Raw genomic sequence first — 55999 nt, 5'->3', positions numbered from 1 at the left:
GCGAGTCCGTCGAGGACTCCAACGGCCACGGAACGCACTGCATCGGCACCGTCGCCGGCCCGCGGAACCCGCAGCAGCAGCCCCGCTACGGCGTGGCCTGCGACGCCCGGATCCTCGCCGGCAAGGTCCTCAGCAACCGGGGTTCCGGTACCGACGGCCAGATCCTGGCGGGCATGGCCTGGGCGATCGCCCGCGGCGCACGCGTGATCTCCATGTCGCTCGGCGCGCGGGTCCGCAAGGGTGAGCTCTTCCCGCAGACGTACGAGATCCTGGCCAAACGCGCCTTCGAGCGCGGGACGGTGATCGTCGCCGCCGCGGGCAACGACAGCAACCGGCCCCAGGACGTCTTCCCCGTCAGCCGGCCCGCCAACTGCCCCTCGATCCTGGCGGTGGGCGCGCTGGACAAGGCGATCGCCCCGGCGTTCTTCTCCAACGGCGGGATCAACGGCCAGGGCGGTGAGGTCAACATCGCCGCGCCCGGCTGGGACGTGCGCTCGGCCGCCCCTGGCGGTGGGTACACGGAGATGAAGGGCACGAGCATGGCCACCCCGCATGTCGCGGGTGTCCTCGCCCTGCTCGCCGAGGCCAACCCCAACGCCTCCGCGACCGAACTCAAGGCGGCCCTGCTCGCCGGCGCGTACCCGCTGACGCAGCCCGCCAAGGACGTCGGCGCCGGCCTGCTCCAGGCCCCGTGACCGAGTCGCCCGGCTCCGCTCCGGTCGGGGTCATCCTCGCGGTGGACCCCGACCGGTTCGCGGAGGTGGTGGATGCCCTGCGGCGGGCGGGCCTGACGGTCACGGGCGAGCAGCCGGCCCTCGGCACACTCTCCGGAACCGTCACGGAGGACCGGCTGCCGGCCCTGGAAGCGGTCGACGGCGTCGAGTCCATGGATCTCGAGCGCATCGTCCAGCTTCCGCCGCCCGACTCTCCGATCCAGTGAGCGGTCCAGTGAGACCGAGACGGCTGCCCCGGATCCTCGGGCCGGATCCTGAGGCCGGGGCAGCCGTCCGCCCGTCAGCTGTCGCAGCCCACCCCGTCGTTGTCGCGGTCCAGGTGGGAGGCGTACCCGGGCTCGCCCCGGTGGACCGGGGCGGCACCGGCGGCCCGGGCCTCGCTGCAGTTGGCGTAGTAGACGTCGTCGCCGGACGAGTCGCCGCTGTCGTCGGAGGCGGAACCGCTGCCGGCCGCGGGCGCCGCGGTGACCGTCGTGGTGACCTTGATCGTCTTCGTGGCCGTCACGGTCGGCGCCGGTTCGGGTTCCTCCGCCGGTGACGTCGTGGTCGCCGTGACGGTGACCGTGGGGCCTGGTGAGGCCGCCTTCGGCTGTGCCTCGGCGGTCTTCGTGTCCTCGCCGGAGGCGTTCGCGGCGAGGCCCAGGAAGAAGGCCAGCGCGAGCGCGGGGAGCGCGTACCGCTTTCGCGCCCACCTGGGCGCCGGGCGGAACGGCGACTGCGGCGGCAGTGGCGGCTGGGGCGGCAGCTGCGGCGTCGTGTACGGATTGGTCATGTCATCCCCCCACTGGTGGTGCGTGAGGGGATGACCGTAATGCCCAGCTCCTAGATGTGGAGGAGATGTGTCTGTTTCGTGACCACTGCGACTACGAGCGGAAGGGGCCCCTCACCTCGTAGGTGATCCCGCCCGACGAACTGCCGCTCGTGCCCCGCTGGCTGGAGAAGTACAGCCTGGTTCCGTCCGGCGAGAACGCCGGCCCCGTGATCTCCGAGCTCGACTGGCCGTCGATCCGCAGGAACGGGGCGATCACGTCGTCCGGGGTGATCACGCAGATCTCCATGTTGCCGCCGTCCTCCGCGACGAACAGGTCGCCGGAGGCGGAGCCGGTGATGTTGTCGACGCCGGTGAGGGGAGCCGTACCGGAGGTGACGAGGGAGTCGTCGTACGCCAACTCGTAGGTGTTGTTGGTGAGGTTGAGCTGCCAGACGCGGTTGTCGCCCTTGGTGGTGAACCAGACCGTGTCGTCGGCGTAGTGGCAGCCCTCGCCGCCGTTGAAGGACTTGGAGCCCGAGACCTGGCTGCGGGTGGCCGTCGGGGAGCCGTCCGGGTCGGGGACGTTCGCCCAGCTGAAGGAGCCGGACGTACCGCTGCCCGCGACCATCACCTGCAGCGTGCCGGAGGCCAGGTTGCCCCAGGTGTTCGGCACGAAGCGGTAGAAGCGGCCGTTGGACTCGTCCTCGGTCAGGTAGATCACCTTGCGCACCGGGTCGGCGGCCGCCGCCTCGTGGTTGAAGCGGCCCATCGCGTCCCGGCGGATCGCCGCGTTCGTCCCCCAGGGGTCGGTCTCGTAGACGTAGCCGAGGGACACCTCCTCGCAGGACAGCCAGGTGTTCCACGGGGTCTTGCCGCCCGCGCAGTTGCGGTTGGTGTTGGACAGGATCCGGTAGGCGCCCGTGATGGTGCCCGAGGAGTTGAACTTGACGGCGCCGGCGCCGCCGGTGGAGGAGATTTCCGAGTTGGAGACGTAGATCCAGCCCGTGCCGTCGGCGAAGCAGGCGCCGCCGTCAGGGGCGTTGTGCCAGGTGTACGAGGTTCCGGAGACCGTCTGGCCGGAGCGGGCTATGACGCGGCTGGTGAAGCCGCTGGGGAGTCTGATGCCGTTGGCGTCGGGGGAGCCCAGCGCCCCGTAGGGGCCGGTGCCGGGCTGGGCCGGGGCCGCGTGGGCGGCGCCGCGCCACAGGGTTCCGCCGAGCACGGCGGTAGAGCCGCCGAGGACGGCCGCACGGAGAAGGCTACGACGTTCCACTCTCTCTCCAAGAGGTGTCGTACCGCCCCGCCGCCGGTCGACGGCGGGGTCGTGCCTGGGGGGCGGCATGGAACCTAGGGGCGGAGGGTGGACGGACCGTGACCGGCGCATGACCGTCGGGCGGCGTACCTGGGTGCCGGCTGTGCGCCGCCCCCGCGTGCTCATGTGAGTGCCACCCGCGTGCGCTCCCCGGCGTGCCGATGCCCGTATGCGCTCCCCTGAGTGCAGCCCATGTGCGTCACCCACGCAACACCGGCACCCCCCGCTTCCGCTGCTGCCCGGGCTTCTCGGACCCCGGACCGTGCCCTTCGTGCGGCGCCTGAGCCGACGGCAGCCGGATCACCGCGTCCAGCCCGCCCGCGGCCGCCGCGTGCAGGCTCGCCTCACCGCCGCTCGCGTGCGCCAGCCGCTGGACCAGTGAAAGGCCCAGACCCGTCCCGCCCTTGGGGGCGCCCGGCGCACGCCAGAAACGGTCGAAGGCGCGGGCCCGCTGCTCCGGCGTCATACCGGGGCCCTCGTCGGTGATGTGCAGGTCGACCCAGGCGGGGCGGGCGTCGCGCAGGGCGCGGCGGGCCGGGACGTGGAGCCGCAGCTCCATGGTCACGGTGCTGCCTGCCGGGGAGGCGCGCAGGGCGTTGGACAGCAGGTTGTCCACGATCTGCTCCACCCCGCCGGGTACGGCGAGCACGGGCCCCACACTGCCCGCGAACAGCACCAGCGAGACCCGCTGCTTCTCGAACAGCGGCTGCCAGGTGCGGTGCCGTTCCGCGCAGACCGCGCCCACGTCGACCGGGCCGGGCGTCGCGGCGTTCTCCTCCAGGCGCGCCATCGCCAGCAGCCCCTCCACCATCCGCGACAGCCGGTCCGTCTCGGTCACCGCCGCGGCGAGACTGCCCCGGCCGCGGACGGCGACGTTCGGCTCCAGGTTCTCCAGCCGCAGCCGCAGCGCCGCGAGCGGCGTCTTGAGCTGATGGGAGGCCTCGCCCGCGAACGCGTGCTGGGCGTCGAGGAGATGGGCGAGCCGGGCCGCCGTACGGTTGAACGCGGCGGCGAGCCGGCGCACTTCGGGCGGCCCCTTGGTGATCGTCACCGGCGTGGCGAGGCCACCGTCGGCCAACTCGTCGGTGGCCTGCTCCAGTTCACGGATGGGCCGACCCGTCCAGCGAGCGATCGCGAACCCGAGCCCGGCGACCGCGGTGAGCACACCGAGCCCGCCGAGCCCGAGCAACAGCCACACATGATGGACGCGCTCGTGCACCGTCCGGGTCGGCACCGTCAGCCATACGGCGCCCTGCAGACCGGAGGTGTGCCGGATGGGCGCGGCGACCGACAGGTACTCGACCCCGCCGATGGTCGACGTACGGACGTCCACCGTGGAGGTGCCGTGCAGGGCGGCCGCGATACCGGGGCGCGAGGCGAGGTCGGCGGACATGACGGCGGCCAGCGGGTGCGAGGTGGCGAGCAGAGCGCCCGAGGCGTCCACGATCACCACCTTGCCGCCGATGCGCTCGGCGCAGTGGACGACCCGGCGGGGCAGGTCCCGCTCCGCCCGCCCCGCGCTGAGGGACAGCGAGGCGTACGCCGACACCGACTCGGCCTCGTCCTTCGCCGCGTTCACCACCCGCTCCCGCTCGCCGCGCGAGTAGACGAAGCCCAGCGGGATCTCCAGACAGAGCAGCACGAGCGCGGCCAGGCTCAGATAGCTGAGCAGCAGCCGGCGGGTCATGGCGAGGACACCTGCGGCCCGCCCGGCTCGGCCTGCACCGCCAGCCGGAAGCCGACCCCGCGCAGCGTCTGGATCCACGCCGGGTCACCCAACTTCCGCCGCAGCGAGGCGACATGGACGTCCAGCGTCTTGGTCGGCCCCTCGTAGTGCGGATCCCACACCCGGTCCAGGATCTGCTGCCGGGAGTACACCGCGCCCGGGTCCTCGGCCAGCAGCGCCAGCAGCTCGAACTCCTTGGGCGTGAGGGTCACGGGCACCTCACCGACCCAGACCTGACGGGTGCGACGGTCGACGACGAGGGGGCCGGGGGCGTACGCGGGCTGGGGCGCGGTGTCGTCGTACGAGGAGGGCGGCGGGGTCTCGTGCGACGGGGGCGGCGCGATCTCGTACGACGGGGGTGGCGCGGTGTCGTAAGGCCGTGAGGGCGCGATGTCGTACGGCAGCACCGGCGCTTCGGGGGAGGCCGCCACCGCCTCCGCGCGCTGGGTCCGCCGGGTCACCGCCCGCACGCGTGCCACCAGCTCCCGTACGCTGAACGGCTTCGCCAGATAGTCGTCCGCACCGAGCTCCAGCCCCAGCACCCGGTCGGCCTCCTCACCCCGCGCACTCAGGATGATGACCGGCACGTCCGAGACCTGGCGGATGCCGCGGCAGACGTCGATGCCGTCCATGTCCGGCAACCCGAGGTCGAGCAGCACGACATCGCCGTACGGCCTTCTCAACCCCTCCGCTCCGGTGGTGACGTGATCCACCGTCAGGCCGAAATTGCCCAGTCCCTCGGCGAGCGGTTCGGCGATCGTCTCGTCGTCCTCTATGAGCAGCACTTGTATGCCCATGGGTCCTGTCTCTCGAATTGACATTCTCTGCCCTGAAGTCGACACGCTACAGGGAACAAGCGCTTGCACGGTCGCGCGACAAAGAATGTCCAATTCCTGGGCGCACTCTGGCCTTCGCTTAACCTTCGTCTGGTGTACCCCCCTCTACGGTGTGATGACCTGGCCGAACTCCCAGCCGAGGAGGCACCGTTGAAGGCACTGCTGGACCGAGCCCGATCGTTCAAACGGCGGGTCGATTTCGAGAGCAGCGAATACCGGAAACTGGCCGAGGGGCAATATCCCGAGGCACTCTTCATTACCTGCTCGGACTCGCGGGTAATCCCCGCGCTGATTACCGGCGCACGACCCGGAGAGATATTCGAGCTGCGAAACGCGGGCAATATCGTGCCGCCGTACGGCAGCCCCGGCGCGTCCGGGGAGGCCGCCACCGTCGAGTACGCGCTGGAGGTGCTCGGCGTTCAGGACATCATCGTGTGCGGTCACTCACACTGCGGCGCGATGGGCGCGCTGAAGTCCGGCGACGACCTCTCCGCACTGCCCGGCGTGGACGCCTGGCTGCGACTGGCCCGCCCCGAACTGTCACCGGTCCTCACGACCGCCTCCGACGACCCGTCGCTGCCCGACGTGGCGCAGGGCAATGTCGTCAACCAGCTTGCCGTACTGCGGACTTACCCCGTCGTAAGGCAGCGGCTGGACGCGGGGCGGCTGCGGCTGCACGGCTGGTACTACGAGGTGGACACCGGGCAGGTGCACGAGTTGGAGGGCGACGGTCTGTTCCGGGTGCACAGCGGATGAGCGGGGCACATGCGCGAGGGCGCGGTTCGGGACGGGCGAAGGCGGCACCCGCCACGAAGCCCGCGGGCACGCCGTCGGCCAGGCCGGGCCCCGAGTCCGGCTCCAAGTCCGGCTCCAAGCCCGGCTCCAAGTCCGGCTCCAAGCCCGGCTCCAAGCCCGACCTCGCCACCGAGATCACCGCTTCCCTCGTCGTCTTCCTCGTCGCCCTGCCCCTGTGCATCGGTGTGGCCGTCGCCTCCGGTGTCCCGGCCGAGCTCGGGATCATCTCCGGGGTGATCGGCGGCCTGGTCGTCGGCGTGGTGCGGGGCAGCACGCTCCAGGTCAGCGGGCCGGCCGCCGGGCTCGCCGCGCTGGTCGCGGAGACGGTGCTGGAGCACGGGGTGGCGATGCTCGGCGTGATCGTCCTGTTCTCCGGCATCCTGCAGATCGTCCTCGGCGTCGTACGCCTCGGCCGGATGTTCCAGGCGATCTCCATCGCGGTCGTCCAGGGCATGCTGGCCGGCATCGGGCTGCCGCTGATGTTCAGTCAGGCCTACCCGATGGCCGACGCCAAGGCCCCCGGCACACCGATCGAGAACATGGCGGGGATACCGGGCCTGTTCGCGGACATCCTCACCGACCCCCAGGCGATGATCGCCACGCTGCTCGGCGTCGCCACGATCGTGCTGAGCTTCGTGTGGAAGAAGGTGCCGGGTCCGGCCAAGCGGATCCCGGCCGCGCTGGTCGCGGTCGGCATCGGCATCGCGGTCGCCGCGCTGCCGGGCGTGGACGTGAAGACGCTCCAGGTGGGCAACCTGCTCGCGTCGGTACAGGTACCGGGCGCCGAGCAGTTCGCCGGCCTCGCGGACACCGCGATCATCGGCTCCATCCTCACCTTCACGGTCATCGCCTCCGCGGAGAGCCTGTTCACCGCGGCCGCCGTGGACCGTATGCACAGCGGCCCGCGCACCCGCTACAACACCGAACTCATCGCCCAGGGCGCCGGCAACACGGTCGCGGGCGTCCTCGGCGCCCTCCCCATCACAGCGGTCGTGGCCCGCAGCTCGGCCAACGTCCAGGCGGGTGCGAAGACCCGCATCTCCCGCACCCTGCACGGCCTGTGGCTGCTGGCCTTCGCACTCCTGCTCCCGCAGGTGCTGGCGTTGATCCCGATCTCGGTGCTGGCAGGGGTCCTGGTCCACAGCGGCTGGAAGCTCTTCGCGCCGGAGGAGTTCCCGAAGATGTGGCGCCAGGACAGGGGCGAGTTCGTCGTCATGACGGTGACGACACTGGTCATCGTGGCGACGGCACTGCTGGAGGGCGTCCTGATCGGCCTGGCGGCCGGGATCGTCCTCGCGGCCCTGCGCATGTCCCAGACGGTCATCCGCCAGCACATCGAGGACGACACGGCGAAGGTCGTCATGGCGGGCAACGCGACGTTCCTACGCCTGCCTCAGGTGATCGAGGCCCTGGAGTCCGCGGCGGCCTCGGGCAAGCCCCGCATCCGCCTGGACCTGACCGGCGTAACGCATCTGGACCACGCGTGCCGCAACCAGGTCGAGGAGTTCACGGCACAGCAGCGGGGAATGGGGCTGCGCGTGGAACTGCTGATGCCGGGGCCGGCGAAGGCGGAGGCACCTGCAACCAGGGCACCCGAGCCGGCACCGAGTCGGACGCCGAGTCCGACGGCGAGTCCCACACCGAGTCCGACACCGACCGTGGCACCGTCCCCCGGCCCGGACGCCCAGTGGTTCTACCTGGACACGCGCCCGCTGCCCGGCGGTTACGACGACTACGCCGAGCGCCCGCCGCTCGTGGGCTGAGCCGGCCGGTGAACCACCCGCACCGCCCTCCCGTCTCTCCTCGTGACCACCACGCGCGGAGGAGAGCAGACCTTGACTGGCAAAGACGCCGAGCAGACCGACGAGCGGGCTCACGGCCCCGGGCCCTGGTGGGGGGAAGTCGGGACCTGGGGAGCTGTCGGGCTGATCGCCTTCGGGTGTCTCGTGGCGGCGTGGGGCTTCTTCCGGCTGCCCGGCGCCCCAGAGGAGATGGCGGGCGGCTACCACGCGGCCGCCAAGGTCGTCGCCGTCGGCCTGGTGGTCGCGGGAAGCTCCCTCCTGGGCCGCCGCCGCGACCGGGTCGCGGCCACCGAGGGGCCGAACGGGTCGGATCGCGCCTGACTGACCGCACGGCGCCGAGGCGGCCTGCGGCAACGTGAGAGGGCGGCACCCATACACAGGGTGCCGCCCTTGGGGTGCAGTCGGCGGTGCGCGGGCGCCGCGCGCCCCGCTGACGCCCTGCCGGTGCCCCTCTGCGCCGCGCTACGTTCCTTCGGATGGGCGACTCACCCTGCCTCGCCCGCCCGAGGGAAGGAACAGCAACGTTGGACACGACCGCGTGGCAGACCACTGCCGAACTCGCCGCGTTCCTCGACCGGGCCGCAGCGCACGTGCCCGCCGCAGAGCGGCGCCTACTCCAAGTGCTGAAGATCGGGGAGGAGTTCGGCGAAGCCGCCCAGGCCGTCATCGGAGCGACCGGCACGAACCCGCGGAAGGGAGCGAGCCATACCTGGGACGACGTGACGGCGGAGGTCTGCGACGTGATCATCACGTCGATGGTGACGCTGCACCGCCTCGGCGTACCCGACCCCGAGGCCGTGTTCACCGAGCACCTGAAGCAGGCCGCGGCCCGCACGGTCACCGTCCGGGAGGGCTGACGTGGAGCGAGTGCTGCCGCGCGAGGAGTGGATCCGAACCCTTCCGCAGGCCGTCGTCGCGTCCTGCGTGCTGCTCCTGGACCCCGATGACCGCATCCTGCTGCTCCGCTACGCCGAGGGCCAGCCGATGGCCGGAACCTGGTGGCTGCCGGGCGGAATGCTGGACCACGGGGAGGACCCGCCGACAGCCGCGCGCCGGGAACTGTACGAGGAGACCGGCATCGTCCCCGACCGGCCTCTCCGCTTCCTCGGCTACGACCACCGAGCCGACGTGAAGGGAACGGGCCCGGCGATCGACTTCTTCTTCCACGGCGGCACCCTGGCAACCGGCCAGCCCATCAGACGCAGCCCCGAGCACGACCAGGACGGCTTCTTCTCCCTGCCCGAGCTGGAGTCCACGCCCCTGTCGGCCCACCTGCCGACGCTCACCGCCCTGCACACCGCCGCCCACTCCGGAACCGTCGTGTGCCTCCGCGAAGGGCGGCCCCTGTGACCGCGACCGCACAGTCGCAGCACGCCGCCGACGCCCGCCTGAACGCCGCCACCTGGGACGGGATCGGCCGCCCGAACCGCACCCGCCCGAAGGCCATGGAGTGGATGTTCCGCACGGCACCCGGCCCCGGCCCGGAACTCCTCGGGCCACTCACCGACGCGACCGTCGCGGAGCTCGGCTGCGGTCACGGAGCACAGCTCGCCGGCCTGGCCGAGCACGGCCTCGCACGCGGCATCGGTATCGACGTGTCCCCGGTGCGCGTCCACCACGCCATGACCAGCTTCGGACACCTACGGCCCCTGGAGTGGTGGCTGGGAGACGCGGTGCCGATCATCCCCCGTCTCCCCCGCCTGGACGCGGCGTTCTCCAACTTCGGCGCTCTGTGGTTCGCCGACCCGCACCGCATCCTGCCCGCCCTGACCGACCGTCTCCGCCCCGGCGGCCGCCTGGTGTTCTCCTGCCTGACCCGCTCACCGGGCATGCCGGAGGGCAGGCGGCGCATGCTGGTGCGGACGGGACCGGCCAGGTCGATGTGGACGGTGCGCTGGATGTACTCACTGGACGGGTGGGCCCGCCTCCTCGGCGAGTACGGCTATGCCGTCGACTACGTGTTCCGGCCCACCGATCCGGTGAACGCGTTCTGGGGTTCGGTCGTCGTGAGGGCCCGGCGGGGCGGTTAGGTGCGAGCCGCGTCTGAAGGCTCAAGGATCCGGCGAAGAGTGAGTGATCCAGTTCACTTCTGGGGTCGTCATGGCGGGTCTGACGGCGGTCGACCCATAACGCCTGGTCTCATCCTCCGAACGGCCCGCAGCGGAGCGGGCATCAATTGCCGGCACTGCGCGGTTTGTACGCCCTGGGTGGGCCGACGTCGAACCTGCGCGAGTGGCCAGGGGAAGGGACGGATGACCGTGGGACGGCGCAAGGCCAGCTGGGCAGTGGCGCTCACCGCCGTCGCGGCGGCCGCCGCCGGGGTCGTACTGCTCGGGCTCGACGACGCAGGACCCGAATCCGGTCCGAAGGCGTCTTTCACGCTCGGCTCCCATGAACCGCGGACGGTCGTGGGTGATTACGACGCGCCGGTGCCGCTCTTGACGCCCGCGTTCAAGAACACCGGGCCCGAAGCGGCCTCCCGCGGCGTCGTCGTGCGGGTGTCGGTCACCAACGCGCAGATCGACGAGACCGCCCCGAAACACCGCAACTGCTACTACTCGGACGACCACCGCACGGTGTTCTGCGAGTTCCCGGACGCCGTGCCCGTGGGAGGCGCGTTCGAGACGACCGAGCCGGTCACGGAGCGCGTCAACGCCCAGTACCACGAGCTCGAAGCGGCATACACCTACGCCGTGTGGACGTTGGGCAGTCCTCCACCGCACGCCCCGGACTACAAGGCGCACTACCGCCAGGGCACGGGTGACGTGCTCGGCCTGAAGTCGACGACCCTCAGCGCCGGCAAGCGCGCCGGTGAGCTGCGCTTCCGCTGGAAGGCGTACGCGGGGCCGGCGGACTGGTCTGTCAGCCCCCTCACGATCCGCGGCAGGGTCGGTGAAGAGGTCGAGGTGGACGTTCCGCGGCCGCAGGCCACACCGGAGCCCGCCCCGGAACGGATGCGTGTCCAACTCCCGCCGGGCACCACACTGGTCGAGCTCACACAGGAGTTCCGGGAATCGAAGCCCTCCGAAGTGAGCTACTGCTCGCGGGACACGGAGGACGAGAACATCTACTGCACCGACCCCGACTGGAACGTCCTACGGGTGCGCATCGACCGTCGGGTCGACGGCGCCGAGGGGCGGATCTCGGTGCCCGAGCCGCTCGACGGCGACACCGACCCGGCCGACAACTCCGCTCGGATCAAGGTGGAGATCACCGGCACCCCCGAATAGGCGGACCGCGCCGGGAGAGGACATCGGACCTGGCCTCTCGACGTGACGCAGGAGAGGGCGGCACCCCCGCACAGGATGCCGCCCTCTTTGGTGCACCGGAGTCGCCGCCCATCGGTCTTGAGGGTCGGGGACAGGCGACGACTCCGGAGTTCAGTGGCCGTAGGGCCCACGCGTGCCCGCGCCGGGCTCAGCGGTGGTCGCTGCCCTCCGACTGCGTGGCCGCCCGCCCCGCTTCCAGTCGCGCCACCGGGATCCGGAACGGCGAGCAGGAGACGTAGTCGAGGCCGACCTCGTGGAAGAAGTGCACCGACTCCGGGTCACCGCCGTGCTCGCCGCACACACCCAGCTTCAGGTCGGGACGCGTCGCGCGCCCCGCCTTCGCCGCGGCCGCGACCAGTGAGCCCACGCCGTCCTTGTCGATCGTCTCGAACGGGGAGACGCCGAAGATGCCCTTCTCCAGGTACGCCGTGAAGAACGAGGCCTCCACGTCGTCCCGGCTGAAGCCCCACACCGTCTGGGTGAGGTCGTTCGTGCCGAAGCTGAAGAACTCCGCGGCTTCCGCGATCTGGCCTGCCGTCAGCGCTGCGCGCGGCAGCTCGATCATCGTGCCGATGGACAGCTTGAGCTGCGTGCCGGTCGCGGCCTCGACCTCCGCGATGACCTGGTCGGCCTCCTCGCGGACGATCTCCAGCTCCTGGACCGTGCCGACGAGCGGGATCATGATCTCGGCGCGCGGGTCGCCCTTGGCGTTCTTGCGCTCGGCGGCGGCCTCGGCGATCGCGCGGACCTGCATCGTGAACAGGCCGGGGATGACCAGGCCGAGGCGCACACCGCGCAGACCCAGCATCGGGTTCTGCTCGTGCAGGCGGTGCACCGCCTGGAGCAGCCGCAGCTCGTTCTCGTGCGGCTCCTGGCGGGACTCGGCGAGGGCGACACGGACCGACAGCTCGGTGATGTCGGGAAGGAACTCGTGCAGCGGCGGGTCCAGGAGACGGATCGTCACCGGCAGTCCGTCCATCGCCGAGAACAGCTCGACGAAGTCCTTCTTCTGCAGCGGCAGCAGCTCCGACAGGGCGGCCTCGCGCTCGTCCTCCGTGTCGGCGAGGATCAGCTTCTCGACCATCTCACGGCGCTCACCCAGGAACATGTGCTCCGTACGGCACAGGCCGATGCCCTGCGCCCCGAAGCGACGGGCGCGCAGCGCGTCCTCGGCGTTGTCCGCGTTGGCGCGCACCCGCAGCCGGCGCTTGCGGTCGGCGAACGCCATGATCCGGTGCACGGCCTCGACCAGTTCGTCGGCGTCGTTGGCGCCCGCGTGCATGCGGCCCTCGAAGTACTCCACGACGGGGGAGGGGACCACCGGGACCTCGCCCAGGTAGACCTTGCCGGACGAACCGTCGATGGAGATGACGTCGCCTTCCTCGACGACGTGACCGCCGGGGACGGTCATACGGCGGCGCTTGGTGTCGACCTCAAGCTCCTCCGCGCCGCACACGCACGTCTTGCCCATGCCGCGCGCCACCACGGCGGCGTGGGACGTCTTGCCGCCGCGCGACGTCAGGATGCCCTCGGCCGCGATCATGCCGTCCAGGTCGTCGGGGTTGGTCTCCCGGCGGACCAGGATGACCTTCTCACCCGAGCGCGACCACTTCACGGCGGTGTACGAGTCGAAGACCGCCTTGCCGACCGCCGCACCCGGCGACGCCGCGATGCCCCGGCCGACCTGCTCGACCTTCGCCTCCTCGTCGAACTTCGGGAACATCAGCTGGGCGAGCTGGGCGCCGTTGACGCGCTGGAGCGCCTCCGCCTCGTCGATCAGGCCCTGGTCGACGAGCTGCGTGGCGATACGGAAGGCCGCGCCCGCCGTGCGCTTGCCGACGCGGGTCTGGAGCATCCACAGCTGACCGCGCTCGATCGTGAACTCGATGTCGCAGAGATCCTTGTAGTGGTTCTCCAGCGTCTCCATGATCTGCATCAGCTGGTCGTACGACTTCTTGTCGATCGTCTCCAGCTCCGCCAGCGGGACCGTGTTGCGGATGCCCGCCACCACGTCCTCGCCCTGCGCGTTCTGCAGGTAGTCGCCGTACACGCCCTGGTGGCCGGAGGCGGGGTCGCGGGTGAAGGCGACGCCCGTGCCGGAGTCCGGGCCGAGGTTGCCGAAGACCATGGAGCAGACGTTGACGGCCGTGCCGAGGTCGTGCGGGATGCGCTCCTGGCGGCGGTAGAGCTTCGCGCGGTCGCCGTTCCACGAGTCGAAGACCGCCTTGATGGCGAGGTCCATCTGCTCGCGCGGGTCCTGCGGGAAGTCCCGGCCGGCCTCCTTCTTGACGATCTTCTTGAAGGAGGTGACCAGCTTCTTCAGGTCGGCGGCCTCCAGGTCGGTGTCGACCGTGACCTTCTTGGCCTCCTTGGCCTTGTCGAGGGCCTCCTCGAAGAGCTCGCCGTCGACGCCGAGGACCGTCTTGCCGAACATCTGGATGAGGCGGCGGTACGAGTCCCAGGCGAACCGCTCGTCGCCGGCCTGGTCGGCGAGGCCCTTCACGGACTTGTCGGAGAGGCCGATGTTGAGGACCGTGTCCATCATGCCGGGCATCGAGAACTTGGCGCCGGAGCGGACCGAGACGAGCAGAGGGTTGTCGGGCTGGCCGAGCTTCTTGCCCATGCGGGACTCGAGGGCGTCGAGGTGCGCACTCACCTCGTCACGCAGTGCCGCCGGCTCGTCGCCGCTGTCGAGGTAGACCTTGCAGGCTTCCGTCGTGATCGTGAAGCCGGGGGGAACGGGAAGTCCCAGGTTGGTCATCTCGGCGAGGTTGGCGCCCTTGCCACCCAAGAGGTCCTTGAGGTCCTTGTTTCCCTCGGTGAAGTCGTAAACGAACTTCGCTACGTGGGGTTCTTTGTTTTCCGACACGGTCTCGACTCCCTCGAGGACGTGGTGGCTGCCCTGACGGCGAGGAACATACCCAGATCGAAGGCGTCTGGGTACGTCTACTCATGCGTCATGCGCCTGTAACCACCCGTCCGCCAGTGGATCGAAAGTCAAAGCTTGGCAAGCCCCGACGGGCGGATGTTTTCACTTCTTGAACGCAAGCTGGCCCGCAAGTGCAGTTTGCCGCTCAAATGAGCAGGGATAGTCCACATCTGATTTCGATCGATGAACGATCAAGGGGTGGCACCCAGTGCCACCCCTTGGAGAAGTGCAGCCGCTCAAGATCCGCTCATCTGAGCGCAACCCTTATCAGGGGTGGCGAGAATCACGCTGCCACAGCTGCCCGGATTTCACCATGCGGACGTGCCTCAAAACGGAAACCCGGCCGTCACACACCCAGCGCGAGCAGCCGTTCCTCCACCCGCTCCGGCGCGTAGAGGTGCTCCACGACCAGCGCCCCGGCGCCCACCAGCCCCGCCCGCTCCCCCAGCCGCGAGGTCACGACGTCCAGATGAGCGGTGGAGCGCGGCAGCGCCCGCTGGTACAGCAACTCCCGCACGCCGGTGAGGAAGGGCGTTCCGGCCAGATCCCCGGCGATCATCAGGACCCCGGGGTTGAGCAGCGTCACGACCGTCGCCAGCACGTCCCCGACCTGCCGCCCGGCCTCCCGGGCCAGCGCGGCCGCCCCCGGGTCCCCGGACGCCAGCAGGTCCCGCACATCCGCGCCAGAGGCCGCCGGTACCCCCCTCTCGGCCAGCCGCCGGGCCACGGCACCGCCACTGGCGACGGCGGCCAGGCAGCCGTACGAACCGCACCGGCACAGCGCGTCGGAGCCCGCCGGCACCCGGATGTGGCCGATGTCGCCGGCGCCCCCGTCGATGCCCCGGTAGATCGAGCCGCCGACGACGACTCCGGCGCCGATGCCGGTCGACACCTTCACGAGCACGAACGCCGAGCAGTCCGGGAAGGCCGTGCGCTGTTCGCCGTACGCCATGAGGTTGGCGTCGTTGTCCACCAGGACCGGGACCGGGGCGGCGTCCGTGGCCTCGGTGAAGGCTGTGGCGAGGCGCCCCGCTATGTCGTAGCCGTCCCAGCCCGGCATGATCGGCGGCTGGACGACCCGGCCTGTCTCGGTGTCGACCGGCCCCGGGACGGCCAGCCCGATGCCGCAGACCTCCTCGGCGCGGTGGCCGGCCTTCTCCAGGAGCCCGGCGAACCAGCGGCCGAGCTCGCCCAGCACCGCGTCCGGCCCGTCCTCGATGACCAGCGTGCCGGTGTGCTCGGCGAGGATCTCGCCGGTCAGGGACAGTACGGCGGCGCGCGCGTGCCGGGTCTCCAGGTCGGCGGCGAGGACGACGGCGTGGGCGTCGTCGAACTCGAGGGTGATGGAGGGACGGCCGCCGAGCGGGGAGTCCACCGGACCCCCGGCGCCCTCGCGCAGCCAGCCGGCACGGAAGAGCCGGTCGAGGCGCTGGCCGACGGTGGCACGGGACAGCCCGGTGGCCTGCTGAAGCGCTCCGCGCGTGACGGCCCGCCCGCTGCGCACCAGTTCGAGCAGTTCTCCGACGCCGGCCTGACTCCGTGCGCTCATGCACACCCCCTTGTGTTTCTCAACTCTGCATTACATATTGAGTTTTGCGTGTTAAATAGACGTAACCCTACGGTAGCCATGACCGAACCGGTCGTCCGGACGTCTTTCGGGGAGCCCCGAGTGGATCGCACTGCCCAGCTCACAGCCCGTCCCACGGAGCGTGACATCGCATACGATCCGCCCCCCGCGGCGGATTCGCTGCACGTCAGGGCCGCAGAGGTACTGGAGGCCAACTGGACCGGCACCTCGACGGTGCCCTCGCGCAGCCTGTATCCGCACCAGTGGTCCTGGGACTCGGCGTTCATCGCGATCGGCCTCAGGCACATCTCGCCGTTACGTGCGCAGACGGAACTGGAGACGCTTCTTGACGCCCAGTGGGGTGACGGGCGCGTGCCGCACATCGTCTTCAACCCCTCCGTGCCGCTCGACGCCTACTTCCCGAGCCCCGACTTCTGGCGCTCCTCGACCGCGGGGCGTGCTGCGGGCGCCCCGCGCACCGTACAGACCTCCGGCATCGTGCAGCCACCGGTGCACGCGCTGGCGGCCTGGCTGGTGCACCGTGCCGACCCGGGGCTGTCCCGCGCGCGCGGCTTCCTCACCCGGGTGTATCCCCGGCTGGCCGCCTGGCACCGCTATCTGCTGCACGCGCGCGACCTGGGCGGCGGCGGCCTGGCTTCCGTCGTGCACCCCTGGGAACAGGGGATGGACAACAGCCCCTGCTGGGACGCGCCGCTGAGCAGGGTCACGCCCGCCCCGGCCCGCTCCTTCCGCCGCGCCGACCTCGACCACGGCGCCGCCGAGGACCGGCCGACGGATCTGGACTACGGGCGGTATGTGCGGCTGGCGGCGGACTACCGGGACGGCGGCTACGCCGACGGCGGCGGGGACTTCGCGGTCGAGGACCCGGCGTTCAACGCCCTGCTCATCGCCTCCGAGCACGCGCTGGCCCGGATCGCGCGGGAGCTGGGGGCGACGGGCACGGCCCGGCACGCGCGCGCCGAGCGCCTGACGGCGGCGCTGATCGAGCGGATGTGGGACCCGGCGGAGGGGATGTTCTTCTGCCGCGACGTGCGGGCCGAGGGGCGGACCGACCGACGGGGCGACGGGCGAAGCGGCCCGCGGACCGACGGACGCAGCGACGGCCCGGCCGGGGAGCTGATCCCCGAGCGCAGCGTCTCCGGCCTGATCCCCCTCCTCCTGCCCACCCTCCCGCGCGACATCACCGCCGCCCTGGTCCGCACGGCCCGCGGACCGCACTTCGGCCTCGGCGACACCACCCGCCTCGCCCCGTCGTACGACCTCCTCGGCGAGGCCTTCGACCGGCACCGCTACTGGCGGGGTCCCGCCTGGTTCAACACGAGCTGGCTGCTGGAGCGCGGACTGCGCACGCACGGCGAGCGGGAGCGGGCCGACGCCCTGCGCTCGGCGGTGCTGGAGCTCGCCGCCGCCTCCGACTTCGCCGAGTACGTCGACCCGTACACCGGCGAGGCCTGCGGAGCCACCGGCTTCGGCTGGACCGCGGCGCTCGCGCTGGACCTGCTGCACAGCGAGACCGGCGCACGGCCGGAAACCGAAGCCACTGCGATCAAGGGATTCAAGGGAGGTAACCGGGGATGACGGACCGCCATCATCTGCTTGTGTACGGGGGCACGTTCGCCGCCGTGGGCGACCGCGGCGACATCAGCGGCGTACGGGGCGTCGGCTCCCCGGAGGGATTGTTCGTACGTGACGCCCGGCACCTGAGCCGCTGGCAGCTCACGGTCGACGGGGCCGTGCCCGAGACGCTCACCCCGGTCGCCGACGGGGACACCGCCCGCTGCGTCCTGGTCCCGCGCGGCGGCCGCAACGAACCGCCCGCGTACACGCTCTTCCGCGAACAGGCCGTCGGCGACGGCTCGTTCGTCGAATCGCTCCGCGTGACGAGCAACCGCCCGGTGCCGACGACGGTCCGCCTCGCCGTGACCGCCGACGCCGACTTCACCGACCAGTTCGAGCTGCGCTCCGACCACCGTACCTACGCCAAGACCGGCGCCACCCGCTCCCGCCAGGTCCTGGAGCACGGCGTGGAGTTCACCTACCAGCGCGGCGAGTGGCGGTCGGTCACGACCGTGACGGCCGACCCGGCGCCGGACGGGGTCGAGGAGACCGGCACCGGCGCCCGCCGCCTCGTCTGGACCCTGGAGCTGGAACCGCACGGCACGACGGAACTGACCCTGCGGGTGATGGCCCGCCCGCACGGCGACAAACGGGCCCTGCGCGTACCGCGCTCCCCCGCCGCCCGCAACGACCAACTGCTCGCTCTGGAAGGCGAGTTCGTGGAGGGCGTGGCCTTCCCGACCGGCTGGCCGGAGCTGGCCGCCGCCTGCGCCCGGGGCCTGGCCGACCTGGCCTCGCTCCAGGTCCCGGCGACGGGCCCCGACGGCGAGGAACTGCGCGTCCCGGCCGCCGGCGCCCCCTGGTTCCTCACCCTCCTGGGCCGAGACGCCCTCCTGACCTCACTCTTCGCCCTCCCCTACCGCCCGCAGCTGGCCGCCGCCACCCTCCCCGCGCTGGCCGCGACCCAGGCGACGGAGACGGGCCCCGAGTCGGTCGCCCAGCCCGGCAAGATCGTGCACGAGGTACGGCACGGCGAGCTGGCGCACTTCGGGCAGGTGCCGTACGGCCGTTACTACGGCTCGGTGGACGCGACGCCGCTGTTCCTGATCCTGCTGGGCGCGTACGTCGAGCAGACCGGCGACACGGCACCGGCCCGCCGGCTGGAGCCGCACGCCCGGGCGGCGATCGGCTGGATGCTGGACCACGGCGGCCTGACCTCCCGCGGCTACCTGGTCTACCGCGCCGACGAGGGCGGCCTCGCCAACCAGAACTGGAAGGACTCCCCCGGCGCCATCTGCTCGGCCGACGGCACCCGCCCCGCCGGGCCGGTGATGGCGGCGGGCGCCCAGGGCTACGCGTACGACGCCCTGCGCCGTACGGCGTGGCTGTCCCGCACGGTGTGGCAGGACGAGACCTACGCGGCCCTCCTGGAACAGGCGGCCGGCGATCTCCGGGACCGCTTCCAGCGGGACTTCTGGATGGAGGAGCACTCCTTCCCCGCCCTGGCGCTGGACGGCACGGGCCACCAGGTGAACGCCCTGGCCTCGGACGCGGGACACCTGCTCTGGTCCGGTCTCCTCGACAAGGAGTACGGCGAACTGGTGGGCCGCCGCCTCCTGGAACCGGACTTCTTCTCGGGCTGGGGCGTGCGCACCCTCGCCTCCGGCCAACCGGCCTACCACCCCCTCTCCTACCACCGGGGCTCGGTCTGGCCGCACGACAACGCGCTCATCACCCTGGGCCTGGCCCGCTACGGCCTGCACGACGAGGCCCGCACGGTCGCCCACGCCCTGGTGGACGCGGCGACGACGACCGGCCACCGCCTGCCGGAGGTCCTGGCGGGCTACGGCCGCGACACCCACCCGGAACCGGTGCCGTACCCGCACGCCTGCGTACGCGAATCCCGCTCGGCGGCGGCTCCGTTGGCGCTGCTGACGGCGGTGGGAGGGGCGTAGGAGGGGGCACGGAAGGAGGGCGGCGGGCGTGTTGGCCTGGCGTTTGCCCAGCGTTTGCCGAGCGCTGGGGCACCAGGGCTGAACACCGGCCGGGGGCCGGCCGTACGGGATGACGGCGGGCCCCCAGCCTCCCCAGCGCGGCCCGCCACACCACTCCACCAGGGGCCTCGCACGGAAGGACCTTCGGGTGCCCGTCTTCACGCGCCTACGTCAACTGCCCGGTACGAACAACGGGCCCGCGGCCGCCGACGGCGAGGACGCCCCGCAGGGGCCACCCGCACCCGACGACGATGGCCGCACGGATGGTGCGGATGGGAAAGAATCGGCCGAAGGCGAAGCCGAGGCCGGAAAGAAGACGACCCCCTACCTCCGCTGGACCCTCACCGTCTTGGCCGCCGCCCTCATCCAAGTCTGCCTGCAGATGCCGAACACCCTCGGCAACCTCAAACCCACGGAGTTCATCCGCCTCCCCGCGGAAGCGATCATCGGCGCCGCCGTACTCCTCACCCTCCCCCGCCGCCCCCGCCTGATCGTCGCGGCGACCACCGGCGCCGCCCTCGGCGCCCTGACCGCCCTCAACGTCCTCGACATCGGCTACAACGAATACCTGGGCAGGCACTTCAACATCGTCCTGGACTGGGAACTCCTCGACGACGCCCAGTCGTACATGAAGGACTCCCTCGGCGGCACGACCATCACGCTCCTCACGATCGGCCTGATCCTCCTGGTCATCGCCCTCATCGCGCTCGTCGCCCTGGCCACCGTCCGCGTCGCCGAGGTCCTGGCCCGCCACAAGGCGGACGCGTCGAGAGGCGCCCTCATCGCCGGCACCGTGTGGATCACCTGCACGGCGTTCGGTCTCCAGGTCGCCGGCGTGCCGATCGCCGCGGACCACACCGCCGGCGTCATCAAGGTCCACGCACGCCGGGCGATGGACACCCTCCGCGACGAGGCGCAGTTCGCGAGGGACGCGAGGGCCGACACCTTCGGCGGCACTCCGCCCGCCCAGCTGGTCCCGGATCTGCGCGGCAAGGACGTCATCTTCACGTTCATCGAGAGCTACGGCCGCAGCGCGCTGGAGGACCCGGAGATCGCCCCCGGAGTCACGGAGACGCTCGACACGAGCACCAAGGCCCTCACCGAGGCCGGCTTCCACGCCAAGAGCGGCTGGCTGACGTCGGCGACCTTCGGCGGCAACAGCTGGCTGGGCCACTCCACCACACTCTCCGGCCTGTGGATCGACAACCAGCAGCGCTACCGCACGGTCATGGCCAGCGACCACCTCAGCCTCACCAAGGTCTTCCAGAAGACCGGCGACTGGGACACGGTCGGCGTCATGCCCGGCGTACAGAAGGCCTGGCCGGAACAGAAGTACTACGGCCTGGACAAGGTCTACAACGCCTTCCAACTCGGCTACAAAGGGCCGAAGTTCAGCTGGTCGACGATGCCCGACCAGTACGCCCTCGAAGCCTTCCAGCGCCAGGTCCACGGCAAGAAGCGCGACAAGCCGCTGATGTCGGAGATCATCCTCACCTCCAGCCACCAGCCCTGGGCGCCGATCCCCGAGATGGTCGACTGGGACGACCTGGGCGACGGCTCGGTGTTCAAGCCCATCCAGGAGGCGGGCACCGAGCCGGCGGACATCATCTCCGACTCCACCCGCTCCAAGCAGGAGTACGGCAAGTCGATCTCGTACTCGGTCACCAGCCTCACCCAGTGGCTGGAGCGCTACGGCACCGAGGACACGGTCCTCGTCTTCCTCGGCGACCACCAGCCGATGTCCCGGGTCAGCGGCGTCAGGGCCAGCCGGGACGTCCCGGTCTCGATCGTCGCCAAGGACCCGAAGGTCCTGGACAGGATCGCCGACTGGAACTGGGCGGACGGCCTCCAGCCCACGTCCACGACCCCGGTCTGGAAGATGAGCTCCTTCCGTGACCGCTTCCTGACGGCGTACGGCTCGACCCCGAGCCCGTCGACGTAGCGATCAGCCGCCGGAGGTGTCCAGTTCGGCGTCCTCGCTGACGCCCGCACAGTCGTAGGGGTCCTTCAGCCAGCCGTCCGGCAGCACCACCCGGTTGTTGCCGGACGTACGGCCGCGGGGCCCGTCGGCACCGGCAGGCCAGGGCTGGTCGAGGTCCAACTCGTCCAGCCCGTCCCGCAGTTCCGCCAGGAACGACGTGACGGCCAGCCGCTTGCGCATCTCGGAGCCGACCGCGAAGCCCTTCAGGTACCAGGCCACGTGCTTGCGGAAGTCGATGACACCGCGTGCCTCGTCACCGATCCACTCACCGAGCAGCGTGGCGTGCCGGACCATGACGTCGGCGACCTCGCGGAGGGAGGGACGTGCACCGCATCCATCAGTGCCTGCGGCACGGGCTTCCTCCCGCCCCTCGAAGGCCGCGACCAGGTCCGAGAACAGCCAAGGCCGCCCCAGGCACCCCCGCCCGACCACGACCCCGTCGCACCCGGTCTCCCGCACCATCCGCACGGCGTCCTCGGCCGACCAGATGTCGCCGTTGCCGAGCACGGGGATCTCCGGCACATGCTCCTTGAGCCGCGCGATGGCGTCCCAGTCCGCGGTGCCGCCGTAGTGCTGGGCGGCGGTGCGGCCGTGCAGCGCGATGGCCGTGACCCCCTCCTCGACGGCGATCCGCCCCGCGTCGAGGTAGGTGATGTGATCGTCGTCGATGCCCTTGCGCATCTTCATCGTGACCGGCAGGTCACCGGCCCCGCTGACCGCCTCCCGCAGGATCGCCCGCAGCAGGTTCCGCTTGAACGGCAGCGCCGAGCCGCCGCCCTTCCTGGTCACCTTGGGCACCGGGCACCCGAAGTTCAGGTCGATGTGATCGGCCAGCCCCTCCTCCGCGATCATGCGGACCGCCTTGCCGACGGTGGCCGGGTCGACGCCGTACAGCTGGATCGACCGAGGCTTCTCGCTCTCGTCGAAGTGGATCAGCTGCATGGTCTTCTCGTTGCGCTCGACCAGCGCCCGGGTGGTGATCATCTCGCTGACGAACAGCCCCTTGCCACCGCTGAACTCCCTGCACAGCGTGCGGAAGGGCGCGTTGGTGATCCCGGCCATGGGGGCCAGGACGACCGGCGGCTGGACGGTGTGCGGGCCGATCTGCAGGGGCGAGGCGGTCATGGGCATTCACCCATTCTCACGTACCGGACGGGGTGCGGCGAAATTCATTAGTTAGGCGTACTATTCAAGGATGCCGGAGCTCAGCCCCCGCCGCCGACTGCTGGTCCTCGCGATCTGCTGCATGAGCCTGCTGATCGTGAGCCTCGACAACACGGTGCTCAACGTCGCCCTGCCCGCCCTCCAGCGCGACCTCCAGGCGAGCACCTCGGGCCTGCAGTGGACGATCGACGCGTACACCCTCGTGCTCGCCTCGCTGCTGATGCTGGCCGGCTCCACGGCGGACCGCATCGGCCGCAAGCGCGTCTTCATGGCGGGCCTGGTCGTCTTCACCATCGGCTCGGCCCTGTGCTCCCTGGCCCCGAACCTGGACGCGCTGATCGCGTTCCGGATGGTGCAGGCGGTGGGCGGTTCGATGCTCAACCCGGTCGCGATGTCGATCATCACCAACACCTTCACGGATCCCCGGGAGCGGGCCCGGGCGATCGGGGTGTGGGGCGGTGTGGTCGGCATCTCCATGGCCGCGGGCCCGCTGGTCGGCGGACTGCTGGTGGAGTCGGTCGGCTGGCGGTCGATCTTCTGGGTCAACCTTCCGGTGGGGCTCGCGGCGCTCCTCCTCACCCTCCGCTACGTCCCCGAGTCCCGCGCCGCGAAGGCACGCCGCGCCGACCCGGTCGGGCAGGTGCTGGTCATCGCGCTGTTCGGCTCACTGACGTACGCGATCATCGCGGCGCCGACGGCACCGGCCGCCGAGATCCTCGTCCTCGGCGGCATCGCCCTGACCGCGCTGACCGCCCTCCTCGCCTACGAGCCGCGCCGCGCCGAGCCCCTCATCGACCTGCGCTTCTTCCGCTCGGCGCCGTTCAGCGGGGCCACGGTGATCGCGATCAGCGCGTTCGCGGCGCTCGGCGGCTTCCTGTTCCTGTCGACGCTGTACCTGCAGAACGTACGGGAGTTGGACGCACTGCACGCGGGCCTGTGGATGCTGCCGATGGCCGCGCTGTGCTTCGTCTGCGCACCGGTCGCCGGACGCGTGGTCGGCAGCCGGGGGCCCCGGTTGCCGCTGCTGATCGCGGGGGTCGCGATGACGGCGTGCGGGGTGCTGTTCGCGGCGTTCGAGGCGGGGACCAGGAACTCCACGCTGGTCCTCGGGTACGTCCTGTTCGGTCTCGGCTTCGGCTTCGTCAACGCGCCCATCACCAACACGGCGGTCTCCGGTATGCCGCGGGCGCAGGCCGGGGTGGCGGCCGCCGTCGCCTCCACCAGCCGTCAGCTGGGGCAGACGCTGGGTGTGGCGGTCGTCGGTGCGGTGTTGGCTTCCGGGGTGGGGGCGGCGTCGTATCGGACCGCGTTCGTCGATGCGGCTCGCCCCGCGTGGTGGATTGTCGCCGGGTGTGGGCTTGCGGTGCTGGTCGTGGGGCTGGTGACCAGCGGGGCGTGGGCGCGTGGGACCGCCGAGCGTACGGCTGAGAGGCTGGAGTCGGGCGAGGTGCGCGAAGCGTCTCGGGTCAGCGCGTAGTTCGGCGGCTGACGGTCGGTGGGGGCTGGTCGCTCCCCCAAGCTCTCGGCTTCGCTCGAGCAGGGGGGACCCCCATTCGCGGCGGAGCCGCACATTCACACAGGCCCGCGCCCCTTCAGGGCAATTTCGTGCAGCCTCGCCAAACGGTCCCGTGACTCCTCGTCCGCCGGCACATAGGTAACCATCCGCGGCCCCACCTCCGGGCTCAGCCACAAGTCGGTGTGATCGACCACGATCCGCCCCACATACCGGTTGATGAACTCCTTCCGCTTGCTGCGGTGCGCCACCACCTCATGCCGGTCCCACACCTCGCAGAACTCCGCGGACTCCGTGCGCAGACGCTTGAGGAGCGTCTTCCAGGCGGGCTCGCCCAGGTGGCCGGCCATGGCGGCGCGGAAGCGGGCGGCCATGAGGCGTTGGGTCGCCTCCAGGTGGACGATCGACGAGCGCCACTCGTCGTGCGTGTAGGAGAGGATCAGGCAGTTGCGGTCCTCGGGGGGCAGGGCGTCCAGGTCGCACAGCAGGAGGCCGTACGTGCGGTTGTGGGCGAGGATGTCGTAGCGGCTGTTCTGGAGGCAGGCCGGGTACGGCTCCAGTTGTTCCAGTACGGCCCGCAGGGCGGGGGTCACCGAGGGGCAGGTCGTCGCCGGGGTCGGGTCGACCGCGCCGGCCAGTTGGAAGAGGTGGGACCGCTCGCTGGGGTCGAGCATCAGCGCGCGGGCGAGGGCGTCGAGGACCTGGACCGAGACCTGGATGTCGCGGGCCTGTTCCAGCCAGGTGTACCAGGTGACGCCGACGGCGGAGAGCTGGGCGACCTCCTCGCGGCGCAGGCCGGGGGTGCGGCGCCGGCGGCCGCGGGGCAGGCCGACCTGCTCGGGGGTGATGTGTTCGCGGCGGTGGCGCAGGAAGGCGGCGAGTTCGTGGCGCCGGATGGCGGAGGCGGCCGTGGTTCGCGGGCCGTCCGCGGTCGCCGTCGCCTCCTGGGCTGCCATGGTCGTCATTCCTCCAGCCTGCCGCCGCCCGCACCCTGTTTCCAGGTGGTTCTGCTACCAGGATAAGGACACTCTGGTACCAGTCTCGGAGCCGGCGCAGGCTCGTGACCGTGACCGAAACCATCACTCCGCTCAAGGCCCGGACCACCGACGCACCACCCTCGCTCGGCGGCCTCGGCCTCTTCACCGTGCTGCTCGCGGCGGCACTCCCCCTCATCGACTTCTTCATCGTCAACGTCGCCCTGCCCACCATCGGCCACGACCTCGCGGCGAGCGAGGCCACGCTCGAACTCGTCGTCGCGGGCTACGGGTTGGCTTACGCCGTCCTCCTCGTCCTCGGCGGGCGGCTCGGCGACCTGTTCGGCCGGCGGCGGCTCTTCCTGGGCGGCATGGCGGCCTTCGGGCTGACCTCACTGGCGTGCGGGCTGGCGCCCAGCGCCTGGGCGCTCGTCGCGGCCCGGGTCGCGCAGGGCGCGGCGTCGGCGGCGATGCTGCCGCAGGTGCTCGCCACCATCCAGGCGGCCACCAGCGGTCAGCGCCGCGCGAAGGCCATGGGGCTGTACGGCGCGACGGCCGGGCTCTCCATGGTGGCCGGGCAGATCCTCGGCGGCGTCCTGGTGGCAGCGGACGTCGCCGGCACCGGCTGGCGCTCGGTGTTCCTGGTGAACGTCCCCGTGGTCGTCGCCGGTCTCCTCCTGGCCGCCCGCGCGGTCCCGGAGACCCGCTCGCAGCGCCCGGAACCGTTGGACGGACCCGGCACGGTCCTGCTCGCCGTCTCCCTCCTCACGCTGCTGGCTCCGCTCACCGAGGGCCGGGCGGCGGGCTGGCCGCTGTGGACGTGGCTGTCGCTGGCGGCGTTCCCGTTCGCCGCGGCGGCGTTCTACGCGGTGGAGCGCAGGGCGGACCGTCAGGGCCGTACGCCGCTGGTGCCGCCGAGCCTGTTCGCCCTCGTGTCCCTGCGCCGCGGTCTGGTGATGATCGTGCCGTTCTCGATCGGCTTCAGCGGCTTCATGTTCGTGATCGCGGTGGCGTTGCAGGAGGGGGCGGGTCGCGGTCCGGTCGCGGCGGGACTGGCCCTCGCCCCGATGGCGGTGGTGTTCTTCCTCGTCTCGCTGGCGGGCCCGCGGCTGGTGGCCCGATACGGCACCCGGGTCGTGACCGCCGGTGCGGCGATCCAGGGCCTGGGTGTGGCCCTGATGGCACTGGCCGCGTGGTACTCCTGGCCGGACCTCGGCCTCGTCGAACTGCTCCCCGGGGCGGCGGTCGCCGGCGCGGGCCAGGCCCTCCAACTCCCCGTCGTCTTCCGGATCGTGCTCTCCGAGGTGCCGACGGAGCGGGCGGGCGTGGGCAGCGGGGTGATGACCACCACCCAGCAGTCGTCCCTGGCCCTGGGTGTCGCGACACTGGGCACGCTCTTCCTCTCCCTGGTCCCCGGACTGGGCATGCGGGACGCGCTGGTGACAACTCTCCTGGCCCAGTTGGCCGGTGTAGCGCTGACGGGGCTGCTCAGTCTGCGTCTGCCGCGCACGATCGGCTGACCGACATGTGAGGGTGTGGCCACAGGTTGGTCAACTCGCCGGGGAGGAGTCCCTCTTGATGTTGGTCTTCATGCACACTCCTTGCTGCGCGAGGGCGCGCACACGGACTCGATGTCCTCGGACGCTGGAGGCGTCATGCTGGAGATCAACACGAGCAAAGTGAGCCGCTGGGACCAACACGGACGGGAGCACGTCGTACGAGTGGAGCGCAAAGGCCCGCAGCGCACGGTCAGATGCGACACGTGCGGGTGGCGCAAGGGCGCCCAGTTCCTGCCCTGGCTGAAGGCGGAGGAGCATCTGGCGGAGGCCCACCAGGCGACGGTGGACCCGACGGAGACGCAGCAGGAGCGATGACCTTCATACGCCCCTACGGCCCCGAGGACCGGGATTCCCTGGAAGACATCTGCATCCGCACGGCACACGAGGGCGGCGACAGCCGGCCGCACTACCAGGACCCTGGAATCTTCCCGACGACTTTCGCGCTCCCCTACGTCGCCCTGGAACCGGACCTCGCCTTCGTCCTGGACGACGGTCACGGCCGGGCCGTCGGCTACATCCTCGGCGCCGTGGACACCCCCCGCTTCGTGGAGGCGTTCCGCACCAAGTGGCTGCCCTCCGCCGCCGAGAGCTACCCCGAGCCGCCCGGCCTGCCGACCACCCCGGACGAGGAGATGATCCGCCTCCTGCACCACCCGGAGCGCATGCTCGTCCCGGAGGTGGCCCCCTACCCGGCCCACCTCCACATCGACCTGCTCCCCGCCTGGCAGGGCCAAGGCCACGGCCGCACCCTGATGCGCACCCTGCTGGAGGCCCTCCGGAACAAGGGTGTCCCGGCCGTCCACCTCTCCATGGTCACGGCCAACACCCCGGCCAGGGCCTTCTACGACCGCCTCGGCTTCCATGAGATCGACGTGCCGGGGCCGGGCCCGGTCACCTACCTCGGCCGTACGACGCGGGAACTCGACAGCCTGTGACGGCTCAGCCCCTCAGCCCCCGCACCAACAGGTCCACGAGCGCCTCGAAGTCACTCTCCGCGCCCGGCTGTTCCCACTCCTTGGCGTAACCCGGGTCGTGGAAGCGGCCCGTGGCCTGGAAGAGGGCGCGGGCGGTGGTCGCCGGGTCCTCGGTGGCGAAGACGCCCGCGTCGGCACCGGCCCGCACGATCTCCGTCAGCTGGCCGGTGAGTTCGGCGATGTGCTCACTGACGACCGTTTCGACGGCCTCGCCGGCCAGCACCGAGTAGGTGGCGAAGAGCTCCGGATCGTCGCCCGCCTTGCGGCGTTTGGCGGCGAAGAGGGCCGCGAGCCAGTCACGCAGCCGGGCCTCGGGGTCGTCGGCGGACGTCACGATCCCGGCCAGCACGTCCGTCGTCCGGTCCAGCCACCTCTTCGTCACCGCCTCCCGCAGCGCCGCCTTCGTACGGAAGTGCCGGTAGACGCTGCCATGGCTGACGCCGAGCGCGCGGGCCACGTCGACCACGGTGGCCTTGGCCGGGCCGTGGCGGCGCAGCACCTCCTCGGTGGCTTCGAGGATGCGCTCGGCGGTCAGGGTTTCGCTGGTCGCAGGCATGCCTAGACGGTACCTGGCACGGCGATCAGCGCTCGCTGTCGAGCATGGCCATCTGGGCGGGGGCGTACCGCTCGCCGGCCGCCGCGTCCGCCGGAACGGCGGCCTCGATGGCGGCGAGGTCGGCCGCGTCCAAGGTCACGTCCAGGGCGCCCAGCGCCTCGTCGAGCCGCGTACGGGTCTTGGCGCCGACCAGCGGCACGATGGCCGTGTCGTGCCGCTGGCCCTGGGAGAGCACCCAGGCGATGGCGATCTGCGCGACGGAGACGCCCTTCTGCTCGGCGATCTTGCGCAGGGACTCGACCAGCGTGAGGTTGTGCTGGAGGTTCTCGCCCTGGAAGCGGGGCGAGTGGGCGCGGAAGTCGGTGGCCGCGTACTCCTGGCCGGGCGTGACATGGCCCGAGATCAGCCCACGCGAGAGTACGCCGTACGCGGTGACGGCGATGCCCAGCTCACGCAGGGTGGGCAGGATCTCCCGCTCCGGGCCGCGGGAGATGAGCGCGTACTCGATCTGGAGGTCGGCGATCGGGGCGGTCGCGGCGGCGCGGCGGATGGTCTCCGCACCGACCTCGCTCAGCCCGATGTGCCGGACGTACCCCTTCTCGACCAGTTCCGCGATCGCGCCGACGGTCTCCTCGATCGGCACGTCCGGGTCGAGCCGGGCGGGACGGTAGACGTCGATGTGGTCGACGCCGAGGCGCTGCAGGGAGTACGCCGCGAAGGACTTCACGGCGGCCGGGCGCCCGTCGAAGCCGTACCAGTCGCCGTCCGGACCGCGCAGGGCGCCGAACTTCACGCTGGTCAGCGCGTTCTCGCGGAGGGCGGCCGGGGCGGTGCGCAGGGCCTCGCTGATCAGCAGTTCGTTGTGGCCCATGCCGTAGAAGTCGCCGGTGTCGAGCAGAGTCACGCCGGCTTCCAGGGCGGCATGGATGGTCGCGATGGACTCGGCGCGGTCCGTCTCGCCGTACATCCCGGACATGCCCATGCAACCGAGGCCGAGAGCGGAGACCTGGGGGCCGGTGGTTCCGAGGGTTCGGGTCTTCATCGTCATGCCCTCCACCATGCCCTAACAACTGACAGATTTCAATATCTGTCATTCCATCCTTGTCACTCGCCGCCAGACGCCCGTGTACGACTCGACTCCTCACCTACTGACCGATCACGTCCACGCGAGCTTCGCCCCCAGGGCCACGAACGCCCCCGCGAAGGTCCGCCGCAGCCACGCCATCACCCGGGGCCGGGAGATGACATGGCTGCACACGGAGGCCGCGAGCACGCCGTACGCCGCGAACACCACGAACGTCGCCAGCATGAAGACGCCGCTGAGCGCCAGCATGCGCGGCAGGGCGCCGGCCTTACCCGGGTCCACGAACTGCGGGAGAAAGGCGAAGAAGAACATCGTCAGCTTCGGATTGAGGATGTTGATCAGCACGCCCCGCCCGATCACCCGGCCCGAGGACAACGGCGCGGCCCCCTCGTCCACCGCGATGGCGTCCTTGGCCTTGAGCATGGCCCACGCCATGTACAGCAGATAGGCGACACCGGCGTACTTGAGGACCTGGAAGGCGGTGGCGCTCGCGTGCAGCAGTGCGGCCACGCCCGTGACGGTGGCCAGCATGTGCGGCACGATCCCGAGGGTGCAGCCGACGGCCGCCACGACGCTCGCGCGCCGGCCTCGGGACAGCCCCGCCGCGAGGGTGTAGACGACGCCGGTGCCCGGGGTGGCGACCACGGCGAGGGTGGTCAGCAGGAACGCGATGCTCATGCCGTCACCCTGCCGTGGCCGCCGGATCCGCATACAGGACCAATCGCGGTCCCCGTTACCGGACCACTCAGCCCTGCCGCAGCGGTATCGCCAGGTCCACCACCTGCCGCCCCTGCGGGAAGGCGCCGGTCGAAGTCACTGTGCCCGTCAGCAGGTTGACCTTGAACAGGCGTGAACCACTGACCGCATACCCGGAGTTGGTGCCGCTGTCCGCCGAGCTGTAGATGTCGAAGCCCGAGTCGCGCGGGACGTCCACGCCCGTCTTCCCGGTCGGGGCGAGGTTGCCCGCGTTGGCCGGGGACTGGACGGAGACCTGGTCCTGGGTCGTGTCGAGGTCGAACAGGGTGGTGGCCGTCGTCGCGTCGAGGTCGTTGTTGGTGTACGCCGCACCCGTCACGCCCGTCGCCGTCGCACCCGTGGTCGCGGGCGGCACCGGCGGGTTGGTGAGGGCGCCGTCGACGGCCGTCGTCCCCGCGGCGGGGGCGCCCGCCGGGTCGTCGATGTTGTGGCGGAGGTTCTGGCCGGTGTCGCTGATGACCCGCAGCCGGTTGGCGGCCGGATTGAAGTCGACGCCGAAGCTGCTGCCCTGGAGGGCGGCGCTCAGCTGCGAGACCTTGGTGGCCCTGGCTCCGAGCTCGCGGATCGTGTAGACGCCGCCCTTGTCGCCGACGCCGTACAGCTTGTTGTTCTGCACCCGGTAGTCGATGCCGACGAGCCTGCTGTCGCCCTGGAGACCGCTCACCCTGCCGAGCGGGAGAACGACGCCGGGCCGGTCGACGCGGAAGCGGACGAGCCGCTGGTCGCCGGTCAGCCCGACGGCGACGAGCCGCTCGGCGGACGCCTGCGGCAGGCGGCCTCCGCCGACACCGCCCTTGGCCTCGATGCCCGGCGAGGACGACGAGCCGCCCCGCTGCCCCCCGTCACTCGCCGCCACATATCCGACCGACCCGATCGCCAGAGCCATGACCGCCGCCCCGACCACTGCTTGCTTGCGCATGATGCCCCCGTGAGAGGTCTCTCGCCGCGCCCCGCCCGCTGCGGGCCGCGCATGCCCTCTCCTTCGGAGCGGATCGCCTCACGGACGGCAAAAACCCCGATTCCGTTACGTCTGTTACGTCCGTAACGGAATCGGGGTTTTCCAGCGGGTGTGCCGCGGTCCTAGCAGCCGATCAGGCGCCCGGCCAGGTAGCCCTCGATCTGGTCCAGCGAAACCCGCTCCTGCTTCATCGAGTCACGCTCACGGACGGTCACCGCGTTGTCGTCCAGCGTGTCGAAGTCCACCGTCACGCAGTACGGCGTGCCGATCTCGTCCTGGCGGCGGTAGCGGCGGCCGATGGCGCCGGCGTCGTCGAACTCGATGTTCCAGTTCTGGCGCAGCGTCTGGGCGAGGCCCTTGGCCTTCGGGGACAGCTCGGCGTTCCGGGACAGCGGCAGCACAGCCACCTTCACCGGGGCCAGGCGGTGGTCCAGGCGCAGCACGGTGCGCTTCTCCATCTTGCCCTTGGCGTTGGGCGCCTCGTCCTCGACGTAGGCGTCCAGCAGGAACGCCAGCATCGCGCGGCCGACACCGGCCGCGGGCTCGATGACGTACGGCGTCCAGCGCTCCTGGGCCTCCTGGTCGTAGTAGACGAGGTCCTGGCCGGAGGCCTTGGAGTGCGCGGAGAGGTCGTAGTCGGTGCGGTTGGCGACACCCTCCAGCTCGCCCCACTCGTTGCCGCCGAACTGGAAGCGGTACTCGATGTCGGCGGTGCGCTTGGAGTAGTGGGAGAGCTTCTCCTTGGGGTGCTCGTACCAGCGCATGTTCTCCTCACGGAGACCGAGGCCCGTGTACCAGTTCCAGCGCTGCTCCATCCAGTACTCCTGCCACTTCTCGTCCTCGCCCGGCTTGACGAAGAACTCCATCTCCATCTGCTCGAACTCACGGGTGCGGAAGATGAAGTTGCCGGGCGTGATCTCGTTGCGGAAGGACTTGCCCATCTGCGCGATGCCGAACGGCGGCTTCTTGCGCGAGGCGACCTGCACCTGGGCGAAGTTGGTGAAGATGCCCTGGGCGGTCTCGGGGCGCAGGTACGCGATCGAGCCGCTGTCCTGGGTCGGGCCGAGGTGGGTGGAGAGAAGACCCGAGAACTGCTTGGGCTCGGTGAACTGGCCCTTGTTGCCGCAGTTCGGGCAGTTGATGTCGGCGAGGCCGTTCTCCGGAAGGTGGCCCTTCTTGGCCTCGTACGCCTCCTCCAGGTGGTCCGCGCGGAACCGCTTGTGGCAGGAGGTGCACTCGGTGAGCGGGTCCGTGAAGGTGGCGACGTGGCCGGAGGCGACCCAGACCTCGGGGGCCAGGATCACGGACGAGTCGATACCGACCACGTCCTCGCGCGACGTCACCATGTAGCGCCACCACTGACGCTTCAGGTTCTCCTTGAGCTCGACACCCAGCGGCCCGTAGTCCCAGGCGGCCCGCTGGCCGCCGTAGATCTCACTGCAGGGGAATACGAAGCCACGGCGCTTGCTCAGGCTGACGATGGTGTCGATCTTGTCGGCGGCCACGGTGCTCTCTTCATTACGACGACGGGCGACGAAGCGAGGCGCTTCACAGCGAATGCTTCAGAGTACCGGCGGTGGCTCCCCCTCAACCAAATCGGTAGCGCTCTGTGGACGCCCGCTCACGCTTGTTGACAATGGTTTCCATATTTGCTGAAAATGAGTGTCATGAACGTACGACGACACCACATATCCGGGGTTGCCATGGCGGCCGTCGCCGCCCTCGGCCTCGGCACCCTGTCCGCCTGCTCCTCGGACAGCGCCGCTGCCGGCAACACGGAGAAGTTCGACGTCGTCGCGTCGTTCTATCCGATGGCCTTCCTCGCCGAGCAGATCGGCGGCGACCACGTGCAGGTCACCAGTCTGACCGAGCCCGGCCAGGAGCCGCACGACCTCGAGGTCAGCGCGCAGCAGCGGGCGCAGATCGAGGAGTCCGACGCGGCGCTGTACCTCAAGGGTCTCCAGCCGGCCGTCGACGAGGCCGTGTCCCAGTCCGGCGCCAAGACGAAGATCGACGCCGCCACGCTCACCAAGCTGGAGGACCACGGCAGCCTGGAGGACAGCCACGAGCACGAGGGCGAGGAGGCCCACTCCGAAGAGACCCACTCCGGGGAGGAAGAGGAGCACGCCCTCGACCCGCACGTCTGGCTCGACCCGGTGAAGTACGCCGAGATCGCCAAGGGCGTCGGCGCGGCCTTCGAGAAGGCGGACCCGGACCACGCCGCCGACTACAAGAAGAACACCGCCGCGCTGGTCGAGAAGCTCGACGACCTGAACACCCGGTTCGCGGACGGGCTGAAGAACACCAAGGCCAAGGTCTTCTTCACCAACCACGCCGCCTTCGGCTATCTCGCCGAGCGCTACGGCCTGACCATGGAGGCCATCGCCGGCCTCGACCCGGAGAGCGAGCCCAGCCCGGCCCGGATCAAGGAGCTCCAGGAGGAGGCGAAGGCCGACGGCGTGACCACCGTGTTCTACGAGACACTGGTGTCCGACAAGACCGCGAAGACCCTCGCCGACGACGCGGGCTTGAAGACGGACGTCCTCGACCCGCTCGAGGGCATCACCGACAAGTCCAAGGGCGACGACTACTTCGCCGTCATGGAGGCCAACCTCACGGCCCTGCAGACGGCCCTGGGCGCCAAGTGATCGAACCACGCACGTGATCAACCTACGGAGGACGGCATGACCGAGCCCGTCATATCGCTGCGCGGCGTCCGCGCCGAGCTGGGCTCGCGCCCCGTCCTGCGCGGCATCGACCTCACCGTGAACCGCGGTGAGGTCGTCGCGCTGCTCGGCGCCAACGGCTCCGGGAAGTCGACGGCCGTGCGCAGCGTCATCGGACAGGTGCCGGTCAGCGCCGGCGACATCGAGCTGTTCGGCACGCCGCGGGCACGGTTCCGCGACTGGGCGCGGGTGGGGTACGTCCCGCAGCGCACGACGGCGGCGGGCGGCGTGCCGGCCACGGTGACGGAGGTCGTCTCGTCCGGCCGACTGTCCCGGACCCGCTTCGGCGTCTTCCGCAAGGCCGACCACACGGCCGTACGGCACGCCCTGGAGCTCGTCGGCATGGCGGACCGGGCGAAGGACTCGGTCGACGCCCTCTCCGGCGGCCAGCACCAGCGGGTGCTCATCGCCCGTGCCCTGGCCTCCGCCCCCGAACTGCTGATCATGGACGAGCCGATGGCGGGCGTGGACCTGGCCAGCCAGGACGTACTCGCGCGGACGCTCAGGGAGCAGGTCGCGGCCGGTGCGACGGTCCTCCTCGTGCTGCACGAACTCGGCCCGCTGGAGCCCCTGATCGACCGGGCGGTCGTCCTGCGCGACGGCTGTGTCCTGCACGACGGACCGCCCCCGAAGGCCGTCGGCCAGCACGCGCTGCCCGGTCACGACCACGTACACCCGCACGCGGCTCACGACGCCGAACCGATCCGGACGGGACTGCTGAGCTGATGGACTTCCTGAACTACGACTTCATGCAGCGGGCGCTGCTGGCCGCGGTGCTGGTGGGCATCACGGCCCCGGCCGTCGGCGTCTACCTCGTCCAGCGCCGCCAGGCCCTGATGGGGGACGGAATCGGCCATGTCGCGATGACCGGCGTGGGCCTCGGCTTCCTCCTCTCCTGGTCTCCGGTGTGGATGGCGACCCTCGTCTCCGTCCTCGGCGCGGTCCTGATGGAGCTGATCCGCTGGTACGGCAAGACCCGCGGCGACATCGCCCTGGCGATGCTCTTCTACGGCGGTATGGCCGGCGGCGTGATGTTCATCAACCTTGCGCCGACCGGCTCCAACGCGAACCTGACGTCGTACCTGTTCGGTTCGCTGTCGACGGTGAGCGAGTCGGACGTGACCGCGATCGTGCTGCTCGCCGCCTTCGTGGTGTTGGTCACCCTCGGTCTGCGCCGCCAGCTCTTCGCGGTGAGCCAGGACGAGGAGTTCGCGAGGGTCACGGGCCTTCCGGTGCGCGCCCTGAACCTGCTGACGGCGATCACGGCGGCGGTGACGGTGACGGTCGCGATGCGGGTGGTCGGGCTGCTGCTGGTCAGCGCGCTGATGGTGGTCCCGGTGGCGGCGGCCCAGCAGTTGAGCCGCAGCTTCGCGGCGACGTTCGCGATCGCCGTCGCCATCGGCGTCACGGTGACCATCGGCGGCACGGTGACCTCGTACTACCAGGACGTCCCGCCCGGCGCGACCATCGTGCTGCTGACCATCGGCGCGTTCATCGCGCTGACGGCGCTGGCGGCCCCGCTGGCCCGCCGCAGGGCCCGCGCGCTGGCCGCGGCGCACCCTGTCGGCGACCCGGCGGAGTGTGCGATTCCAGCCAGCAGGGAGTCCGATGGGAAGGTCGGCGTCTGACCGCTGACAGTCCGGGCTGGCACAATGGCCCGGCAAGTGCAGACGTTAGGAGGCATCCCGTGACGACCGCTGGACCGCCCGTTAAGGGCCGCGCGACCCGGCAGCGGGCCGCCGTGGCGGCGGCGCTCGACGAGGTGGACGAGTTCCGCAGCGCGCAGGAACTCCACGACATGCTCAAGCACAAGGGCGACTCGGTCGGCCTGACCACGGTCTACCGCACGCTCCAGTCCCTCGCCGACGCCGGCGAGGTCGACGTGCTGCGCACCTCCGACGGGGAGTCGGTGTACCGCCGCTGCTCGACCGGCGAACACCACCACCACCTCGTCTGCCGCGTCTGCGGCAAGGCGGTCGAGGTCGAGGGCCCGGCGGTGGAGAAGTGGGCGGACGCGATCGCGGCGGAGCACGGGTATGTGAACGTGGCTCACACGGTGGAGATCTTCGGCACGTGCGCGGAGTGCGCCGCCGGTTGAGCCGGATTGCGTGCGGCTGAGTGGGGGTTCGCGTCCCTGGGGGCCTGCGGCCCCCAGACCCCCGCTTCGGCCCTGAAGGGGCCTCGTCCTCAAATGGTGGAGGCGTCGGCGGCGCTCCCGCAGCCGGACGCCCGCGAGACAGTCCGCGCGCTTCGGTGAGCAGACCAGCTCCACGGCGTCCCGCACCGCATCCCGCCCCATGTCACATGACCCTGAGGCGGGAGCGTAGCTGAAGGACTCAGCCGTCCTGCCGGCCCTCCATGGCCAGCAGCTCCTCGTTGGGGATGGCCCCGCCGAACCGCCGGTCCCGCGACGCGAACTCCACGCACGCGCGCCACAGGTCGCGGCGGTCGAAGTCCGGCCACAGCACGTCCTGGAAGACCATCTCCGCGTAAGCGCTCTGCCAGAGAAGGTAGTTGGAGGTGCGCTGCTCGCCGCTCGGGCGCAGGAAGAGGTCCACGTCCGGCATGTCCGGGTAGTACAGGTACTTGGCGAAGGTCTTCTCGTTCACCTTCGACGGGTCCAGCCGCCCCGCCTTCACATCCTCGGCGAGGGCCTGCGCGGCGTCCGCGATCTCGGCCCGTCCGCCGTAGTTCATGCAGAAGTACAGGGTCAGCCGGTCATTGTCCTTGGTCTGCTCCTGGGCGACCTGGAGCTCCTTGGCGACCGACTTCCACAGCTTCGGCATCCGGCCGACCCACCGCACCCGGATCCCCAGCTCGTCGAGCTGGTCGCGGGTCTTGCGGATGAAGTCGCGGTTGAAGTTCATCAGGAAGCGCACCTCGTCCGGCGACCGCTTCCAGTTCTCGGTGGAGAAGGCGTACAGCGAGATCGCCCCCACGCCCATCTCCACGGCGCCCTGCAGGACGTCCAGCACCCGCTCGGCACCGACCTTGTGCCCCTCGGTGCGCGGCAGCCCCCGCTCCTTCGCCCAGCGGCCGTTCCCGTCCATGACGATCGCCACATGGTTCGGGACCAGTTCACCGGGGATCTTCGGCGCGCGGGCACCGGACGGGTGCGGCTCCGGCGCCTTGTACTCGCGCCGCCGGCGTCCCAGGATCCCGCTAACGACCATGTGTTTCTCGTCTCCTCTACCGGTCTACCGGCTTACTTCTCCACGTAACGAAGCGACCGCAGGCCGCGTTCCAGATGCCAGTGCAGGTAGGCGGACACCAGCCCGCTGCCCTCCCGCACGTACCGCGGCTCACAGGAGTCCGCGGTCTCCCAGTCTCCCGTGAGCAGCGCACCCAGCAGTTCCAGGGTCTGCGGCGACGGTACGACGCTACCGGGCACCCGGCAGTCGACACAGACCGAGCCCCCGGAGGCGACCGAGAAGAAGCGGTTCGGTCCGGGCATGCCGCACTTCGCACAGTCGCTGAAGCTGGGGGCGTAGCCGTTGACGGCGAGCGAGCGGAGCAGGAACGCGTCGAGAACGAGATGCGGCTCGTGCTCGCCGCGGGAGAGCGTACGCAGGGCGCCGACGAGGAGCAGGTACTGCTGGACCGCGGGTTCGCCCTCGTGGTCGGTGAACCGCTCGGCGGTCTCCAGCATGGCCGTACCGGCGGTGTACCGGGCGTAGTCCGTCACGATCCCGCCGCCGTACGGCGCGATGGTCTCGCTCTGCGTGCACAGCGGCAGCCCGCGCCCGACCAGCTCACTGCCCCGCGCGAAGAACTGCACGTCGACATGGGAGAAGGGTTCGAGCCGCGCACCGAACTTGGACTTCGTACGCCGCACACCACGTGCCACCGCCCGCACCCGTCCGTGACCGCGAGTGAGCAGGGTGATGATCCGGTCCGCCTCGCCGAGTTTCTGGGTCCGCAGGACGATGCCGTCGTCCCGGAAGAGGCTCATCGCGCACCCCTGCGGGATGTCGGCCGGGGGTACGGGGGTCCCCCGGGGGAGCACAGCATGATCCGGTCCGCCTCACCCGGCTCCTGGGTGCGCAGCACGATGCCGTCGTCGCGGAACAGACTCATGGGTTCATTCTCGCGTACGGCATGGGTCAGCGGGTGCGGTCGGGGTGGCTTATGGCGTCCCAGGGGGCCATGTTCCAGGGGCTGGCACGGTTCGCCGGGTCCAGAAGAGCCCTCAGATGCGCGTCCGCGACCTCCTGAGCGGCGGGGAACCCGGAGTCCGCCGTGCAGCGCAGCCCGTCCCGCCACACCTGCCGCCCCAGCAGGTAGTGATCGGCGTACTCGCTCCATGATCCGTATGTCCCGGCCACCGCCGGCACGATGTTCTTCAGCGCGGTCCAGGCGTCGGACTCGTCGATCAGCCCGCAGGCGAAGCCACGGCGGGCGATGTCGACGTACAGGGCGGCGTCCCAGGCGAGCGGCGCGACGCCGGTGAGCCGGTACGCCCGGGCCCGGTACCCGCTGCGGGACAGGCCGTCGAGCCGGCCGATCAGCTGCTCACGCGAGGTGATCTCCCACTGCTCGGCCAACCAGCGCCGGGCCCCCTCCTCGTCGATCCGCGCGAACGGGTACAGCGTGGTGCGCGAGGCGCCCCGGTCCCGGCTCACCGGCGCGCTCAGCGACACCATCCACAGCTGGTGCATGGTGAGCGGCACGGGGTAGCGGCGGGACGCCTTCGCCCCTCTTCTCCTCCATCTCCACAAGCCCATGCCGCCGCACCCTATGCGCCCGTGCTCACGTCAAGGAACCTCACCCCGGCTGCGTGCGTTGGCGTACGCCGTCGCCGCGCGCAGCCGCTCGGCGGGCGTGGCGTTGCGTACGACCCCCGGCTCGGCGTCCCACTCCTTGCCGCCGCCGTACGGTCTCAGTTGGACATACGGCCCCTCGTGCCCCATCACGACGCCGATCCGACCCGAACGGGTGTCGACGACGTACGATCCGATCGGCGGCTTCATCGCAGCACCGCCGCGAGCCGTTGCGCCGTCTCGACCGAACACCGGCCCAATTCCACGAGCGGGCAAGGGGCTTCACGCGCAAGACTCGCCGGGTCCAACCGGAGTGTCGGGAGCGTAATTCCTGCCTTCTCCAGCACCGCCCGCAATTCCTTCACTGCTTCCTCCGCTTCTTCGACGCAGCGCGCCGAGTGTCGTGCCGTCACGTGAACTCCCCTCCTATTCGGGTTTCACTCTTTCCATCTCCATGGTGACCTGCGACGCCTACACTCGGCAGGAGTCTGTGCTCTACAAGTACGGGGCAGCACAAGGGGGTTGGCTATGGCCAATGGTTCACGGTTGGCGGCCTGGGAGTTCTTCGGAAGTGAGCTGAAGCGGCGCCGGGAGAACGCCGGGATGACCCAGGTGGAACTGGGGGCGTTGGTCTTCGTGTCCGGTGGCTATATCGGCCAGTTCGAACAGGCAATTCGAAAGCCGCAATTGGATGTCGCCCAGCGGATTGACGAGGTGCTGCAAACCGACGGTTTTTTCGAGCGGCTCTGGAAGCGGCTCATCAGCGACAAGCGATACGCGGACTACTTCGCGAAGGCGGCAGAGCTGGAGCGGCTGGCGACGAACATCTGCGAGTTCGCGCCCGCGCTGGTGCCAGGCTTGTTGCAGACAGCGGGGTACGCGCGTGCGGTCACGCTGGCGATGAACGCGTTCGCGACGGACGAGTACATCGACGACAAGGTATCCGGCCGACTGGAGCGGCAGCACATCCTCAAGGACGCTACACGGCCCGTGTATTGGGTCGTCCTGCACGAGAACGTGCTGCGCATCCCGGTCGGCGGCCCGGCCGTGATGGCGGAGCAACTGGAGCGCGTGGCGGCGATGGCACGGGAGCGAACGGTGCTGGTCCAGGTGCTGCCGTATGCGGCTGGGGCGTACGCCCTGATGACCGGCTCGCTGAAGCTCATGGAGTTCGAGGACGCCCCGCCAACGGCCTATACAGAAGCCGTGTATTCGGGGAATCTGCTGGACGATCCGGCTGTGGTGAAGCGCGCGTACGCGGCATACGATCTGCTCAGGGCCGCCGCGCTGTCGCCGGAGGCGTCCCTGGCCCTGATCGAGTCGGCGGCGGAGGACTTCAGACGATGCGCGAGTACGACCTGAGCAACGCGAGCTGGCGCAAGAGCAGCTACAGCGACGGCAACGGCGGCGACTGCGTCGAGGTCGCGTCCGACTTCCCAGGCGCCGCCCGCTGGCGCAAGAGCACCTACAGCAACGGCGAGGGCGGCAATTGCGTCGAGGTAGCCGACGGCCTCCCCGGCGTCGTCCCCGTCCGGGACACCAAACTCGCCTCGGACAGCCCCGTCCTCCTGATCGGTGCCCCCGCCTGGGCGGAGTTCGCCCGCTTCGCCTCAGCGTCCGTCTAGTGGGCCCTCTCGGCGGGCGTTCCACAGATGGTCGAATCGTGCCTTGCGCCGAGCGACCTTCCCCTCACGCGCGTCGAGTTTGGCGTTGGGGTTGAGCTGCTGCACATCCGTTGTGATCTCGAAGTACAGCTCTTCATCGAAGATGACGACGTCGAGGGTCTCCCCCACCCTGATGTCGGGCGGCAGCTCGGACAGAACCACCACGCCGACCTCCATGCCGGCGTCCCTTTGCTGCTTGAGGATTGTGTCCAGGCTCGCGTCGAGTTCCTCGGGATCCTTCACGATGAACAGGCGCCTGACCGTGACCCCGCGCCGCTGGATCGCCTCGCGCTGCACGTCCAGGTAGTACTTCGCGGTTGCGGTCTCCCAGAAGGCCAGGTCGATGAAGCTGCTGGTGGCGTAGATGCTCTTGCGGGCGCACCGGGTGAGATCGATGAGCAGGTCGTTGTTCTCCCCCGGCCAGTCGCCGTGCGCCGAGGCCAGCGCTGTCATCATCGAGGCGAGCCGCTCGATCTCGGCTCGCGCGAAGTCCTGCGGGAAGCCCTGGCCCTGTGATCCCACCTGCACCGCGCTCCCGACCAACCGTTTGACCTCGTCGGAGGGCATCCTCGCGTCCTCCAGACTGCCGAACAGGTCCGTCACGTCCCCAACCTGCCGAAATCCCCGGTCCACCAGCTCCGTCATCTCACGGTGCCGCGCCTCCAGATCCTCCCGCAGCTCACGCCTGTTCTGTCGCTGACCGGTCTCCACCGCCGCCAGCCGCTGCTCGAAGTCGACCATGTACTGGACGATCAGCGCCGCACCACCGATAACGACGGCCAGGGCGATCTGCCACAGTTCCTCCTGCGACTGGTCGATCACCTGGGTGATCACATAGGTCACCGTCCCCACGGCCACCGTGATCAGGATCTTCAGCACAACCGGCGGTATGCGCACCGTCCATACCTCACGTTCCTGAAGTGACCGTCGGCTGTGGCTCGGGACCCGCCTGGCGTTCCGACTCCGCCCACAGCTTGGCGAACTGGGTGACGCGGTCCTCGATGTGGTCGGGCTCGGCGCTCAGCCAGGTGCCGTCCGGGTTGGATTCCTGGTCCGGCTTGGTCTCGTAGCAGAGTTCGCCGTCGAAGACGATGAAGTCGTCGACCCTGGGGTTCGTCTCCATCAGTGAGCGCACCGCTATGCGCGCGTCGATGCCCCGCCTGCGCTGGCTCTCGCAGAGTGCTCTGAGCTCCGGCGTGACCTCGTCCTCGTCCCGCACGACGAACAGGCGCCGGATCTCCACGCCCCGCCGCTTGATCGCCTTCTCCTGCGCGGCGAGGTACCGCTCGGCCGACCCGCTGGTCCAGAACGCCCGGTCCACCGAGGTGCTGGTGGCGTCGAGGGTCATCTTGACGCAGTCGGTGATGTCGATCAGCCACTCGTTGTTCTCACCGGGGCAGTCCGCGCTGCCGCTGCCCAGGCCTTCCATCGTCTTGGCGAGACGGCTCAGCTCCTTCTCCGCGAAGGCCTGCACGATGTCGCCGCCCCGTTCACGGACCTTGGTGTAGCCGAGGACTAGCCGGGTCACCTCGTCGGAACGCAGCACCGAACCGTCCACCTGGCTGAAGAGCGTCGTCGCGGCGAGGATCTCGTTGAAGCGCCGGTCGACCTTCTCGAAGCGCTCGCCGAAGTCGAGCAGGTACTGCACGATCAGCGCCGCGCTGCCGATGACGATGGACGCCACCCACTGCCAGATGTTCCCGTCGTCCTGGTCCAGGATGCTGGTCAGCAGGAAGGCCCCGCCCGCCGCCGAGGCGGTGATCAGGATCCGCCAGAACATCTTGGGCATGCGTGGCTCCTGACGCGGCGCCGGACCGCCGTTGTTCCCCGCTCCTAATGGCGCTCCACTCATGTCTTGTCCCCCGTCTGTGTGTGGTTCGGGTTCCGCCCCTCAGCTCGCGCTGAGCGCCTGCTGAGGCATCGCCACGGCCTGGAGGGCCAGTCGATCCCTGATGCGCCGGCTGAGGTTCTCCCACTGTCGGGAGAACCCCGGTTTCTCTTCCAGTACGTCCCACAGGTGGCCCAGCGCGGGGTCCACATGCGCCCGTGGCATCCACAGGTGCAGCAGGTGAACCACGACCGGATGCAGCGCCTCCACGACCGAAGGCCCGTCCGCCGCGCCGAGTCGGCTGTTGTCCAGCATGTGCTGAACGGACGTCAAAAGCCAGTCGTGCAGGGCGAGATCCTCGCAGATGCCCGCCGCGGATGCCGCCGGGATGTGCTCGGGCAGCCGTAGCTCCATGGTCCGCAGTCCGCCCTCGGCGACCGTGAAGTTCACCAGGGATGCGCGCTCGCCCTCGGGAGTGCGTCGGGCCACCCAACGCAGCCGGGTGGGGCTGGACTTGAACGGCACCCTGCGGTCGAGGAGGGCGTGCCGGCGGAGCTGGGAGAGGAGACCTTCGGCGATCATTCCGAGGTCGAGCTCACCGCGCCCGGCTCCGCGCAACACGCCCTCGGCGGTGGCCTGTTGGGGCAGCTTTCCGAACGGTTCGACCAGGCCGGGGCGGACCAGGTACTGGCCCCAGGGGCGGCGCAGGTCGGGGCCGGCGGCCGGGAGGCTGAAGTACGCGGTCGACTGCAGCAGCCGGCCCTCGGTCAGCGCCGCGCGGGCGGCCACCGTGCCGACGGCCCGGACCTTGCTGCCGTTGGAGGTGGGCAGCCGGCAGTCCACGCCGGTCAGGATCTCCGGGGAGAGGACGTACATGGTGGGCCGCTCGGAGACCCGGACGTGGACGTCGGCGCGCAGCCTGAGCAACTGGGCGGCGGCCCTGCTGTCCAGCGCCTGGAAGGAGGGGAGCAGACAGGTGCGCACCTCGCCGCAGGCGAGGACCGAACGCGCCGGTGGTCCGGGGGCCGCCGTCATCTCAGGTCTCCTCGGCCTCGGAGGAGTCGGCCGGCTCCTCGTAGAAGACGTAGGTGGCGCGCTGTGCGACCGCCGCCGGCACCGGCATCCCCTCGGCGGCGGACCGCTCGGCGACCTGCTGCAGCGCCCCCGCGTCGACGTCTATCTGGTCGAGGACGAGCCGTACGGCGTCCTCGACGGCGAGGAAGCGGTTCGGCATGAGGGTGCAGGTGCGGTACGCGCTGAACGGCGCCTTGGTGTCGGTGAGCTTGATCAGGGGGTCGAGCCGGTCCCAGTCGTGCGGGAAGTCCCCGCCCTGCCACTCCCGCGGCACCAGCACGGGCTCACCGAGGTGCCGTAACAGCCCGAGCCTGGCCAGTTGCCATACGGCGGCCAGGAACGGGCAGGACCACAGCCGCCGGCCGTCCTTCTCGGACCACAGCTCCACGTCCATGAAGACCGAGTGGTTGCGGGCCGCCGTCTCCCGCGGTGGCTCCCAGCCCTTGGCCCGGCCGCCGAGCGCGGGGGCCGGCATGGTGGGCGTGCGCTGGCCGTTGGCGAGCCAGCCGGTCTGGCTGACGGGCGGGCGGGAGCCGTAGCTGCCGGGCGGCGGCGACTCGACGAGGCGGTGCATGACCGACTCCGCGAGTTCGACGCGGTCGGCGACCGCGCAGGCCGACTCGCGGGCGAGGTAGTCGATGACCAGCCCCGCCCTCTCGGCCTCCTTGAGCACCGTCGGGATCAGTTCGGCCGGGGTGGAGAAGCGGGTGAAGTAGTCGTCGATGAGGAAGCAGGTGCTGATGCGGGGCCGCTTGCTGCGGCGGGCCGCGGAGGCGCGGACCGCGTCCGCCCAGATCCGCACCTCGGCGAAGTGCTCGCCGAGGCGCTTGGGGCCCGCCTCGAAGTCCTCCATGTAGAGGTGGCCCAGCTCCAGGGAGAGATGGGCGAGCGGCACGGACTGGGTGCGCAGTTCCGCGGTGGTCTCCTGGAACACGGCCTCGGTCACGCCGGCTCCCAGTACTTGTCGTCGGTCAGGCGTCCGGCGAGCTGGTTCAGCGCCTGCCAGGTCGCCTCGTTGGCGATCTGGCTGTCGAGCACGTCCTCGTCGGTGATGAGCTGCTCACGCCACTGCAGAACCGGTTCGAGGGGTACGGAGCCGAGGACCTGGCTGTAGCCGATGCCGTGGTTGGAGGCGAGCTGCTTGAGGTCCTCGTCGGTCTTGCGCATCCACGCCGACTGGGTGGGCGAGACCTGGGACCACAGCGGGGACTCGGGGTCGGGTACGGCGGCCCGCACAAAGCGGATCGAGTTGCGCAGCGCCTCCTCGTCATGGCCTCGGTCGACGCCGCCCGCGAGGATGCCGCGCTTGCCGAAGACCAGGCTCGCGGCGGCCCCCACATGCTGGCGGGTCCACCGGTGGAACACCAGCCAGCGGGCGGTGACCTCGCTCATCTCGGGCTGTGCGGTGGCCTCCAGGACCATGTCGACGGCGTAGGAGCGGCCGGCGCTGAGGTCGACGACGACCAGATCGAACTCGTAGTAGAGCGTCATCAGCAGGTCGACGCAGCGGCGCAGGTTCTCCTCGCCGGTGGCGAACTCGCCGCCGCTGACGTCGCCGGGCATCAGCACCAGGCGGCCGCAGCCGGGCGGCGGGAAGCGCAGTACCTGGTGCTCGGTCTCGGACCAGACGTCGATCCGGGCGGGTTCGCTCACCTCCCCTATGAGGTAGGCGTGCAGCCCGCGGTCCTCGGTGTCCTGGCGGGCGTCGGCCACGTCGAAGACGGCCGCCGCGGTGGGCGAGCCGAAGTCGAAGTCGAGGTAGCAGACGTCGTCCCCGGCCAGCGCGCGGTGGTAGGCGAGGTTGGCGCTGGTCACGGAGCGGCCCGTGCCTCCCTTGTCGGAGGCTGCGAAGATCAGCACGGTTCACACTCCCCGGTCCGCGGCTTCGCGGGCCCGGGCGAGCGCGTCGAGCTGTCCCAGCACCTCGAGTGCCAACGCGTACGCCGTGCCCGGCTGTTCGTCCACGAGGGTGCGGGCGCGGCGCAACTTGACCTCGATGTTTCTGAGCTGCATCCCGTGCCGGCCGTCGTCCTTGGGCGCGGGTTCCATCTGTTCGTTGCCCAGCAGGTGGGCCGACTCACTGAGCAACGCCCTTGCCAGCTCGGTCAGTTCGAGGCTGCGGATCGGTGGCTGCTGGTACATCTGGTGGGCCTGGACCATCACCTCGGTGACCCGCTCGGTGATGCTCCACGACACCGGTACGCGCCGCTTGTGGATCTCCGCCTCGGGATAGGCGGCGTGGATGTTGTCCCACAGGCCGACGCCCTCGCCGTCCCGGATCCGGCGCAGCCACATGTGGTCGAAGATGTCCTCGGCGAGTCTGAGCAGCCGGTCGTGCGAGGAGAGGTTGCGGGACAGCGTGCACAGCTGGACGGTTCGTTTCAGCAGCTGCGCCGAGAAGTCGGTCATCGACCAGGTCATGGGCGGGCCGAGCCGCTCGCTGCCCTGCAACGGCAGGGAGACGCCCACGTTGTGCAGCTGCTGCACCATCGGGTCGTCGCGGACCATCCGGCTGGTGACGCGGCCGCGTTCGGCGAGGCGTTCCATGACGGCGACCGTGCGGGTCAGGTCGTCGTCGGTGGCCCGGCGCCGCATCAGGTCGTGCACGAGGATGGCGGCGACGGAGAGCGAGAAGTACTCGGACTCCAGTTTCTGTCCCGTCGTACGCCAGGGCAGGTCTTCCAGGGGCCAGCGCTCGTCGTCGAAGCGGGCGATGCGGGACCAGTACTGCTGGGTCAGCTCCCACCGCAGCCGGAGCGCCTCGGCGAGCTTCTGCTGTTCGGGGTTGAGCAGGCCGAGGGTGAGGGTGCGGTCGGAGAACAGGTCCTGGATACCGTCGAGGGCGACCACGGTGAAGTACAGGTACGGCACCGCGTTGGCGACGCCCTCGGGCTGCGGCCCGATGGCCTCGCTGGTCTCGACCTCGGGGGCGTCGCGCACCATGGACCAGGCCCAGCCGCACTCGAAGAGCTGGTTCTCGTCCTTGAGGCCTTCCTGCACGTCGATACCGAGGAACACGCTCTCGTTGATCGCCGCGCGCAGGGAACGGAAGCGGCTCTGGAACTTGTTGAGCACCTGGCGCTGTGACATCCGCCCCTGGCCGAGGAGTTCGCAGAGCGTGACACCTTGCGAGGAGTCGGTGTCGAAGACGTTGACGGTGAAGGAGCGCAGCAGGCTCACCATGGCGGCGGTGAGCCGGTTGCTGGTGGCGACGCGCAGCTCGGCGATGGTCTCCTTGATGTCGCTGCGCCGGGTCCTGGTCTCGTAGATCTTGAGGAAGCCGAGCGTGGCGAGGCACAGGGTGACGGACATGGAGAACGAGTCGACGACGCCGACCTGGCGCTGTTCCTCGGTGAGCTGCTTGGTCTTGTCGGCGGAGCCGAAGTAGTAGCCGCCGGCGAAGGTGGGCCTCTTGTCCTCACCGGTGTGGGTCCGCATGAACTCGGCGGTGGCCGTGACGAGGTTGGCCGGGACCTCCAGGCGTCCGCCGGCCCGCCTCAGGGCCTGCTGGACGTCCTCCTGTGTGGTGTCGGGGTCGTCCAACCGGAACGCGGGGATCTCGGTGGCGGGGTACAGGAGGCAGAGCAACCGCTCCGCGTCCGCGACACTGCTCTCCTTGCCCCAGTCGCCCCACTCCCACTCTCCCCCGCTGAAAGAGTGACGGGCGACCGCCTGCCAGATGTCCAGCAGATGCTGGCGTGGCTTGATCTGCATCCCATGCCCCTCACACAGGCCGCACTGCCATTACCTGAGGAATAACGCTGTTCTTTTGTGAAGCTTCATCGTAAAGGTTCTTCGATCAGTTGATCGGAGATCAGCGAATCATTGATCGGTGAATCGGAGATCAGCGCATCGGGATCAGCGAATCGGAAGATCCGCGTCCGAATTCCGGCGCCAGCCGTAGGCGACGATCATTCCCGAATATCCGTCACGCACTTCGGCCTCGGATTCGAGCCGCTGCACCTTGAAGTCTCGCGCGAATGCCTCAAGGCTCACCCGTACCTCGGATTCTCCCACGTCACAGGCCGGGAAGAAGTGTTCGCCCGCGTGATAACCCTTCGAATGTGCCATGAAGGCGGCGGCGAAGGGGGCGTCGGGGGCCAGGGCACGCAGAAAACACTCGACGCCGAGCATGAACTCGTCGCGGGAGGTGGTCATCGATTCGGCGACGAAGAACATGGTCCCCATGGACCACCGGCCCTCGTACCGGGCAAGCTCGAAGAGGTCGCCCTCCTCGACATGGACGACCTTGCGGAATCTCTCACGCGGGTCCGCGCCCAGGGAGCCGTAGGCCTCGTGCTCGCTCAGGGCGCCCCAGAACTGGTCCCAGTTCGTGTCGTAGCCGTCGACCTGGCCGGTGAGGTACTCGACGTTGGCGGGCGAGCGTTCGAAGAGGGTGATCTCCTCGCACCACGGCATCATGGCGAGTGCGGGATAGAGATTGGCGCCGGCCCCCACGTCGATACCGGAAACCGGGCCGCCGCCCTGCTTCTGGAAATGATCGACGAAATGATCCCGGACCAGGTGCAGGATCTCCGCGTCCTCTGCCTGTAAGACGCTGTAGTTGTGCTGCACGTAGGCGATCGGGTCGAACTCCGCCCAGTGCACCTGTGCGTTCAGCTGGACGTCCCCCGACGATCTCTGGGTCATTCACTCACGGTACCAAAAGAAGGCGCACTGGGAGCGCGTCGAGGCATAGCCAACTCGCGCACTTGAACCGCCGGATCGGCCCTGCTCAAGATGGGCGGATCTCCCAACCGAGCACCTGAAACGGCGGGCAACGGGTGCTCACCCGCACGAGTGACTTCATTCCATCGCATAGGGGGCAGTTGATGGCCGTGCCGGAGGAACGTTTCCCTGTTCCGGGTCGCCGCTCCGACCAGGCGTTCTTCGCCGACAGCGGCGATCGGCCGCTGACGATGCGGGGCGTCACCGAGGCGGATCTGAACGAACTCCTCCGCGTGGACCGCGAGGTCTTCCCCGAGGACCCCTACCCGTACTTCGTGCTCCGCCAGCACCTCGATGTGCACGGCGACCGCATCCTCGTCCTGGACGACGGGGAGTACCTGCACGGCTACGTCCTCTTCGTCACCACCTCGGACGGCTACACCTGCTGGGTACTGAGCCTGGCCGTCAGCGCCGACCAGCGCGGCCGGGGGCTCGGCAAGCGGCTGATGCTGGAGGTGCTGCGGCAGTTGCGCCGGGAGCGGGCGCACGAGGTGCGACTGACCGTGGAGCCGACCAACGCGGCGGCGATCATGCTGTACCGGTCGCTGGGGTTCGCCGCGGAGGGCGGGGTGCACAGGGACTATCTGGGGCCCGGGGAGGACCGGCTCATCATGGTGCTGGGGCTGAGGTGAGAGCCGGGGCTGGGGTTAGCCCCACCTGGTAAACCCCAGGAGATATGGGGGAGTTACCAGGATGTGACACTCCGTCAAAGTCGGTCAGGCTGCTGTGCATGAAGCAGATCACCAAGAGTGCCGTCCTGATCGCCACCGCCTCCGCCGTCGTCTTCGGAGTCGTCACCCCGCTCACCGCGTCCGCCACCGCCACGGCGGCCCCGCTGAAGTGGACCGAGTGCGAGGGTGAGGGGCTCGACCCGAGGCAGGAGTGCGCCGCCCTGTCCGTACCGATGGACTACGCCGACCCCGGCGGCCCGAGGATCGACATCGCCGTCTCCCGTATCCCCGCCGAGAAGCCGTCCGCCCGGCGCGGCACGCTGCTGATGATCGCCGGCGGGCCCGGCGGTGACAGCCTCGGCGACCCTTCCGGCATCGGGCAAAAGCTGCCGCAGTCGGTGCGGGACGCCTATGACCTCATCGGGTTCGCACCGCGCGGCAACGCCCCCTCGACGCCGGTGAACTGCGAGGTCGGCGAGGAGGACCTCGCCCGTACGAGCCTGCGTCCCTGGCCCGCTCCGGACGGCTCCGTCACCGGGAACATGGCCACCGCCCAGCGCATCTCCGACGCCTGCGCCCGCAACGGTGGCGAACTGATGAAGCACATCAGCACGCTCAACAACGCCCGCGACATCGACCGCATCCGGGCCGCGCTCGGCGAGCGGAAACTGTCCGCGTGGGGGGTGTCGTACGGCACGTACGTCGGCTCCGCCTACGCCGAGCTGTTCCCGCACCGCACCGACCGCATCGTGCTGGACAGCAGCGACAACCCCGACCCGGTGCGGGCGGAGCGCGCCTGGCTGGAGGCGTACGAGGCCGGCGTCGAGGACAACTTCCCCGAGTTCGCCAAGTGGGCGTCCAGGCCCGGCAACCCGTACCGGCTCGCCGACACGGCGGCAGAGGTACGACCGCTCTTCCTCCGCCTCGCCGCCCGCCTGGACCACGAGCCGATCCCCTGGCCCGGTGCCAACCCCGCGGAGCTCAACGGCAACATCCTGCGCCAGGCCATGCTTGACAGCTTCTACGACCCCGACGACTACCCGAGCCTGGCCAAGCTGATGCTGGCCGCGCGGAAGGGCGAGGTGCCGCCCGCGCCGCCCGCCCCGCCGGAATCGGTGCTGCAGAACTACACCGCGGTCGGGGCGGCGACCATCTGCAACGACGGTGCCTGGCCGAGGTCGGCGGCGGTGTACGAGAAGGGCGTCGCCGAGAGCCGGGCGAAGTTCCCGCTGACCGCGGGCATGCCGAGGAACGCGATGGTGTGTGCGGCGTGGCCCCGGGAGCCGAAGGAGGCGCCGTTGCGGGTCACGGGGCGTGGGCCGTCCAATGTGCTGCTCGTGCAGAACGCGCGGGACGTTGCCACTCCGCTGAGCGGGGCGCTGAAGTTGCGGGAGGCGTTCGGCAGGCGGGCCGTCATGGTCACCGTGAACTCGACGGGCCACGGCTCCTATCTGGACAACGGCAACGCCTGCGGCGACGCCACCGTCTCCCGCTTCCTGGCGACCGGGAAGCGTCCGGACCAGGACACGTACTGCCCCTAGGGCCTGTCGTTTGGATCAGGTCGGCTGAGAGGTACTGCGCTTTTCAGCCGACCCGAGCCGGGGTCGATGGGGGTGCCCCCGCGCGAGGTTGTTCGAGCGTGGGGGAGTCGGCAACCGACGACAACGCGGCCGGGTGTACCCTCTGCTCGAAGAGCTCGGGGGAGCGCGTGCCAGGGCCCGCGACGCCGGCAGGATCCAAACGACAGGTCCTAAGCCCGGCCCAGGGCTCTCAGCGTTCGGCGAGGGGCGTCGGGGCCTCCTGGACCGTCCAGCCGTTGCCGTCGGGGTCCTGGAAGAAGAGGAAGGAGTTCCAGCTCTCCTCGCCCCGGCCCTCCGCCCAGCCGGACGCGCCCATGTGCATGACCGGGCTCACCTCGACCCCTCGTTGCAGCAGTTCCGCTCTCGCCGTGTCGATGTCCGTGACACAGAGCTGGAGGCCCCGCAGCGAGCCAGGGGCCGTCCGCGACTGCCCCGGGGGCTGCGGCATGCCGGACTCCAGCACGACCGAGCAGCGGGAGCCGGGCGGGGTGAGCTGGACGAAGCGGCCGACGCCCGCGTAGAACGGCGCGTCGATCTCCGCGCGGAATCCGCACCGGTCGGTGTAGAAGGCCTTGGCGCGGTCGACGTCGGAGACCGGCACACCGATCACCTCGAGGGTCCAGTCCATACGCGCACCTCCTCATCCATGGTCTCCCCGCGTGCCGGACCGTGCCCGTCGGCCGTAGTGGCGGGCCACCGCGCGGAAGGCCTGCTTCGGCTCCCAGTGCCAGTCGGAGGCCGGGTCGTCGGGGCAGTCCTTGACGGCCTTGGTGATGCTGTAGCTCGCCAGGTCCAGGTCGAATCGCGGGTTGTCGGGGCGGTGGGGGGCGTCGGGGGTGACGAACTCGAAGGCCATCGCCGCGTAGAGGTTCATCGACTCGAAGACGCCCAGGAGATCGGCCAGGTAGGCGGCCTGTGTGCGTTCGCTGCGCACCAGGTCGCCCTTGATCTCCGGCGGCGTCTTGTCGTAGTCGACGACGTACCAGCCCATGCCGGCCGTCTCGGGGGCGCCGACGTACGCGCAGGTGCCGAACTCGGTGATGGCGAGCGGCTTTCCCCAGCGGAGGTGGCGCTTCAACTCGCTCACGTACGCGGCCGGTTCGCGGTGGTACGAGTAGTAGTCGATGCCGACGACGTCGAACAGGTTCCAGTCGACCGGCTCGAACTCCTCGTCCTGGGCGGCCGCGTAGCTCAGCCGGCCGTGGAAGACGGAGCGGCCGACGCCGGCCGCCTTCGCGGTGAAGCGGGCCAGGCGGCGCTGCATCCCCGCCATGTCGACGGTGCCCTTCTGAAGGTTGTCGACGCGCTCCAGGACCGTCTCCCCCGGCACGATCCCCGGCACGAACAGCCAGAACTCGCAGCCCACGCTGAAGTCGACGCTCGCGCCCTGCCGGCGCAGCCGTTCCGCGAACCGGCCGCACTCGGCGATGCTCTCCAGGATCTCCCGCTCCGGCAGGTCCCCGAGGGTCGGCTGGAGCCAGACGTGCAGCCCGCGCTCGGCGGCCTCGGCGGCCGTGGCGGTGAGGCGCTCGACGCCGTCGCCGGTGACGTCGAGGGTGTCGGCGTGCAGGTCGTCGCGGATCGCCCGGACGTCCTCGCGCATCCGGGCGGCGCTCCACGCGGTGCCGGGCGTCTCACCGGCGCCGAGGGTGTAGACGACGCCGCGGTGCTTCAGGCCTCGTCGACCGGTTCCGGTCGTCGCGGCTTGTCCCGCGGGCGACACCGCCCCCGCCAGTCCGACGGCCGCGGCCCCCGCCAGAAACCCTGCCCGGCTGATCCCCTTGGTGTTCTCCATACGGCCACTGTGGCGAGCACGGCCTCGCCGCGCCGTCGGCCGATGGTCTACGACCACGCAACCAAGGAATGACGCACGGCGTCGATCACTGAAGAGATCGGCACGACCCGCCGAACGAAATCCACCGGACGAAATCCACCAGACGAATCCGCCAGACGAATTCCGAGCGAAGGAGAGCAAGATCTTAGGTCGCCGCACCCTGCTGACCGCAGGCACCGCCACCGCCGCCGCACTCCTCACCAGCGCGCCGGCCCACGCCACCACCACCGACCGCCTCCACGAACTGGAGCGGCGACATGGCGCCCGCCTGGGCGTGTTCGCCCACAACCTCGCCACCAGGCGGACCGTCCGCCACCGCGCCGACGAGCGTTTCCCGATCTGCTCCCTGTTCAAGACGCTGGCCGCCGCGGCCGTGCTGCGCGACCTGGACCGCGACGGCGAGGTGCTCGCCAAGCGGATCCACTACACGGAGGCCGACCTGGTGGCCAACTCCGACGAGACCGCCAAGCACCTGGCCACCGGCATGACCGTGGCCGAACTCGCCGACGTGGCCATCCGGTTCAGCGACAACACGGCCGGCAACCTCCTGCTGCGCGAGCTCGGCGGCCCCACCGCCATCACCGGCTTCGCCCGCTCCCTCGGCGACCCGGTGACCCGCCTCGACCGCTGGGAGACGGACCTCAACTCGGCGGAGCCGTGGCGCGTCACGGACACCACGAGCCCGCGCGCGATCGCCCGGACGTACGCCCGACTGGTCCTCGGCGACGCCCTGAACCGCCCCGACCGCGATCTCCTCACGCACTGGCTGCTGAACAACACCACCAGCGCCAACCGCTTCCGCGCGGGACTGCCCAAGACCTGGACGGTCGCCGACAAGACGGGCGGCGGCTCCTACGGCACGAACAACGACGTGGGCATCGCCTGGACCGAGGACGGCACCCCGCTCGTCCTGGCCGTCCAGACGACACGGCCCGAGCGGGACGCGGCGCTGGACCACTCTCTGATCGTCGAGACGGCGGCGCTGCTCGCCCGGGCCCTCACCTGAGAAGGCCGGGCTGCCGGACCTCGGGGCGCCGCGCGGGGACGGCGCCCCGGTCCGTCACGTCGCCTGGGCCTCGCGGTTCCTGAGGGGCCTGGTCACCTGCTTCGACAGGCACGACGGCATGCCCGCCGTCACGTCCGCCGGGTCCGTCAGCCGGCGCCGGTAGGCGCTCGGCGACATGCCGACCAGCTCCGTGAAGCGGGTGCTGAAGGTGCCCAGCGACGAGCAGCCGACCTCGAAGCACACCTCGGTGACGCTGAGGTCGCCCCGGCGCAGCAGCGCCATCGCCCGCTCGATGCGCCGCGTCATCAGGTAGCCGTACGGAGACTCGCCGTAGGCGGCCTTGAACTCCCGGCTGAGATGCCCGGCCGACATGTGCACGCCGCGCGCGAGCGCCTCGACGTCCAGCGGCTGTGCGTACTCGCGGTCCATCCGGTCGCGCACGCGGCGCAGCGCGGTGAGGGTCCGCAGCTGCTGCTCCTCGGATGTCGAGTGGTGGGATCGCACCCCCGCATCATCCCCAACCCCCTCCGGGCCCGTCCACTCCCGCGCCCGCTCCCTGAGCTGCCGGGAGCGGGACGCGAGGAGGGACATCACCGGCGATGTGGTGAAACACATCGGGGTCAGCCGCCGACGTAGGCCGCGAGGTGCTCACCGGTGAGGGTGGAGCGCTCGGCGACGAGGTCGGCGGGGGTGCCCTCGAAGACGATCCGGCCGCCGTCGTGGCCGGCGCCGGGGCCGAGGTCGATGATCCAGTCGGCGTGCGCCATGACCGCCTGGTGGTGCTCGATGACGATCACGGACTTGCCGGAGTCGACGAGCCGGTCGAGGAGGCCGAGCAGCTGCTCGACGTCGGCGAGGTGGAGGCCGGTCGTCGGCTCGTCGAGGACGTACACGCCGCCCTTGTCCCCCATGTGCGTGGCCAGTTTCAGCCGCTGCCGCTCGCCGCCGGACAGCGTGGTGAGCGGCTGGCCGAGGGTGAGGTAGCCGAGGCCGACGTCCGCCATCCGCTCCAGGATCTTGTGGGCGGCCGGGGTGCGGGCCTCGCCGTTGCCGAAGAACTCCTCGGCCTCGGTCACCGACATCGCGAGCACCTCGCTGATGTCCCGGCCGCCGAGCCGGTACTCCAGCACCGACGCCTGGAACCGCTTGCCCTCGCAGTCCTCGCAGGGGGTGTCGACGCCGGCCATCATGCCCAGGTCGACATAGATGACGCCGGCGCCGTTGCAGGTGGGGCAGGCGCCTTCGGAGTTCGCGCTGAACAGGGCCGGCTTCACGCCGTTGGCCTTGGCGAACGCCTTGCGGATCGGGTCGGCGAGGCCGGTGTACGTCGCCGGGTTGCTGCGCCGCGAGCCGCGGATCGGCGTCTGGTCCACCGACACCACGCCCTGCGGCGCCGGGATGGAGCCGTGGATGAGCGAGCTCTTGCCGGAGCCGGCGACGCCGGTGACGACGCAGAGCACGCCGAGCGGGATGTCGACGTCGACGCTGCGGAGGTTGTTCGTGGTCGCGCCGCGGATCGCCAGCGTGCCGGTGGCCTTGCGCACCGTCTCCCTGAGCTTGGCGCGGTCGTCGAGGTGGCGTCCGGTGACGGTGTCGCTCGCCCGCAGCCCCTCGACGGTGCCCTCGAAGCAGACGGTGCCGCCCGCCGTGCCGGCGCCCGGGCCGAGGTCCACGACGTGGTCGGCGATGGCGATGGCCTCCGGCTTGTGCTCCACCACGAGCACCGTGTTGCCCTTGTCCCGCAGTCGCAGCAGCAGGTCGTTCATGCGCTGGATGTCGTGCGGGTGCAGACCGACGGTGGGCTCGTCGAAGACGTACGTCACGTCGGTGAGCGAGGAGCCGAGGTGGCGGATCATCTTGACGCGCTGTGCCTCGCCGCCGGACAGGGTGCCCGCGGGCCGGTCGAGGGAGAGATAGCCGAGGCCGATCTCGGTGAACGAGTCGAGGGTGTGCTGGAGCGCGTCGAGCAGCGGCGCCACGGAGGGCTCCTCGAGGCCGCGTACCCACTCCGCCAGGTCGCGGATCTCCATCGCGCAGGCGTCGGCGATGCTGACCTTGCCGATCTTCGAGGACCGGGCGCCCTCGCTGAGGCGGGTGCCGTCGCACTCGGGGCAGGTGGTGAAGGTGACCGCACGCTCCACGAAGGCCCGGATGTGGGGCTGCATCGACTCCTTGTCCTTGGACAGGAACGACTTCTGGATCTTCGGTATCAGCCCTTCGTACGTCAGGTTGATCCCGTTGACCTTGATCTTGGTCGGCTCACCGTAGAGGAAGGCGTGCATCTCCTTCTTGGTGTACCGGCGGATCGGCTTGTCCGGGTCGACGAAGCCGGACTGGGCGTAGAGCTGCACGGTCCACTGGCTGTCCGACTTCCAGCCGGGGATGGTGAAGGCCCCCTCGGACAGCGACTTGGAGTCGTCGTAGAGCTGGGTGAGGTCGATGTCGGAGACCGAGCCGCGCCCTTCGCAGCGGGTGCACATGCCCCCGGTGCGCTCGAAGGTCGCCTTCTCGGCCTTGGTCTTCGCGCCGCGCTCGACCGTGATCGCGCCGCTCGCCCGGACCGAGGCGGTGTTGAACGAGTACGCGCTGGGCGGGCCGATGTGGGGCTTGCCGAGCCGGCTGAAGAGGATGCGCAGCATCGCGTTGGCGTCGGTGGCGGTGCCGACGGTGGAGCGGGGGTCGCCGCCCATGCGCTGCTGGTCGACGGTGATCGCGGTGGTCAGTCCGTCGAGTACGTCGACCTCGGGGCGGGCCAGGTTCGGCATGAAGCCCTGGAGGAAGGCGCTGTAGGTCTCGTTGATCAGCCGCTGCGACTCGGCGGCGATCGTGTCGAACACCAGCGAGCTCTTGCCCGAGCCGGAGACGCCGGTGAAGACCGTCAGCCGGCGCTTGGGGATCTCGATGCTGACGTCCTTGAGGTTGTTCTCGCGTGCGCCGTGCACGCGGATCAGCTCATGGCTGTCGGCGACGTGCGGCGCGGGCGACGTCCGCGCGGGCGTCCTCGTGGCCCTGCTCATCGTGTGGTCTCCATCTGCAGCTGCTCGGTCGGGTCGGGAACGTTGCTGGTCGGGGGCTCTGCTCAGCTCCGCTGCTGGATACGGATCAGGTTGCCCGCGGGATCGCGGAAGGCGCAGTCCCGGATGCCGTAGGGCTGGTCGGTCGGCTCCTGGACCACCTCGGCGCCGGTCGCCTGCACCTTGTCGAAGGTGTCGTCGACGTTCGAGGTGGCGAGCAGGATCCAGCCGTAGGTGCCCTTGGCCATCATCTCGGCGATGGTGCGGCGCTCGTCCTCGGTGATCCCGGGGTCGGCGGCGGG

Annotated in this window: 55 protein-coding genes (2 of these 55 only partly in view); 25 read left to right on the top strand and 30 right to left on the bottom strand. The window is 70.3% G+C overall.

Annotation, left to right across the window (positions count from 1 at the left end; translation table 11 throughout):
- Positions 1–695 carry the 3' portion of a S8 family peptidase gene (locus tag ACIBAG_RS09135; RefSeq protein WP_399102682.1) on the top strand. It extends 646 nt beyond the left edge of the window, so only the last 695 of its 1341 coding nucleotides appear in the window; its start codon lies off the left edge, out of view; its stop codon occupies positions 693–695.
- Positions 692–940 carry a hypothetical protein gene (locus tag ACIBAG_RS09130; protein ID WP_399102680.1) on the top strand — a complete coding sequence of 83 codons (249 nt, stop codon included), beginning with the start codon at positions 692–694 and terminating at the stop codon, positions 938–940. The genes ACIBAG_RS09135 and ACIBAG_RS09130 overlap by 4 nt, the downstream gene beginning before the upstream one ends.
- Before the next feature lie 74 nt (positions 941–1014).
- Here the strand turns inward: ACIBAG_RS09130 and ACIBAG_RS09125 are convergent, their stop codons facing one another.
- The 4 genes from ACIBAG_RS09125 to ACIBAG_RS09110 form a co-directional block, all read right to left on the bottom strand.
- The gene (locus ACIBAG_RS09125; protein WP_399102678.1) at positions 1015–1506 is read right to left on the bottom strand and encodes an excalibur calcium-binding domain-containing protein; all 492 of its coding nucleotides are present in this window, start codon (positions 1504–1506) and stop codon (positions 1015–1017) included.
- Positions 1507–1597: 91 nt separating this feature from the next.
- Positions 1598–2758, bottom strand: coding sequence for an alkaline phosphatase PhoX (locus ACIBAG_RS09120; RefSeq protein WP_399102676.1), 1161 nt, complete (start codon positions 2756–2758; stop codon positions 1598–1600).
- A gap of 238 nt (positions 2759–2996) precedes the next feature.
- Positions 2997–4484, bottom strand: coding sequence for a sensor histidine kinase (locus ACIBAG_RS09115; RefSeq protein WP_399102674.1), 1488 nt, complete (start codon positions 4482–4484; stop codon positions 2997–2999).
- Positions 4481–5320 (bottom strand): response regulator transcription factor, encoded by an 840-nt coding sequence (locus tag ACIBAG_RS09110; RefSeq protein ID WP_399102672.1) that lies wholly within the window; start codon positions 5318–5320, stop codon positions 4481–4483. The genes ACIBAG_RS09115 and ACIBAG_RS09110 overlap by 4 nt, the downstream gene beginning before the upstream one ends.
- Before the next feature lie 189 nt (positions 5321–5509).
- Here ACIBAG_RS09110 and ACIBAG_RS09105 point away from each other — a divergent pair, with 189 nt between their 5' ends.
- The 7 genes from ACIBAG_RS09105 to ACIBAG_RS09075 all read left to right on the top strand — a co-directional run bounded on the left by ACIBAG_RS09105 (position 5510) and on the right by ACIBAG_RS09075 (position 11186).
- Positions 5510–6115, top strand: a complete 606-nt coding sequence (locus ACIBAG_RS09105) for a carbonic anhydrase (RefSeq protein ID WP_399102670.1) — start codon at positions 5510–5512, stop codon at positions 6113–6115.
- The gene (locus ACIBAG_RS09100) at positions 6112–7917 is read left to right on the top strand and encodes a SulP family inorganic anion transporter (protein ID WP_399102667.1); all 1806 of its coding nucleotides are present in this window, start codon (positions 6112–6114) and stop codon (positions 7915–7917) included. The genes ACIBAG_RS09105 and ACIBAG_RS09100 overlap by 4 nt, the downstream gene beginning before the upstream one ends.
- 72 nt (positions 7918–7989) lie before the next feature.
- On the top strand, positions 7990–8277 hold the full coding sequence (locus ACIBAG_RS09095) for a hypothetical protein (RefSeq protein ID WP_399102664.1): 288 nt from the start codon (positions 7990–7992) through the stop codon (positions 8275–8277).
- A gap of 203 nt (positions 8278–8480) precedes the next feature.
- Positions 8481–8813 (top strand): MazG-like family protein, encoded by a 333-nt coding sequence (locus tag ACIBAG_RS09090; protein ID WP_399102662.1) that lies wholly within the window; start codon positions 8481–8483, stop codon positions 8811–8813.
- 1 nt (position 8814) lies between these two features.
- On the top strand, positions 8815–9306 hold the full coding sequence (locus tag ACIBAG_RS09085; protein WP_399102660.1) for an NUDIX hydrolase: 492 nt from the start codon (positions 8815–8817) through the stop codon (positions 9304–9306).
- On the top strand, positions 9303–9986 hold the full coding sequence (locus ACIBAG_RS09080; protein ID WP_399102658.1) for a class I SAM-dependent methyltransferase: 684 nt from the start codon (positions 9303–9305) through the stop codon (positions 9984–9986). The genes ACIBAG_RS09085 and ACIBAG_RS09080 overlap by 4 nt, the downstream gene beginning before the upstream one ends.
- Before the next feature lie 222 nt (positions 9987–10208).
- Positions 10209–11186 (top strand): hypothetical protein, encoded by a 978-nt coding sequence (locus ACIBAG_RS09075; protein ID WP_399102656.1) that lies wholly within the window; start codon positions 10209–10211, stop codon positions 11184–11186.
- Between the two features lie 187 nt (positions 11187–11373).
- Here ACIBAG_RS09075 and ppdK read toward each other — a convergent pair whose 3' ends face one another.
- On the bottom strand, positions 11374–14094 hold the full coding sequence (gene ppdK / locus ACIBAG_RS09070; protein WP_399102654.1) for a pyruvate, phosphate dikinase: 2721 nt from the start codon (positions 14092–14094) through the stop codon (positions 11374–11376).
- Positions 14095–14500: 406 nt separating this feature from the next.
- Positions 14501–15703: an ROK family protein gene (locus tag ACIBAG_RS09065; RefSeq protein WP_399102652.1), complete on the bottom strand. Its 1203-nt coding sequence runs from the start codon at positions 15701–15703 to the stop codon at positions 14501–14503.
- 120 nt (positions 15704–15823) lie between these two features.
- Between ACIBAG_RS09065 and ACIBAG_RS09060 the strand changes: the two genes are divergently transcribed.
- The 3 genes from ACIBAG_RS09060 to ACIBAG_RS09050 all read left to right on the top strand — a co-directional run bounded on the left by ACIBAG_RS09060 (position 15824) and on the right by ACIBAG_RS09050 (position 21235).
- Positions 15824–17320: an MGH1-like glycoside hydrolase domain-containing protein gene (locus ACIBAG_RS09060; protein ID WP_399102650.1), complete on the top strand. Its 1497-nt coding sequence runs from the start codon at positions 15824–15826 to the stop codon at positions 17318–17320.
- A complete protein-coding gene (locus ACIBAG_RS09055; RefSeq protein WP_399102648.1) occupies positions 17317–19254 on the top strand; it encodes a glycogen debranching N-terminal domain-containing protein in 1938 nt (645 codons plus the stop codon). The genes ACIBAG_RS09060 and ACIBAG_RS09055 overlap by 4 nt, the downstream gene beginning before the upstream one ends.
- Before the next feature lie 187 nt (positions 19255–19441).
- A complete protein-coding gene (locus ACIBAG_RS09050; protein WP_399102646.1) occupies positions 19442–21235 on the top strand; it encodes a CDP-alcohol phosphatidyltransferase in 1794 nt (597 codons plus the stop codon).
- Between the two features lie 3 nt (positions 21236–21238).
- On the opposite strand, the gene dusB is transcribed toward ACIBAG_RS09050, so the two are convergent.
- The gene (dusB, locus tag ACIBAG_RS09045; RefSeq protein ID WP_399102644.1) at positions 21239–22405 is read right to left on the bottom strand and encodes a tRNA dihydrouridine synthase DusB; all 1167 of its coding nucleotides are present in this window, start codon (positions 22403–22405) and stop codon (positions 21239–21241) included.
- A 64-nt stretch (positions 22406–22469) separates the two neighbouring features.
- On the opposite strand from dusB, the gene ACIBAG_RS09040 reads away from it, so the two are divergent.
- The gene (locus ACIBAG_RS09040; protein ID WP_399102642.1) at positions 22470–23915 is read left to right on the top strand and encodes an MFS transporter; all 1446 of its coding nucleotides are present in this window, start codon (positions 22470–22472) and stop codon (positions 23913–23915) included.
- Between the two features lie 95 nt (positions 23916–24010).
- Here the strand turns inward: ACIBAG_RS09040 and ACIBAG_RS09035 are convergent, their stop codons facing one another.
- Positions 24011–24907: a helix-turn-helix transcriptional regulator gene (locus ACIBAG_RS09035; RefSeq protein ID WP_399103302.1), complete on the bottom strand. Its 897-nt coding sequence runs from the start codon at positions 24905–24907 to the stop codon at positions 24011–24013.
- Between the two features lie 110 nt (positions 24908–25017).
- On the opposite strand from ACIBAG_RS09035, the gene ACIBAG_RS09030 reads away from it, so the two are divergent.
- From ACIBAG_RS09030 to ACIBAG_RS09020, 3 genes are all read left to right on the top strand, one after another.
- Complete coding sequence (locus tag ACIBAG_RS09030; RefSeq protein WP_399102640.1) at positions 25018–26445, top strand: MFS transporter; 1428 nt, start codon at positions 25018–25020, stop codon at positions 26443–26445.
- A gap of 135 nt (positions 26446–26580) precedes the next feature.
- Positions 26581–26799, top strand: a complete 219-nt coding sequence (locus ACIBAG_RS09025) for a hypothetical protein (protein ID WP_399102638.1) — start codon at positions 26581–26583, stop codon at positions 26797–26799.
- Positions 26796–27419: a GNAT family N-acetyltransferase gene (locus tag ACIBAG_RS09020; RefSeq protein WP_399102636.1), complete on the top strand. Its 624-nt coding sequence runs from the start codon at positions 26796–26798 to the stop codon at positions 27417–27419. Before ACIBAG_RS09025 ends, ACIBAG_RS09020 begins: the two co-directional genes overlap by 4 nt.
- Before the next feature lie 4 nt (positions 27420–27423).
- On the opposite strand, the gene ACIBAG_RS09015 is transcribed toward ACIBAG_RS09020, so the two are convergent.
- From ACIBAG_RS09015 to ACIBAG_RS08995, 5 genes are all read right to left on the bottom strand, one after another.
- Positions 27424–28014 (bottom strand): TetR family transcriptional regulator, encoded by a 591-nt coding sequence (locus ACIBAG_RS09015; RefSeq protein ID WP_399102634.1) that lies wholly within the window; start codon positions 28012–28014, stop codon positions 27424–27426.
- A gap of 25 nt (positions 28015–28039) precedes the next feature.
- Positions 28040–29062 (bottom strand): aldo/keto reductase, encoded by a 1023-nt coding sequence (locus ACIBAG_RS09010; RefSeq protein WP_399102632.1) that lies wholly within the window; start codon positions 29060–29062, stop codon positions 28040–28042.
- Positions 29063–29170: 108 nt separating this feature from the next.
- A complete protein-coding gene (locus ACIBAG_RS09005) occupies positions 29171–29776 on the bottom strand; it encodes a LysE family translocator (RefSeq protein WP_399102630.1) in 606 nt (201 codons plus the stop codon).
- 67 nt (positions 29777–29843) lie between these two features.
- On the bottom strand, positions 29844–30773 hold the full coding sequence (locus ACIBAG_RS09000; protein WP_399102628.1) for a DUF4394 domain-containing protein: 930 nt from the start codon (positions 30771–30773) through the stop codon (positions 29844–29846).
- Positions 30774–30934: 161 nt separating this feature from the next.
- Positions 30935–32317 (bottom strand): glycine--tRNA ligase, encoded by a 1383-nt coding sequence (locus ACIBAG_RS08995; protein ID WP_399102626.1) that lies wholly within the window; start codon positions 32315–32317, stop codon positions 30935–30937.
- A gap of 162 nt (positions 32318–32479) precedes the next feature.
- Between ACIBAG_RS08995 and ACIBAG_RS08990 the strand changes: the two genes are divergently transcribed.
- From ACIBAG_RS08990 to ACIBAG_RS08975, 4 genes are read left to right on the top strand one after another with little or no spacing between them, the layout of a single operon-like run.
- Positions 32480–33460, top strand: coding sequence for a metal ABC transporter solute-binding protein, Zn/Mn family (locus ACIBAG_RS08990; protein ID WP_399102624.1), 981 nt, complete (start codon positions 32480–32482; stop codon positions 33458–33460).
- 36 nt (positions 33461–33496) lie between these two features.
- The gene (locus ACIBAG_RS08985; RefSeq protein WP_399102621.1) at positions 33497–34264 is read left to right on the top strand and encodes a metal ABC transporter ATP-binding protein; all 768 of its coding nucleotides are present in this window, start codon (positions 33497–33499) and stop codon (positions 34262–34264) included.
- Positions 34264–35166 (top strand): metal ABC transporter permease, encoded by a 903-nt coding sequence (locus ACIBAG_RS08980; RefSeq protein ID WP_399102619.1) that lies wholly within the window; start codon positions 34264–34266, stop codon positions 35164–35166. Before ACIBAG_RS08985 ends, ACIBAG_RS08980 begins: the two co-directional genes overlap by 1 nt.
- A gap of 59 nt (positions 35167–35225) precedes the next feature.
- The gene (locus ACIBAG_RS08975; protein WP_062714306.1) at positions 35226–35636 is read left to right on the top strand and encodes a Fur family transcriptional regulator; all 411 of its coding nucleotides are present in this window, start codon (positions 35226–35228) and stop codon (positions 35634–35636) included.
- Between the two features lie 238 nt (positions 35637–35874).
- Here the strand turns inward: ACIBAG_RS08975 and ACIBAG_RS08970 are convergent, their stop codons facing one another.
- The 5 genes from ACIBAG_RS08970 to ACIBAG_RS08950 are packed head-to-tail and all read right to left on the bottom strand — an operon-like array spanning position 35875 to position 38508.
- On the bottom strand, positions 35875–36711 hold the full coding sequence (locus ACIBAG_RS08970; RefSeq protein WP_399102617.1) for an isoprenyl transferase: 837 nt from the start codon (positions 36709–36711) through the stop codon (positions 35875–35877).
- A gap of 32 nt (positions 36712–36743) precedes the next feature.
- On the bottom strand, positions 36744–37490 hold the full coding sequence (gene recO / locus ACIBAG_RS08965; RefSeq protein WP_399102615.1) for a DNA repair protein RecO: 747 nt from the start codon (positions 37488–37490) through the stop codon (positions 36744–36746).
- Positions 37487–37615, bottom strand: coding sequence for a hypothetical protein (locus tag ACIBAG_RS08960; RefSeq protein ID WP_399102613.1), 129 nt, complete (start codon positions 37613–37615; stop codon positions 37487–37489). Before ACIBAG_RS08960 ends, recO begins: the two co-directional genes overlap by 4 nt.
- Positions 37616–37641: 26 nt before the next feature.
- The gene (locus ACIBAG_RS08955; RefSeq protein ID WP_399102611.1) at positions 37642–38262 is read right to left on the bottom strand and encodes a DUF1266 domain-containing protein; all 621 of its coding nucleotides are present in this window, start codon (positions 38260–38262) and stop codon (positions 37642–37644) included.
- Between the two features lie 30 nt (positions 38263–38292).
- A complete protein-coding gene (locus ACIBAG_RS08950) occupies positions 38293–38508 on the bottom strand; it encodes a hypothetical protein (protein WP_399102609.1) in 216 nt (71 codons plus the stop codon).
- Positions 38509–38826: 318 nt separating this feature from the next.
- Here ACIBAG_RS08950 and ACIBAG_RS08945 point away from each other — a divergent pair, with 318 nt between their 5' ends.
- Complete coding sequence (locus tag ACIBAG_RS08945; protein ID WP_399102607.1) at positions 38827–39660, top strand: Scr1 family TA system antitoxin-like transcriptional regulator; 834 nt, start codon at positions 38827–38829, stop codon at positions 39658–39660.
- Positions 39642–39923: a DUF397 domain-containing protein gene (locus tag ACIBAG_RS08940; RefSeq protein WP_399102605.1), complete on the top strand. Its 282-nt coding sequence runs from the start codon at positions 39642–39644 to the stop codon at positions 39921–39923. Before ACIBAG_RS08945 ends, ACIBAG_RS08940 begins: the two co-directional genes overlap by 19 nt.
- On the opposite strand, the gene ACIBAG_RS08935 is transcribed toward ACIBAG_RS08940, so the two are convergent.
- The 7 genes from ACIBAG_RS08935 to ACIBAG_RS08905 all read right to left on the bottom strand — a co-directional run bounded on the left by ACIBAG_RS08935 (position 39909) and on the right by ACIBAG_RS08905 (position 47514).
- Positions 39909–40859, bottom strand: coding sequence for a hypothetical protein (locus ACIBAG_RS08935; RefSeq protein WP_399102603.1), 951 nt, complete (start codon positions 40857–40859; stop codon positions 39909–39911). The two genes, ACIBAG_RS08940 and ACIBAG_RS08935, sit on opposite strands and share 15 nt — an antisense overlap.
- Positions 40860–40869: 10 nt before the next feature.
- Positions 40870–41751 (bottom strand): DUF6879 family protein, encoded by an 882-nt coding sequence (locus tag ACIBAG_RS08930; RefSeq protein WP_399102600.1) that lies wholly within the window; start codon positions 41749–41751, stop codon positions 40870–40872.
- Between the two features lie 102 nt (positions 41752–41853).
- On the bottom strand, positions 41854–42825 hold the full coding sequence (locus ACIBAG_RS08925) for an SCO2521 family protein (RefSeq protein WP_399102597.1): 972 nt from the start codon (positions 42823–42825) through the stop codon (positions 41854–41856).
- Between the two features lies 1 nt (position 42826).
- Positions 42827–43810 (bottom strand): SCO2522 family protein, encoded by a 984-nt coding sequence (locus ACIBAG_RS08920; protein ID WP_399102595.1) that lies wholly within the window; start codon positions 43808–43810, stop codon positions 42827–42829.
- A complete protein-coding gene (locus ACIBAG_RS08915) occupies positions 43807–44724 on the bottom strand; it encodes an SCO2523 family variant P-loop protein (protein ID WP_399102593.1) in 918 nt (305 codons plus the stop codon). Before ACIBAG_RS08915 ends, ACIBAG_RS08920 begins: the two co-directional genes overlap by 4 nt.
- A gap of 3 nt (positions 44725–44727) precedes the next feature.
- On the bottom strand, positions 44728–46578 hold the full coding sequence (locus ACIBAG_RS08910) for an SCO2524 family protein (RefSeq protein ID WP_399102591.1): 1851 nt from the start codon (positions 46576–46578) through the stop codon (positions 44728–44730).
- A 144-nt stretch (positions 46579–46722) separates the two neighbouring features.
- Positions 46723–47514, bottom strand: coding sequence for an SCO2525 family SAM-dependent methyltransferase (locus tag ACIBAG_RS08905; protein ID WP_399102589.1), 792 nt, complete (start codon positions 47512–47514; stop codon positions 46723–46725).
- Between the two features lie 182 nt (positions 47515–47696).
- On the opposite strand from ACIBAG_RS08905, the gene ACIBAG_RS08900 reads away from it, so the two are divergent.
- Together ACIBAG_RS08900 and ACIBAG_RS08895 are read left to right on the top strand one after the other, a co-directional pair.
- Entirely contained in the window at positions 47697–48224 is a 528-nt protein-coding gene (locus ACIBAG_RS08900; protein WP_399102586.1) for a GNAT family N-acetyltransferase, read from the top strand.
- 98 nt (positions 48225–48322) lie between these two features.
- Positions 48323–49804 (top strand): alpha/beta hydrolase, encoded by a 1482-nt coding sequence (locus tag ACIBAG_RS08895; protein ID WP_399102584.1) that lies wholly within the window; start codon positions 48323–48325, stop codon positions 49802–49804.
- Between the two features lie 229 nt (positions 49805–50033).
- Here the strand turns inward: ACIBAG_RS08895 and ACIBAG_RS08890 are convergent, their stop codons facing one another.
- A complete protein-coding gene (locus tag ACIBAG_RS08890; protein WP_399102582.1) occupies positions 50034–50471 on the bottom strand; it encodes a VOC family protein in 438 nt (145 codons plus the stop codon).
- 12 nt (positions 50472–50483) lie between these two features.
- Positions 50484–51638 (bottom strand): abortive phage infection protein, encoded by a 1155-nt coding sequence (locus tag ACIBAG_RS08885; RefSeq protein ID WP_399102580.1) that lies wholly within the window; start codon positions 51636–51638, stop codon positions 50484–50486.
- A gap of 181 nt (positions 51639–51819) precedes the next feature.
- Here ACIBAG_RS08885 and bla point away from each other — a divergent pair, with 181 nt between their 5' ends.
- The gene (bla, locus tag ACIBAG_RS08880; RefSeq protein ID WP_399103300.1) at positions 51820–52683 is read left to right on the top strand and encodes a class A beta-lactamase; all 864 of its coding nucleotides are present in this window, start codon (positions 51820–51822) and stop codon (positions 52681–52683) included.
- A gap of 54 nt (positions 52684–52737) precedes the next feature.
- Here bla and ACIBAG_RS08875 read toward each other — a convergent pair whose 3' ends face one another.
- The 3 genes from ACIBAG_RS08875 to ACIBAG_RS08865 form a co-directional block, all read right to left on the bottom strand.
- Positions 52738–53112, bottom strand: a complete 375-nt coding sequence (locus ACIBAG_RS08875; RefSeq protein ID WP_399103296.1) for a helix-turn-helix transcriptional regulator — start codon at positions 53110–53112, stop codon at positions 52738–52740.
- A 191-nt stretch (positions 53113–53303) separates the two neighbouring features.
- Positions 53304–55700 (bottom strand): ATP-binding cassette domain-containing protein, encoded by a 2397-nt coding sequence (locus ACIBAG_RS08870; RefSeq protein ID WP_399102578.1) that lies wholly within the window; start codon positions 55698–55700, stop codon positions 53304–53306.
- Between the two features lie 62 nt (positions 55701–55762).
- Positions 55763–55999: the 3' portion of a VOC family protein gene (locus ACIBAG_RS08865; protein ID WP_399102576.1), read on the bottom strand. Its footprint extends 174 nt past the window's final position; only the last 237 of its 411 coding nucleotides appear in the window; its start codon lies beyond the right edge, outside the window; the stop codon is at positions 55763–55765.

This window comes from Streptomyces sp. NPDC051243, from assembly GCF_044455405.1.
Taxonomy (GTDB): domain Bacteria; phylum Actinomycetota; class Actinomycetes; order Streptomycetales; family Streptomycetaceae; genus Streptomyces.
Note: the sequence above shows the minus strand (reverse complement) of the source record. Positions and strands in the feature narration are given on the sequence as shown.

Bases quoted from the DNA above. Each gene is read 5' to 3' on its own strand.
- ACIBAG_RS08940 (WP_399102605.1), top strand. From the start codon at position 39,642: ATGCGCGAGTACGACCTGAGCAACGCGAGCTGGCGCAAGAGCAGCTAC.
- ACIBAG_RS09000 (WP_399102628.1), bottom strand. From the start codon at position 30,773: ATGCGCAAGCAAGCAGTGGTCGGGGCGGCGGTCATGGCTCTGGCGATC.
- ACIBAG_RS09025 (WP_399102638.1), top strand. From the start codon at position 26,581: ATGCTGGAGATCAACACGAGCAAAGTGAGCCGCTGGGACCAACACGGA.
- ACIBAG_RS08885 (WP_399102580.1), bottom strand. From the start codon at position 51,638: ATGGAGAACACCAAGGGGATCAGCCGGGCAGGGTTTCTGGCGGGGGCC.
- ACIBAG_RS09020 (WP_399102636.1), top strand. From the start codon at position 26,796: ATGACCTTCATACGCCCCTACGGCCCCGAGGACCGGGATTCCCTGGAA.
- ACIBAG_RS08980 (WP_399102619.1), top strand. From the start codon at position 34,264: ATGGACTTCCTGAACTACGACTTCATGCAGCGGGCGCTGCTGGCCGCG.
- ACIBAG_RS09115 (WP_399102674.1), bottom strand. From the start codon at position 4,484: ATGACCCGCCGGCTGCTGCTCAGCTATCTGAGCCTGGCCGCGCTCGTG.
- ACIBAG_RS08960 (WP_399102613.1), bottom strand. From the start codon at position 37,615: ATGAGTCTGTTCCGCGACGACGGCATCGTGCTGCGCACCCAGGAGCCG.
- ACIBAG_RS08905 (WP_399102589.1), bottom strand. From the start codon at position 47,514: ATGACCCAGAGATCGTCGGGGGACGTCCAGCTGAACGCACAGGTGCAC.
- ACIBAG_RS09005 (WP_399102630.1), bottom strand. From the start codon at position 29,776: ATGAGCATCGCGTTCCTGCTGACCACCCTCGCCGTGGTCGCCACCCCG.
- ACIBAG_RS08950 (WP_399102609.1), bottom strand. From the start codon at position 38,508: ATGAAGCCGCCGATCGGATCGTACGTCGTCGACACCCGTTCGGGTCGG.
- ACIBAG_RS09065 (WP_399102652.1), bottom strand. From the start codon at position 15,703: ATGAGCGCACGGAGTCAGGCCGGCGTCGGAGAACTGCTCGAACTGGTG.
- ACIBAG_RS09010 (WP_399102632.1), bottom strand. From the start codon at position 29,062: ATGACGATGAAGACCCGAACCCTCGGAACCACCGGCCCCCAGGTCTCC.
- ACIBAG_RS08970 (WP_399102617.1), bottom strand. From the start codon at position 36,711: ATGGTCGTTAGCGGGATCCTGGGACGCCGGCGGCGCGAGTACAAGGCG.
- ACIBAG_RS08930 (WP_399102600.1), bottom strand. From the start codon at position 41,751: ATGCCCAAGATGTTCTGGCGGATCCTGATCACCGCCTCGGCGGCGGGC.
- ACIBAG_RS08925 (WP_399102597.1), bottom strand. From the start codon at position 42,825: ATGACGGCGGCCCCCGGACCACCGGCGCGTTCGGTCCTCGCCTGCGGC.
- ACIBAG_RS08945 (WP_399102607.1), top strand. From the start codon at position 38,827: ATGGCCAATGGTTCACGGTTGGCGGCCTGGGAGTTCTTCGGAAGTGAG.
- ACIBAG_RS08985 (WP_399102621.1), top strand. From the start codon at position 33,497: ATGACCGAGCCCGTCATATCGCTGCGCGGCGTCCGCGCCGAGCTGGGC.
- dusB (WP_399102644.1), bottom strand. From the start codon at position 22,405: ATGCCCATGACCGCCTCGCCCCTGCAGATCGGCCCGCACACCGTCCAG.
- ACIBAG_RS08900 (WP_399102586.1), top strand. From the start codon at position 47,697: ATGGCCGTGCCGGAGGAACGTTTCCCTGTTCCGGGTCGCCGCTCCGAC.
- ACIBAG_RS08895 (WP_399102584.1), top strand. From the start codon at position 48,323: ATGAAGCAGATCACCAAGAGTGCCGTCCTGATCGCCACCGCCTCCGCC.
- ACIBAG_RS08910 (WP_399102591.1), bottom strand. From the start codon at position 46,578: ATGCAGATCAAGCCACGCCAGCATCTGCTGGACATCTGGCAGGCGGTC.
- ACIBAG_RS09125 (WP_399102678.1), bottom strand. From the start codon at position 1,506: ATGACCAATCCGTACACGACGCCGCAGCTGCCGCCCCAGCCGCCACTG.
- ACIBAG_RS09110 (WP_399102672.1), bottom strand. From the start codon at position 5,320: ATGGGCATACAAGTGCTGCTCATAGAGGACGACGAGACGATCGCCGAA.
- ACIBAG_RS09040 (WP_399102642.1), top strand. From the start codon at position 22,470: ATGCCGGAGCTCAGCCCCCGCCGCCGACTGCTGGTCCTCGCGATCTGC.
- ACIBAG_RS09015 (WP_399102634.1), bottom strand. From the start codon at position 28,014: ATGCCTGCGACCAGCGAAACCCTGACCGCCGAGCGCATCCTCGAAGCC.
- ACIBAG_RS09035 (WP_399103302.1), bottom strand. From the start codon at position 24,907: ATGGCAGCCCAGGAGGCGACGGCGACCGCGGACGGCCCGCGAACCACG.
- recO (WP_399102615.1), bottom strand. From the start codon at position 37,490: ATGAGCCTCTTCCGGGACGACGGCATCGTCCTGCGGACCCAGAAACTC.
- ACIBAG_RS09100 (WP_399102667.1), top strand. From the start codon at position 6,112: ATGAGCGGGGCACATGCGCGAGGGCGCGGTTCGGGACGGGCGAAGGCG.
- ACIBAG_RS08875 (WP_399103296.1), bottom strand. From the start codon at position 53,112: ATGGACCGCGAGTACGCACAGCCGCTGGACGTCGAGGCGCTCGCGCGC.
- ACIBAG_RS08890 (WP_399102582.1), bottom strand. From the start codon at position 50,471: ATGGACTGGACCCTCGAGGTGATCGGTGTGCCGGTCTCCGACGTCGAC.
- ACIBAG_RS08990 (WP_399102624.1), top strand. From the start codon at position 32,480: ATGAACGTACGACGACACCACATATCCGGGGTTGCCATGGCGGCCGTC.
- ACIBAG_RS09055 (WP_399102648.1), top strand. From the start codon at position 17,317: ATGACGGACCGCCATCATCTGCTTGTGTACGGGGGCACGTTCGCCGCC.
- ACIBAG_RS08955 (WP_399102611.1), bottom strand. From the start codon at position 38,262: ATGGGCTTGTGGAGATGGAGGAGAAGAGGGGCGAAGGCGTCCCGCCGC.
- ACIBAG_RS09075 (WP_399102656.1), top strand. From the start codon at position 10,209: ATGACCGTGGGACGGCGCAAGGCCAGCTGGGCAGTGGCGCTCACCGCC.
- ACIBAG_RS08870 (WP_399102578.1), bottom strand. From the start codon at position 55,700: ATGAGCAGGGCCACGAGGACGCCCGCGCGGACGTCGCCCGCGCCGCAC.